This window comes from Bacillus sp. 05T21, from assembly GCF_056396785.1.
This window is the reverse complement of the sequence record NZ_JBFTMD010000024.1, coordinates 1-57671: the sequence shown is the minus strand read 5'-3', so window position 1 is coordinate 57671 and position 57671 is coordinate 1. Positions and strand designations below refer to the sequence as shown.

Annotated in this window: 53 protein-coding genes and 4 tRNA genes (1 of these 57 running past the window's edge); 14 read left to right on the top strand and 43 right to left on the bottom strand. The window is 35.4% G+C overall.

Annotated features, from left to right (window positions below; genetic code table 11):
* Positions 1–118, bottom strand: the start of a protein-coding gene (gene lytS / locus AC1DKZ_RS26550; protein ID WP_476997413.1) for a two-component system sensor histidine kinase LytS. 1652 nt of this gene lie to the left of the window's left edge; 118 of the gene's 1770 nt are visible here — the first part of the coding sequence; its start codon is at positions 116–118; the stop codon falls past the left edge of the window.
* Positions 119–446: 328 nt separating this feature from the next.
* Between lytS and AC1DKZ_RS26545 the strand changes: the two genes are divergently transcribed.
* A complete protein-coding gene (locus tag AC1DKZ_RS26545; RefSeq protein ID WP_016127605.1) occupies positions 447–1745 on the top strand; it encodes an MFS transporter in 1299 nt (432 codons plus the stop codon).
* A gap of 119 nt (positions 1746–1864) precedes the next feature.
* Here AC1DKZ_RS26545 and AC1DKZ_RS26540 read toward each other — a convergent pair whose 3' ends face one another.
* Entirely contained in the window at positions 1865–3433 is a 1569-nt protein-coding gene (locus AC1DKZ_RS26540) for a BCCT family transporter (RefSeq protein ID WP_003192685.1), read from the bottom strand.
* A gap of 362 nt (positions 3434–3795) precedes the next feature.
* On the bottom strand, positions 3796–4866 hold the full coding sequence (locus tag AC1DKZ_RS26535) for a nitric oxide synthase oxygenase (RefSeq protein WP_002184453.1): 1071 nt from the start codon (positions 4864–4866) through the stop codon (positions 3796–3798).
* Positions 4867–5084: 218 nt separating this feature from the next.
* On the opposite strand from AC1DKZ_RS26535, the gene sodA reads away from it, so the two are divergent.
* Entirely contained in the window at positions 5085–5711 is a 627-nt protein-coding gene (sodA, locus tag AC1DKZ_RS26530; protein ID WP_002068665.1) for a superoxide dismutase [Mn], read from the top strand.
* 88 nt (positions 5712–5799) lie between these two features.
* Here the strand turns inward: sodA and AC1DKZ_RS26525 are convergent, their stop codons facing one another.
* Together AC1DKZ_RS26525 and AC1DKZ_RS26520 are read right to left on the bottom strand one after the other, a co-directional pair.
* Entirely contained in the window at positions 5800–6744 is a 945-nt protein-coding gene (locus AC1DKZ_RS26525) for an NAD-dependent epimerase/dehydratase family protein (protein ID WP_476997412.1), read from the bottom strand.
* Positions 6745–6787: 43 nt separating this feature from the next.
* Entirely contained in the window at positions 6788–7378 is a 591-nt protein-coding gene (locus tag AC1DKZ_RS26520; protein ID WP_002068662.1) for an AmiS/UreI family transporter, read from the bottom strand.
* Between the two features lie 523 nt (positions 7379–7901).
* Between AC1DKZ_RS26520 and AC1DKZ_RS26515 the strand changes: the two genes are divergently transcribed.
* Entirely contained in the window at positions 7902–8303 is a 402-nt protein-coding gene (locus AC1DKZ_RS26515) for a hypothetical protein (RefSeq protein ID WP_002143948.1), read from the top strand.
* A gap of 106 nt (positions 8304–8409) precedes the next feature.
* Positions 8410–10230 (top strand): exopolysaccharide Pel transporter PelG, encoded by a 1821-nt coding sequence (gene pelG, locus AC1DKZ_RS26510; protein ID WP_476997411.1) that lies wholly within the window; start codon positions 8410–8412, stop codon positions 10228–10230.
* A 49-nt stretch (positions 10231–10279) separates the two neighbouring features.
* Here the strand turns inward: pelG and galE are convergent, their stop codons facing one another.
* On the bottom strand, positions 10280–11296 hold the full coding sequence (gene galE / locus AC1DKZ_RS26505) for a UDP-glucose 4-epimerase GalE (protein WP_002184448.1): 1017 nt from the start codon (positions 11294–11296) through the stop codon (positions 10280–10282).
* A 183-nt stretch (positions 11297–11479) separates the two neighbouring features.
* A complete protein-coding gene (gene trhA, locus AC1DKZ_RS26500) occupies positions 11480–12127 on the bottom strand; it encodes a PAQR family membrane homeostasis protein TrhA (protein WP_476997410.1) in 648 nt (215 codons plus the stop codon).
* A gap of 164 nt (positions 12128–12291) precedes the next feature.
* Between trhA and AC1DKZ_RS26495 the strand changes: the two genes are divergently transcribed.
* Positions 12292–12852 (top strand): DUF1836 domain-containing protein, encoded by a 561-nt coding sequence (locus AC1DKZ_RS26495; protein ID WP_002035007.1) that lies wholly within the window; start codon positions 12292–12294, stop codon positions 12850–12852.
* Between the two features lie 43 nt (positions 12853–12895).
* Here AC1DKZ_RS26495 and AC1DKZ_RS26490 read toward each other — a convergent pair whose 3' ends face one another.
* Positions 12896–14341: a DEAD/DEAH box helicase gene (locus AC1DKZ_RS26490; RefSeq protein ID WP_476997409.1), complete on the bottom strand. Its 1446-nt coding sequence runs from the start codon at positions 14339–14341 to the stop codon at positions 12896–12898.
* A 229-nt stretch (positions 14342–14570) separates the two neighbouring features.
* Positions 14571–15602 carry an acyltransferase gene (locus AC1DKZ_RS26485; RefSeq protein ID WP_088040519.1) on the bottom strand — a complete coding sequence of 344 codons (1032 nt, stop codon included), beginning with the start codon at positions 15600–15602 and terminating at the stop codon, positions 14571–14573.
* Between the two features lie 238 nt (positions 15603–15840).
* Between AC1DKZ_RS26485 and guaC the strand changes: the two genes are divergently transcribed.
* Positions 15841–16824: a GMP reductase gene (guaC, locus tag AC1DKZ_RS26480; protein ID WP_476997408.1), complete on the top strand. Its 984-nt coding sequence runs from the start codon at positions 15841–15843 to the stop codon at positions 16822–16824.
* A 138-nt stretch (positions 16825–16962) separates the two neighbouring features.
* Complete coding sequence (gene pepF / locus AC1DKZ_RS26475; RefSeq protein ID WP_476997407.1) at positions 16963–18780, top strand: oligoendopeptidase F; 1818 nt, start codon at positions 16963–16965, stop codon at positions 18778–18780.
* A 36-nt stretch (positions 18781–18816) separates the two neighbouring features.
* On the opposite strand, the gene AC1DKZ_RS26470 is transcribed toward pepF, so the two are convergent.
* From AC1DKZ_RS26470 to AC1DKZ_RS26355, 24 genes are all read right to left on the bottom strand, one after another.
* A complete protein-coding gene (locus AC1DKZ_RS26470) occupies positions 18817–19695 on the bottom strand; it encodes a radical SAM/SPASM domain-containing protein (RefSeq protein WP_002016446.1) in 879 nt (292 codons plus the stop codon).
* A 180-nt stretch (positions 19696–19875) separates the two neighbouring features.
* Positions 19876–20355, bottom strand: coding sequence for a 23S rRNA (pseudouridine(1915)-N(3))-methyltransferase RlmH (gene rlmH, locus AC1DKZ_RS26465; RefSeq protein ID WP_002130178.1), 480 nt, complete (start codon positions 20353–20355; stop codon positions 19876–19878).
* Between the two features lie 59 nt (positions 20356–20414).
* Positions 20415–20600 (bottom strand): CxxH/CxxC protein, encoded by a 186-nt coding sequence (locus tag AC1DKZ_RS26460; RefSeq protein ID WP_002035001.1) that lies wholly within the window; start codon positions 20598–20600, stop codon positions 20415–20417.
* A 53-nt stretch (positions 20601–20653) separates the two neighbouring features.
* A complete protein-coding gene (locus AC1DKZ_RS26455; RefSeq protein WP_476997406.1) occupies positions 20654–21841 on the bottom strand; it encodes a S1C family serine protease in 1188 nt (395 codons plus the stop codon).
* 63 nt (positions 21842–21904) lie between these two features.
* Entirely contained in the window at positions 21905–22699 is a 795-nt protein-coding gene (locus AC1DKZ_RS26450) for an MBL fold metallo-hydrolase (RefSeq protein ID WP_476997405.1), read from the bottom strand.
* A complete protein-coding gene (locus tag AC1DKZ_RS26445; protein ID WP_000383744.1) occupies positions 22683–23519 on the bottom strand; it encodes a two-component system regulatory protein YycI in 837 nt (278 codons plus the stop codon). Before AC1DKZ_RS26445 ends, AC1DKZ_RS26450 begins: the two co-directional genes overlap by 17 nt.
* Entirely contained in the window at positions 23500–24843 is a 1344-nt protein-coding gene (locus AC1DKZ_RS26440) for a YycH family regulatory protein (protein ID WP_002191367.1), read from the bottom strand. The genes AC1DKZ_RS26445 and AC1DKZ_RS26440 overlap by 20 nt, the downstream gene beginning before the upstream one ends.
* On the bottom strand, positions 24840–26675 hold the full coding sequence (walK, locus tag AC1DKZ_RS26435) for a cell wall metabolism sensor histidine kinase WalK (protein WP_377863684.1): 1836 nt from the start codon (positions 26673–26675) through the stop codon (positions 24840–24842). The genes AC1DKZ_RS26440 and walK overlap by 4 nt, the downstream gene beginning before the upstream one ends.
* 3 nt (positions 26676–26678) lie before the next feature.
* Positions 26679–27386 (bottom strand): cell wall metabolism DNA-binding response regulator WalR, encoded by a 708-nt coding sequence (walR, locus tag AC1DKZ_RS26430; RefSeq protein ID WP_000971867.1) that lies wholly within the window; start codon positions 27384–27386, stop codon positions 26679–26681.
* A 282-nt stretch (positions 27387–27668) separates the two neighbouring features.
* Positions 27669–27741: transfer RNA gene (locus tag AC1DKZ_RS26425), tRNA-Phe, on the bottom strand.
* Between the two features lie 41 nt (positions 27742–27782).
* A tRNA-Asp gene (locus tag AC1DKZ_RS26420) sits at positions 27783–27858 on the bottom strand.
* A gap of 21 nt (positions 27859–27879) precedes the next feature.
* Positions 27880–27951 (bottom strand) — tRNA-Glu (locus tag AC1DKZ_RS26415).
* Positions 27952–27964: 13 nt separating this feature from the next.
* Positions 27965–28040: transfer RNA gene (locus AC1DKZ_RS26410), tRNA-Lys, on the bottom strand.
* Between the two features lie 154 nt (positions 28041–28194).
* Positions 28195–29484: an adenylosuccinate synthase gene (locus AC1DKZ_RS26405; RefSeq protein ID WP_002034994.1), complete on the bottom strand. Its 1290-nt coding sequence runs from the start codon at positions 29482–29484 to the stop codon at positions 28195–28197.
* A 215-nt stretch (positions 29485–29699) separates the two neighbouring features.
* Positions 29700–31061: a replicative DNA helicase gene (gene dnaB, locus AC1DKZ_RS26400; protein ID WP_002016457.1), complete on the bottom strand. Its 1362-nt coding sequence runs from the start codon at positions 31059–31061 to the stop codon at positions 29700–29702.
* Between the two features lie 27 nt (positions 31062–31088).
* Complete coding sequence (gene rplI / locus AC1DKZ_RS26395; RefSeq protein ID WP_002130186.1) at positions 31089–31535, bottom strand: 50S ribosomal protein L9; 447 nt, start codon at positions 31533–31535, stop codon at positions 31089–31091.
* Positions 31532–33505 carry a DHH family phosphoesterase gene (locus AC1DKZ_RS26390; RefSeq protein ID WP_476997404.1) on the bottom strand — a complete coding sequence of 658 codons (1974 nt, stop codon included), beginning with the start codon at positions 33503–33505 and terminating at the stop codon, positions 31532–31534. Before AC1DKZ_RS26390 ends, rplI begins: the two co-directional genes overlap by 4 nt.
* Before the next feature lie 78 nt (positions 33506–33583).
* A complete protein-coding gene (locus AC1DKZ_RS26385; RefSeq protein ID WP_476997403.1) occupies positions 33584–34519 on the bottom strand; it encodes a YybS family protein in 936 nt (311 codons plus the stop codon).
* Between the two features lie 79 nt (positions 34520–34598).
* Positions 34599–34832 carry a 30S ribosomal protein S18 gene (rpsR, locus tag AC1DKZ_RS26380; protein WP_000918874.1) on the bottom strand — a complete coding sequence of 78 codons (234 nt, stop codon included), beginning with the start codon at positions 34830–34832 and terminating at the stop codon, positions 34599–34601.
* A 44-nt stretch (positions 34833–34876) separates the two neighbouring features.
* On the bottom strand, positions 34877–35398 hold the full coding sequence (ssb, locus tag AC1DKZ_RS26375; RefSeq protein WP_000981963.1) for a single-stranded DNA-binding protein: 522 nt from the start codon (positions 35396–35398) through the stop codon (positions 34877–34879).
* A 26-nt stretch (positions 35399–35424) separates the two neighbouring features.
* Positions 35425–35715 carry a 30S ribosomal protein S6 gene (gene rpsF, locus AC1DKZ_RS26370; protein ID WP_001233782.1) on the bottom strand — a complete coding sequence of 97 codons (291 nt, stop codon included), beginning with the start codon at positions 35713–35715 and terminating at the stop codon, positions 35425–35427.
* Between the two features lie 191 nt (positions 35716–35906).
* Positions 35907–37007, bottom strand: a complete 1101-nt coding sequence (gene ychF, locus AC1DKZ_RS26365) for a redox-regulated ATPase YchF (RefSeq protein WP_002089951.1) — start codon at positions 37005–37007, stop codon at positions 35907–35909.
* Positions 37008–37122: 115 nt separating this feature from the next.
* Entirely contained in the window at positions 37123–37320 is a 198-nt protein-coding gene (locus tag AC1DKZ_RS26360; RefSeq protein WP_000436054.1) for a DUF951 domain-containing protein, read from the bottom strand.
* 20 nt (positions 37321–37340) lie between these two features.
* Positions 37341–38198, bottom strand: coding sequence for a mechanosensitive ion channel family protein (locus AC1DKZ_RS26355; RefSeq protein WP_476997402.1), 858 nt, complete (start codon positions 38196–38198; stop codon positions 37341–37343).
* Positions 38199–38459: 261 nt separating this feature from the next.
* Here AC1DKZ_RS26355 and yyaC point away from each other — a divergent pair, with 261 nt between their 5' ends.
* The gene (yyaC, locus tag AC1DKZ_RS26350) at positions 38460–39056 is read left to right on the top strand and encodes a spore protease YyaC (RefSeq protein WP_476997401.1); all 597 of its coding nucleotides are present in this window, start codon (positions 38460–38462) and stop codon (positions 39054–39056) included.
* A gap of 20 nt (positions 39057–39076) precedes the next feature.
* Here yyaC and spo0J read toward each other — a convergent pair whose 3' ends face one another.
* The 10 genes from spo0J to rpmH form a co-directional block, all read right to left on the bottom strand.
* Positions 39077–39928, bottom strand: coding sequence for a stage 0 sporulation protein Spo0J (spo0J, locus tag AC1DKZ_RS26345; protein ID WP_171903152.1), 852 nt, complete (start codon positions 39926–39928; stop codon positions 39077–39079).
* Positions 39921–40682, bottom strand: coding sequence for a sporulation initiation inhibitor protein Soj (gene soj, locus AC1DKZ_RS26340; protein WP_002016469.1), 762 nt, complete (start codon positions 40680–40682; stop codon positions 39921–39923). Before soj ends, spo0J begins: the two co-directional genes overlap by 8 nt.
* Positions 40683–40868: 186 nt before the next feature.
* Positions 40869–41741, bottom strand: coding sequence for a nucleoid occlusion protein (gene noc / locus AC1DKZ_RS26335; RefSeq protein ID WP_002016471.1), 873 nt, complete (start codon positions 41739–41741; stop codon positions 40869–40871).
* A 105-nt stretch (positions 41742–41846) separates the two neighbouring features.
* Positions 41847–42566: a 16S rRNA (guanine(527)-N(7))-methyltransferase RsmG gene (rsmG, locus tag AC1DKZ_RS26330; protein ID WP_002016472.1), complete on the bottom strand. Its 720-nt coding sequence runs from the start codon at positions 42564–42566 to the stop codon at positions 41847–41849.
* Between the two features lie 22 nt (positions 42567–42588).
* Positions 42589–44478, bottom strand: coding sequence for a tRNA uridine-5-carboxymethylaminomethyl(34) synthesis enzyme MnmG (mnmG, locus tag AC1DKZ_RS26325; protein WP_002068716.1), 1890 nt, complete (start codon positions 44476–44478; stop codon positions 42589–42591).
* A gap of 64 nt (positions 44479–44542) precedes the next feature.
* Positions 44543–45919, bottom strand: coding sequence for a tRNA uridine-5-carboxymethylaminomethyl(34) synthesis GTPase MnmE (gene mnmE, locus AC1DKZ_RS26320; protein ID WP_002068714.1), 1377 nt, complete (start codon positions 45917–45919; stop codon positions 44543–44545).
* 227 nt (positions 45920–46146) lie between these two features.
* Entirely contained in the window at positions 46147–46764 is a 618-nt protein-coding gene (gene jag / locus AC1DKZ_RS26315; RefSeq protein WP_002130196.1) for an RNA-binding cell elongation regulator Jag/EloR, read from the bottom strand.
* On the bottom strand, positions 46761–47528 hold the full coding sequence (gene spoIIIJ, locus AC1DKZ_RS26310; RefSeq protein WP_002089960.1) for a YidC family membrane integrase SpoIIIJ: 768 nt from the start codon (positions 47526–47528) through the stop codon (positions 46761–46763). The genes jag and spoIIIJ overlap by 4 nt, the downstream gene beginning before the upstream one ends.
* A 52-nt stretch (positions 47529–47580) precedes the next feature.
* Entirely contained in the window at positions 47581–47928 is a 348-nt protein-coding gene (rnpA, locus tag AC1DKZ_RS26305) for a ribonuclease P protein component (RefSeq protein ID WP_002089963.1), read from the bottom strand.
* 76 nt (positions 47929–48004) lie between these two features.
* Positions 48005–48139 carry a 50S ribosomal protein L34 gene (rpmH, locus tag AC1DKZ_RS26300; protein WP_002068706.1) on the bottom strand — a complete coding sequence of 45 codons (135 nt, stop codon included), beginning with the start codon at positions 48137–48139 and terminating at the stop codon, positions 48005–48007.
* A gap of 563 nt (positions 48140–48702) precedes the next feature.
* Between rpmH and dnaA the strand changes: the two genes are divergently transcribed.
* The 6 genes from dnaA to gyrA all read left to right on the top strand — a co-directional run bounded on the left by dnaA (position 48703) and on the right by gyrA (position 57373).
* Complete coding sequence (gene dnaA, locus AC1DKZ_RS26295) at positions 48703–50043, top strand: chromosomal replication initiator protein DnaA (RefSeq protein ID WP_002016481.1); 1341 nt, start codon at positions 48703–48705, stop codon at positions 50041–50043.
* A 182-nt stretch (positions 50044–50225) separates the two neighbouring features.
* Entirely contained in the window at positions 50226–51371 is a 1146-nt protein-coding gene (gene dnaN, locus AC1DKZ_RS26290; protein ID WP_002034988.1) for a DNA polymerase III subunit beta, read from the top strand.
* A gap of 128 nt (positions 51372–51499) precedes the next feature.
* Positions 51500–51712, top strand: a complete 213-nt coding sequence (gene yaaA, locus AC1DKZ_RS26285; RefSeq protein WP_002016484.1) for a S4 domain-containing protein YaaA — start codon at positions 51500–51502, stop codon at positions 51710–51712.
* Positions 51713–51724: 12 nt separating this feature from the next.
* Positions 51725–52852, top strand: a complete 1128-nt coding sequence (recF, locus tag AC1DKZ_RS26280) for a DNA replication/repair protein RecF (RefSeq protein WP_002016486.1) — start codon at positions 51725–51727, stop codon at positions 52850–52852.
* Between the two features lie 38 nt (positions 52853–52890).
* Positions 52891–54813 carry a DNA topoisomerase (ATP-hydrolyzing) subunit B gene (gyrB, locus tag AC1DKZ_RS26275; protein ID WP_002034986.1) on the top strand — a complete coding sequence of 641 codons (1923 nt, stop codon included), beginning with the start codon at positions 52891–52893 and terminating at the stop codon, positions 54811–54813.
* A gap of 88 nt (positions 54814–54901) precedes the next feature.
* On the top strand, positions 54902–57373 hold the full coding sequence (gene gyrA / locus AC1DKZ_RS26270) for a DNA gyrase subunit A (RefSeq protein ID WP_476997400.1): 2472 nt from the start codon (positions 54902–54904) through the stop codon (positions 57371–57373).
* Positions 57374–57671: the final 298 nt, after the last annotated feature.

The window sequence follows — 57671 nt, the reverse complement described above, 5'->3', positions numbered from 1 at the left end:
CTACATATCCGTCTTGCTTATGAAGAAGACGCCGGAACGTTTTAATATGAGAGAGTAAAAATCCTAAAATAACAATAAGTCCGACGCGTTCAATCATCATAAGTACTAAATTTAGCATCTGTGATTCATTCCTTTTTATATTAGTTAGTTTTATTATGGGAAAATAATGAAGCGTGCGTCAAGGAGAATGAAATGTTTTTTGAAATATTTTACACATAACTATCCCCTCTTTATTTGACAATCTAACAGAAGAGTGCTAAAAATAAAGTAATATAATACAGTCCTTTAACCCAACCCCGTGAGGTTGAGAAGGAAGTCGGAATATACTATACGTATGGTCTTTTTTAGGGATACGTATGCTTTTTTGGCCTTCTCATCATATCAGGTGAGAAGGCCTTTTGTTATTCTTCCATAGCGACTGTAAAAGAAAATAAGGAGGAGTAATGATGAACGTCACTACTGATGTACAATCAACAACAGAGGAGACGAAAGAGAAAAGATATAAAACATTGTTTGGTTCTGCGCTAGGATATGCAGCAGAAGGTTTAGACATGTTGCTCTTATCTTTCGTACTCGTCTACATTTTAAAAGAATTTCATTTAAGCCCTGTTGAAGGTGGAAACTTAACATTAGCTACCACAATAGGAATGCTAATCGGGTCTTATTTATTTGGATTTATTGCTGATTTATTTGGGCGTATCCGTACGATGGCCTTCACAATCTTACTATTCTCACTAGCAACAGCACTTATTTATTTCGCAACAGATTATTGGCAATTATTAATTCTTCGCTTTTTAGTTGGAATGGGAGTTGGTGGTGAATTCGGGATTGGGATGGCCATCGTAACTGAAACATGGTCTAAAGAAATGCGCGCTAAGGCGACATCCGTTGTTGCACTTGGATGGCAATTTGGCGTACTAGTCGCTTCACTCCTTCCGGCATTTATCGTCCCGCATTTCGGATGGAGAGCTGTTTTCTTATTTGGACTCATTCCCGCTCTACTAGCTGTTTACGTCCGCAAAAGTTTAAGTGAACCGAAAATATGGGAACAAAAACAACGATACAAAAAAGAATTGTTACAAAAAGAAGCTAAAGGTAATTTAACAACTACTGAGGCAGAACAACTAAAGCAAATGAAAAAGTTCCCACTTCGAAAGTTATTTGCCAATAAAAAAGTAACGATAACAACAATTGGTCTTATTATTATGTCATTCATCCAGAACTTCGGATATTATGGGATCTTCACATGGATGCCAACTATTTTAGCGAATAAATATAACTACACATTAGCAAAAGCGAGCGGCTGGATGTTCATCTCTACGATCGGCATGCTAATTGGAATTGCGACTTTTGGTATTCTAGCCGATAAAATTGGTCGCCGTAAAACTTTTACAATCTATTATGTCGGTGGTACTATATACTGTCTCATTTACTTCTTCTTATTCACAGACTCAACATCATTGTTATGGGGAAGTGCATTGCTTGGATTCTTTGCCAATGGCATGATGGGGGGATTCGGAGCAATTTTAGCTGAAAACTATCCTGCTGAAGCTCGCTCGACAGCGGAGAACTTTATTTTCGGTACAGGACGTGGGTTAGCTGGATTTGGACCTGTTATTATCGGCTTACTTGCTGCAGGTGGTAATTTAATGGGAGCATTATCTCTCATCTTCATTATCTATCCAATCGGTTTAGTTACAATGCTATTATGTGTCCCAGAGACGAAAGATAAAGTATTAGAATAGATTGAAACTATACGAAATGTTTATCCAAATACTGTCCCCTCAGGAAAAGTATTTGGATAAATAGCAAAGAGGAAGCATCTCAAATGAAATGCTTCCTCTTCTTATATAAATACAATTATTTATTTTGATTTACTAGCTTTTTGGAACAAGAAGCTAGTTTTATCTTCTTCTTTTACAATACCTTGTTTTAACGCTAATTCCCCTGCGACTTTAGGCGCTAGCCATAGCATTGGGAATAACAGAATAGATACCGGAACAGCCGTCACTACAATGAAGGATTGTAAGGCGTTAATACTTCCCTCACCCATATATAAAAGAATCGCCGCAACTGCGCCCATAATAAGCGACCAAAAAACTCGCAAACTAATTCTAGGATCTCCATCTCCAGTCACTGCCATTGAAATCGAATAAGCCATTGAATCTCCTGTTGTCACTACAAATAAAATTGTTAATAAAAGAAATGCAGGTCCAATAATATTAGATAGTGGCAGTTGCTCTGTAATTGCAATCATAGCCGCTGGCATACCAGATTCACTTAATGCGGTCGAGATAGAACCAGGATTCATTAACTCATAAAACACACCTGATCCCCCTAGTATAGTAAACCAAAACGTTGTAATAATAGGTGCAATAATTCCAATTGCAACGATGATTTCTCGGATTGTTCTTCCTCTTGAAATTCGGCTCACTAAAATTGCCATCATCGGTCCATATCCAATAAACCATCCCCAGAAAAAGATTGTCCACGATCCTAACCAAGCTGTATCACCACGATATGTGCTCATTGGAATAAATTCATTTATATAAAATCCAAACGAAGAAACAAATGAATCGATAATAAATCCACCTGGTCCAAATAGTAATACAAATACCATTAATAGAACTGCTAACCTAACATTTAAATTACTTATAATTTGAATCCCTTTATCAATTCCTGTTACCGCAGATATAGTAGAAACAGCTACTACACAAACAATAATGGCTAATTGAGTAGTAAACACATCAGGAATGTTAAACAATGCTTGTAACCCATAACTTGCTTGTAGTCCTAAAAATCCGATTGGACCAATTGTCCCTGCAGCTACCGCAATAATGGCAAACACATCGATCATTGTTCCAAGCCAACTCTTTCGCAATTTCTCTCCAAAAATAGGATATAAAAGCGTTCGAGGTTTTAAAGGCATATCTTTATGATAATGCCCGTACATCATAACTACCGCACTAATTGTACCTAAAATCGTCCAAGCCAGGAAACCCCAGTGCATATAACTTTGTGCTAAAGCAGGCATTACCGCTTCTTTCGTTCCAGCAGTTATACCTTCATGTATTGGTGGCACCGTCATCAAATGGTACATCGGCTCTGCGGCTGCCCAAAAAACGCCACCTCCAGCAAGTAATGTAGACATAATAATAGCGAGCCATTTTGTCGTACTAATCTCAGGTTTTTCTAGTCCCCCAAGTTTAACTCTCCCATATTTCGAAAACGCCATACACATTGCAACAACAAATGTACCAATTAATAAAACCTGCCAAAAGGCACCAAAATATTTAATTGAAACTGCAAAACTGCTATTAATAGCTCCCTCTACGTAACTTTTATTTAAAATAACTGCAATTACAAATAATAAAAGTGAGCCACCACTAATAAGAAATACAGGCCAATCCGTTTTTCGACTCTTCATCCTCATTTACACTTCCTCCTTCCTCAGCAATCTAAAAAAACAACTTTATTATGTTTTCTTGTTTACACCCAAAACACAATGATTATATAAGCATAATAATTCATCAATTTCCTACACACTTATGTTGTCCCTAAAAATATGCTAAATCCCTTATTTAAAAGAAAATTTCTATTCCTATTACATAAAAAAGCAAAACAAAAGACCTTATATTTCTATAAGGTCTTCGAAACAGAAATTTGATTATAACATAAGGAACTCCTTGGTTCAAAAAGCCCTTTCCAAAAATAGCCGATAGTAAAGGCTTCCATTTGCTACGTAACAGTAATTAAAAAAAATTATATTTTGCAGAAAAAAAACTATACTAGCTATTATTTATGAAAGAAATTCGGCTTCAAAATTTCATTTGGATACGGTTTATGATAAATATGAGTGGTAGCTGGCGACAACGGTGGAATGAGCCACACCCAATTACCTGTTACAACCCGTCCACATGCCGCTTCCTGCTTCTCAAATTGTTGAAATTGTTGTGCAGCTGTATGGTGATCCACAATACTAACTCCTTGTTTTTTAAAAGAATGTAAAACAGCCACGTTTAATTCAATTAGCGCCTTGTCTTTCCATAATGTACCGTTTCTCGATGTATCGAGCTTCATCCTCTCCGCAACAGCCGGAAGTAAATTATAGCGATCATGATCCGCTAAGTTACGAGCCCCAATCTCTGTTCCCATATACCATCCATTGAACGGGGCTGCCGTATAAGAAATACCGCCAATTTCTAAGCACATATCTGAAATCATTGGAACCCCATACCATTTTGCTCCAAGTGACGAAATCGGGTATTCTGGGTGTTCAATTGGCACTTCTTTTACTTCTTCTCTCGGAATTTCTTTATATATAGGTGCCTTCCCGTTTATAGAAAACACAAGTGGCAATACATCGAAATTCGTACCTTCTCCTTGCCAGCCAAGTTCCTGACAAAAATCTGTAAACGCAGTGGAATGAGAGTCACCAATCACTCCCATTTCTGTTTTATATCCTGCATACCGAATCAATTGGTGATTATAAATTCGTATATTATTTTCTTCACCTTGATATTGCTTAAAAATTGTAATTGTCGGTTTAACTTTCCCATCGTTCGTTGCATATTTAATATGATGAATTAATGCATTGTATACACCTTCCTCATCATTTACCTCACGTGCATCTAATATGTGCATCTTACTCCAAAATAGTCTTCCGATACATCGATTACTATTGCGCCATGCCATTCGTGATCCATGAACAAGTTCTTCAAATGTATGCTCATACGTCCCCGTCTTCTCTATCTCAACTTGAATTTCTTTTATTCTCTCTTCTATGAATTGTTCTTTATTAAGCTCTTTATAGCAAACCGTAATAAAATGACTCGCTTCCTCTATTAATTGTTTCGTTTTACTCATAAACGATCTCCTTCTATTTCAACAAAACGTTACTACTTTACAGTATAAGCAAAAAGAATAAGAGTCACAAATGAAAGTCGAAGTGTTACTTTTATTGTAATATTTTTCAGAAAATTAAAGAGATTACTATTGACTTGTATAAAAAATAGGTGTATTTTTGACTCAGGTAAATTATTTTTACTTAGACCAACTTTTTTAATAAGAAAGGAGGGAATGTTATGTCTTCATTTCAATTGCCAAAGCTTTCATATGACTATGATGAACTAGAGCCATATATCGATAGCAACACGCTTTCTATTCATCATGGAAAGCACCATGCGACATACGTAAATAACTTGAATGCCGCTTTAGAAAACTATACGGAATTACATAATAAATCTTTAGAAGAGTTACTATGTAATTTAGAAACTTTACCAAAAGAAATTGTTACAGCTGTCAGAAATAACGGTGGTGGACATTATTGTCATAGTCTTTTTTGGGAATTAATGAGCCCGCGAGGTGGCGGTGAGCCTAATGGAGACGTTGCAAAAGTAATTGATTATTATTTCAATACCTTTGACAACTTAAAAGATCAACTTTCCAAAGCAGCTATTAGTCGTTTTGGAAGTGGCTATGGATGGCTTGTTCTGGACGGTGAGGAACTTTCCGTTATGAGTACACCCAATCAAGATACACCTTTGCAAGAGGGTAAAATCCCATTACTCGTCATCGATGTATGGGAACACGCCTATTATTTAAAGTATCAAAATCGGCGCCCAGAATTTGTTACCAACTGGTGGCATACGGTGAACTGGGACCGGGTAAATGAAAAGTATTTACAAGCAATTCAATCACAAACACATTAGTCGTGCGTATAAGGTAAATTTGGTAATGTAAAATTAGTATTGTCGAAATCCTCCAGAATCCCCCGGATTGCCACCGGGGGATTTATGATTATTTCATTGTATTTATGTAATAACATAAAACTTTTCCCGTCTCTAATTTCAACTCTCGGAACGGGAATCCTAATTCACGAGCCTTTCCATTATGTAACGTACAATTAATCACTCCATTATAAGGAGCTATATTATCTCCTACTTCTTGAATGAGCGCTTTTATCCCGGTATTCTCTTCTATGAAACGAATAACTTCTCTGGTAGAAACCACCCCGTTACTACAAGCATTAATTGGCCCTTCTATGTTTTCCATCTCGCACCAAGCTAAAAACTGTCCTGCTTCCTTTTCATGTATAAATGACAACTCTCCATCTACATGATCCACAACGATAGACTCTTGTTTCACAACATGTTCAACGTAAAATTGTAATCTTTTCGTATAATCGTTTTCTCCAATAACGACGGGAAATCTTACCGCAACGACTGGGAATGTTGCATGTTGAAATAAAACTGCTTCAGCTAATCGCTTGCCTTCACTATAATTGAAATCATTCCTCCCTCCATACGTAATTGTATACTCGTACGGATTGAAGTTTTCTTCTAATAGGCCTAACCCAGGATCATAGACGGCCATTGAAGATGTCATAATGTATTTCTTCGTTTTTCCTTTTAGTACTTCACATATTATCTTCGCTGCATTCGAGCTATAGCATAAATTATCGTATACGATATCATAACTTTTACCTTCAAAACGCTCTTCTAGTAGCCTCTCATCTTCTCTATCTACAATCAGTCTTTTTACTGCACTTCCAAATGAATCTTCAGTAACTCCCCTCGTCGCAATCGTTACATCTTGTCCAGCTTGCAACAGTACTTCTACTAAATGTTTACCAAAAAATCTTGTTCCCCCTAGCACCAATACTTTTTTCACCTTCATCATCCCCGTTTTTACAAATTGTAAAATACTACCTCTATTATTATAAACGCTAAAATAAAAAAACATGGAATCAGTTTAACGATTCCATGTTTTTTCTACACACGATACATTAACGTACTCGATATTTAAAAATACAATAGCAGCAATATAAAATAGAAATTACTGATACATAAACCCATAGTTCATATATGAATCCCTCGCCCCATACTCCCATAAAATAAAAGAGTGAAGGCAACGTCAATGTTACCCATGATTGTACAAAGGCAATTCTGCCAAGATATTGATTGATATTCTTTTTTTGTGCATTTAATACAAAGAATAAATACCAAAGTAATGCCCACATAAACCATGTTAACGCATTAACAACATCGTGGAATTGAACAAATGAAACAATCATATAGAATAAAGCAATAATTGCTACCCAAATACAGAACCAGCCTAGTCCACTACTATCCATTCCTTTAATAAAAGTAACGCCTACATATAAATAAGTTAAACCAAATAAAAAAGTAGCCGCATATGAATATACCGTCCAATTACTTTGATCAGAAATCATAATCAAATAGAACGGAATGATAATTTGTAATGCCCCCACAAATAAATTAAAGACACCTGCACTTTTCATCTCTACTTTGCCTAATATGACAAGGCTATTTAAAAATAAAGCTGCACCTGAAAGTAATAATCCTACGTAACCCATATATATTCGTGTGAAAATCTTTCCCTTTCACACTTTTAACCTCCCCACAATATAAAGTGATACTTTATCCCGCATTAACGAGCAGTAAAACTCCCACCTCAAAATTCAGCTAGAGCAAAGAAGTTAAGTGGGAGATCAACTGCCCGTAAAGCCCGATTAGTGAAGGCTAATAATCAGTGGGGATGAACAACCCCCACCCACTGATTAAAGTTTCACTTTATTATTTTTCTTCCTATTTAAAACTACATACATAATTTTTAATCTGAATAAGTTAGACTTCCTACCTTAAAAAATAACAAATTTAAAACGCTTTCAATAATAAATAACCCTATCAAAACATGAAATAGGATTCCTTGATTATAAACGTACTCTAACAATGATACAAGTGTTGGAATACTTTTCAATACTACGTTTTGAATTTCTATAAAAAATTAGTAGAATGATACATTTTCCCTATCTCATTCTATTAATTATTTGCATAGAATATCGTACACTCATATTAATTTAGAAAGGTTTGATATTTATGCCTCTTCATTATCCAAATCATTTTGTTTTTCACTCCACAGGTGTATTAACAAGAGAGCCTGCAACTGTTTCAGCAGTAGTAAACATTGTAAATTTAGATGCATATTACACACACCATGTAACTATAGAGGTTTGGGATTGGTCTAACTATTCTAATCCTGTAAAATTACCTGTACTACTTGGTGAAAATACGGAAGTAGCATTCCCATATATTTTACAAGGCAACCACTTAGCAGTTTTTTATGCTGATTTAGATGACTCTATTGATTTGTATGAAATCCGTATTTCTTATCCTGGCCACTCCAATATTGTTGCAAATTGTTTTGGGCGAAGTATCCCGCCATATACAAGCCAAGAAGGTAATACAGTATACCATAAACAACTCGTTCGAATTCATTAAATCTCCCCTATTATGTGAAAGGGGCTAGTCAGTAATACATTTATCTTTATAAGATAATCGTATTACTGACCTAAAGCGTGATAGTCAATCTTGATAGTTTCTCATTTTGAACACTTGCTATTTATATGAAGAAAGTAGTGGATCCTTCTTAAATTACTTTTGGATGTGGAGATCTATGTTCACACCAATAATTCAAATTTTACAAATTGATTTCCCTGAATTAGATCTTATTCATTCTGTATCGACAGGGTATGGTGGATTGCTTGGTGCTGCAATTAGTGCCAAGTCCGATATACCATTTATTCTAACTGAACACGGTATTTATTCTCGGGAGCGTGAAGAAGAAATACTACAATCTACTTGGATACCAATTGAATATAAAAAAAGATGGATTTCTTTCTTTCATCACTTGTCCCATCAAGCATATGAACAAGCCGCTGATGTAATTACGTTGTTCGGCCGAAATAGTGCATATCAAAAAGAATTAGGTGCTCCGGCCCATAAACTAAAAATCATTCCAAATGGCGTTACTTTATCTGACTATAAAGGGTTACGTAAACCAAAATACAATTCGGATAAACTCATCATTTCCGCTATTATACGAGTTGTACCAATTAAAGATGTAAAAATAATGATTTATGCAGCTAAATTATTATTAGAAAAAGATATTCCATTTATATTTTATTTACTAGGTCTTGATACGGAAGAAGCAGAATATGCTCAGGAATGTCGTGATTTAATTCAACAATTAGGATTAGAAGAGCATGTAATAATGACCGGCAAAGTAAATATTAAAGATTACTTAAAACAAACAGATATTCTCGTATTAACAAGTATATCTGAAGGACAACCATTAGCCTTGTATTATAAAATCGTGATGCTATTTTTATTTTTAGCTTTAAACATCATTTGGATTCAATCCATTTATTTAACAACAGCTAAAGATTATCAGTCCATCGCTCTTGCATTTTTAATTGGTTCCATTTTCTCCTTATCTGGAATTGCGCTTATCGCTTACTGGCATCCAACACTTGGAATAGAACACGGATTGGCCCTATTACTTTTAATTTCTTTTACAATCGGGACTTTCATTACATTAGTGTGGTTAAGTATAGTTATTGTACGAATGTTTCCAAATAGTGATGCTACTGAACAATTTACCTTTCTTTCTTATTTAGATAAATATCCAGAACTATTTTGGTCAAGCTTACTTTACAATATTGGCATTTGGGTATGTAACTTTGTTATTTGGTTCGGAGAAGGGCGAGGAAATATTGAAAACACGTTTATTTATCATCAAATTTATGATACATCTGTTTTCTGGGCTTATTTAAGCATTATCCCAATCTATATTTTCTTCGTAGTATCCATTGAAACAAGGTTTTATGAACGGTATAAGAAGTTCTTCGGTTCAGTTAACAATGGGGCGACATTAAATACAATTTTACAATTAAAAGAATCAATGAACTTTGTCCTAAAGCAAGAAATGGAACGAATACCTCGTAATCAAGGTATTTTTTCTTTACTTATTATTTTTATAATATGGATGTTTAGTTCACAATCCGGGAACGTAACACTTGAATACTCTATTTTGCAGCTGACTATAATTGGTGCTTATGCAAACGGGATGGTCCTTGTTATCACGTTACTACTCTTATATTTTGAAGATCGTAAAGGGGCATTTCGAACATCAGCCCTGTTCTTTTCTGCAAATTTGTTATTCAGTCTTCTTCTACTTCCATTTGGGTTCAATGGTTACGGTATTAGTTTTGCACTCGGATCTTCTATTACATTCTTATATGCTATTTCTAGACTCTTTACTTACATTAAAGATATTGATTACTATACGTTTTGTCAGTCAAATACTCCTATAAAACGGCGAACTTTCTTTACTAAATTTGCTAATAAACTTAATGGAAATAAATAAATAAAAATGACCTTTTGCTCCCGCAAAAGGTCATTTTTTTATCTGTTTATTAAACTTCTAGATAGCCATTTTTGTTATTTGATTGCCATCTCCAAGAGTCTGCACACATCTCTTCTAATCCGCGTTTTGCTTCCCATCCTAATTCACGCTTCGCTTTTGATGCATCTGCAAAACATACTGCCACATCACCAGGACGACGTTCCGTAATTTTATAAGGAACTTCCTTGCCTGAAACTTTTTCAAATGCTTCAACCATTTCCAACACACTATAACCAGTACCTGTACCGAGATTGTATGCATCTATCCCAGTAGTGCCAAGTACCTTTTCAAGCGCCTTTACATGGCCATTTGCTAAGTCTACAACATGAATATAATCACGGACACCCGTGCCATCTTTTGTTGGATAGTCATTTCCAAATACACTTAATTCCTTTAACTTCCCTACTGCTACTTGTGTTACATATGGCATTAAGTTATTTGGAATTCCGTTTGGATCTTCTCCAATACGCCCACTTTCATGTGCACCAAATGGGTTGAAATAACGAAGTAATGCAATACTCCATCCTGCATCCGCAAATGCTACGTCACGCATAATTTGTTCAATCATTAATTTCGTTTGACCATATGGATTCGTTGCACTTAATGGAAACTCCTCCGTAATTGGTGATGTTTCTGGAATACCATACACCGTTGCAGATGAACTGAAGATCATCTTCTTCAAATCATGCTTCTGCATCACTTCACATAGCACTAATGTGCTTGTAATGTTGTTATGATAATACGTTAACGGAATTTCTACTGATTCCCCTACAGCCTTAAAGCCTGCAAAGTGAATAACAGCTTCAATTGTATTTTCTTCAAAAATCGTATCAAGTGCTTCTCGATTTAAAATATCTTCTTTATAAAATTTAAACTGTTTTCCTGTTATCTCTGTCACTCGATTTATAGACTCTACTGAGCTATTCGAAAGATTATCTACTACTATAATTTCGTAACCGTTTTTTAGTAATTCTACGCATGTATGACTACCAATATATCCTGCTCCACCTGTTACAAGTATTGCCATAATTATAGTCCTCCATATTTCATTCATTATAAACTTCTCAAAGTATATCACATATTTCTTATCATATGTTTATTATGCGAACACAGAAACTTACATTTTATCCCATGATTTTTTGTACAATACACGATTCAAATCAGGTAATAAAAAAACGCCACATAACAGACATCGCGTGGCGTTTTTTGATCAAATTACGTAACAATATACACTTAGAAAATGTGCAAGACTACCTAACAATACAAAAACATGAAAAATTTCATGGTGTCCCATATATTTAAACTCCAACCATTTTGGCTTCGCACCGTAAATAAACCCACCAATTGTATAAAAAATGCCTCCGAGTACTAAGAAAATAATACCTCCTGTACTTAGATTCTCAGCTAGCGGTGCAAAGAATAGAACAATTAACCAACCCATCAGAAGATAAATTGCTGTCGATAACCATCTTGGACAATTAAACCAAAACATTTTAAAAGCAATACCACAAATTGCCGTTGCATAAACTAAACAAAATAATAGTAAACCATTTGCCGAATTTAATGTAATTAAGCAAAAGGGTGCATATGTACCTGCAATTAATATGAAAATCATAGAATGATCTAGCTTCCTAAAGAAATAAATAACACGTTCACTGGCTACGACACTATGATACACAGCTGATGCCATATAAAGGACCATCATCCCGATACCGAATAAAATAACAGCTGTAATTGCAGCAATAGATGGCATCTTAACAGAAACTTTCACAAGCATAGCTAATAATGCAATAAATGATAATACAGCTCCTCCTAAGTGAGTAAATGCATTAACCGGTTCTCTTACATAAATATTCATATAAACACCCCTCATATAATTACATGTAGTTTTCATAACTATATGTAATTATATACATATTATCCGTGCGGGTCAACATTTACAATTCATTTGTTTCGTAATACCATATTTAAAGATATACTAAACATTAAGTTCCACTAAGTTATAAAAGTGAGGGGTTCTACGTGGAAAATATAAATAAATTACTTGAATCATTACATTTAGAAAAAAGTATTAAACTTGAGGATATCCCAAATGTCGACTTATATGTAGACCAAGTTGTCCAACTATTTGAGAATACTTATGCGGATACAACGAGAACTGATGATGAAAAAGTATTAACAAAAACAATGATTAACAATTACGCAAAAGGGAAATTATTCATCCCTATCAAAAATAAAAAGTATTCAAAAGAACATATGATTTTAATCAGCTTAATTTATCAATTAAAAGGAGCTCTTTCCATTAATGATATAAAAAGCTCCTTAGAAAATATAAATGCACCGTTAATAAACGATGATACATTCGAATTAAATACTCTATATAAAGATTACCTTTCTCTTACTGACACCAATGTGGAAAGCTTTAAGCAAGACGTGAATAACCGTGTTAAGGAAGTAAACGAGGTTTCTTCCTTAGAAGATCCAAAGCTAGAAAAGTTTTTATTACTAACATCCTTCGTGACTATGAGTAATATGTATAGACGTTTAGCAGAGAAACTAGTTGATGACCTCAAAGAAACTTAAACAAAAAAACTATCCACCTGTTAGAGGTGGATAGTTTTTTTGTTTACTTAATTGCTTCATGAACCTTTAATTGTTTCCCTTTAATCGTTGTGTTTTTCATAATTTTTAAAACAAGTGGTCCTTTTCCATTTAATATTTCAACGTAAGAAACATTGTCTTGTATTGTAATAATTCCTATATCTTCTGCTGTAACACCTTTAATTTTAGCAATTGTACCGACGAAATCTACCGCCCTAATTTTCTTTTTCTTCCCGCCATTAAAGTACAATTTCATAATTCCTTTGTTTAGGTCTGCATTTTTATCTTTCTTTATAATTGGTTTAGCATGTATCTTTTCCTCAAATACTGCTTTCCCTTTCATAACTTCTTCTTTTGAAGGTGCAAGTGCCTTTGGAATTTCAAAGCTAATGTACTCCTCAATCTCTTCTAAAAATCTATTTTCATACGGCGTCATGAATGTAATAGCTTTCCCGTTATTACCAGCTCGTCCAGTTCTTCCCGTACGATGTACATAACTTTCTTTTTCTAATGGAATATCATAGTTAATAACATGTGTAATATTATCAATATCAATTCCTCTAGCAGCTACGTCTGTCGCTACTAAATAACGGAACTTTCCTTTTCTAAAATCGTCCATAACTTCAAAACGATCTTCTTGTACCATACCACCATGTATTTTGTCACAAGGATAGTTAACCCGCTTTAACTGCTGAAATACGTGATCTACATTTTCTTGCGTACGGCAAAAAATAATACAACTATCTGGATTCTCAATCGTTGTTACATCTTTAAGAAGTGAAAGCTTCTCCTCTTCTCTCATCTCAAAAAGTGTATGTTCAATTTTATCTGTTGTAATCCCGGTAGCCTTAATTTCAATATGCGTTGGCGAATCCATATACGTACGAGATAACTTTTCAACATCTTTTGGAAGTGTTGCTGAAAATAGCATTGTCATTCGTTTTTTAGGTAATTCGTCAATAATTGCCTCTACCTGATCGATAAAACCCATATTCAGCATTTCATCTGCTTCATCAATAACTAAATACTTCAAACACTCTACAGAAAGGGTACCTTTTTCAATATGATCTAACACACGGCCAGGAGTCCCAACTACAATATGTGTTTTTTGCTTTAACTCTAATTTTTGACGTGCAAATGGAGATTTACCATAAACTGCAGCGGCCTTAATTCTTTTGAAACGACCTATATTCGTAATGTCTTCTTTTACTTGCACCGCAAGCTCTCTCGTCGGTGTTAAAACTAAAGCTTGTGGCTTATTCTCTTCCCACTCCACCATTTCACAAAGTGGTATGCCAAATGAAGCGGTTTTTCCACTTCCAGTCTGTGATTTCACGACAAGGTCTTTCCTTTGCAAGGCAACTGGAATAACCTCTCCTTGCACTTCCGTTGGATGTTCATATCCTAAACCAGTAAGTGCTCTTACAATTTCTTTACTTAATGCATAATCGGTAAACCTTCTTTTACTCATGTAATAACCTCATTTTATTCTGTATTTAATAATTATATTTTTTATTCCCCTACATTTAATTATACTAAGATGATATATCAAACTAATATTTTTAATTCGCCCAAATATCAACTTAATCTAAGTATAACTCTTTTTATATTATTTTTTAAAACAACATAATAAAGGACAGTCTTAATAATAAGCCTGTCCACCTACATAACGGAAAATATTTTCTTTTCAGATTTTTTCTTTACGGAACTAGCCTTTTTACAACCGGTATTCTTTGCAATACTAAAGTTATTAACATACTAAGGACAAGTGTAATAATTACATTTATAGGTATTGCCAATATTGCATGTACATGTGCATTCACCTTTGGAATGACTATGTATAGATAATTATTTAATAAGAAAAAGTGAAGAATATAAATCCCAAGACTTGCTTGGTTTATGCCACGTAATAAAAATGGTAATTGTCTTTCTGAATTTTGGAAAGCATATTTGAAAAAGACAAATAACCCAATTGCCATAAGTACAACACCCGGAGCAAAATATTCATACCAATATTGATCCAGCTGTCCATTAGCTTTGACTGTATAATGATATGTAATAAAGAACGTACCAATAAATCCTGCAAGTCCTCCAATATAAGAAATATTTCTCCATTTTTTCACAATATCATAATTCGATAAGTAATAACCAAGTAGGAAATACCCTACATAATTTGTAACGTAAAATAGTTCGATATTAAAGTTGATAGGATAATAATAATTTACTAGCTTGACGATAACAGATGCATATAGCCATAAAATTAAAAAATATTCTATCTCTCTCTTCTTAGCATTTTTCACAAATACTTTCAGTAAAGGTGCGATTAAATATATTCCTACAATCATATATAAGAACCATAGATGTAACCCGATACTATTTGTTAAAAAGTACTTTATCCCTTGCTTTAAAGAAGCTGGAAAATATCCTACGCAAGCCCCATAGATATAAAATATAGCACTCCAACCTATCAAAGGTATAATCACTTTACTTGCACGTTTCTTTAAAAATTCCCCAATAGAAGTATCTTTTGTTCCCTTTAATAATAGGGCTCCACTAATCATTACAAAAATTGGTACACTAGCACGCGAAAGTGAGTCGTAAAAATTACCAGCCAGCCAACGCGATACGTTATTTGAATCTAATGTAGAAACATAACCAGCAGCAACGTGAATTGTAACGACCGCAATTGTCGCTACTACACGTAGCCAATCCATATATACTAAACGTCCCATAAAATCTCCCCTAAATCAATATATTTATCTACTATTTTCCATATATAATTCTACATTAAACTATTACATATTAAAATACATTACAACCATATAAACCCAATAACTATTAAATTAACTTTAATTTTTTAAATTAAACATTAAAACCTTTGACTTATTACTAAAAATACTGTAAATTATCATTTGGACGAACATTTTTAAAGAAACTAAATAAAATATTCGTATTTTAGGGGTGAAAATGATGGAAAATGTATTTGATTATGAAGACATTCAATTAATTCCTGCAAAATGTATTGTAAATAGCCGATCTGAGTGTGATACAACTGTCACTTTAGGAAAACATAAATTTAAATTACCTGTCGTACCTGCAAATATGCAAACGATTATTGATGAAAGAATCGCAACTTATTTAGCTGAAAATAATTACTTCTACATCATGCATCGTTTCCAACCAGAGAAACGCATCTCATTCATTAGAGATATGCAATCACGTGGATTAATTGCTTCAATCAGCGTTGGTGTTAAAGAAGACGAGTACGAATTCGTACAACAATTAGCTGCTGAGAAACTTTCACCTGAATACATTACAATCGATATCGCGCATGGTCACTCTAATGCTGTGATCAACATGATTCAACATATTAAAAAACATTTACCAGAAGGCTTCGTTATCGCTGGAAACGTTGGAACTCCAGAAGCGGTAAGAGAATTAGAAAACGCTGGTGCTGACGCAACAAAAGTTGGCATTGGACCTGGTAAAGTTTGTATTACTAAAATTAAAACAGGCTTTGGAACTGGCGGTTGGCAGCTAGCTGCACTTCGCTGGTGTGCAAAAGCTGCAAGTAAGCCAATTATCGCTGACGGTGGTATTCGTACACATGGCGACGTAGCTAAATCAATTCGATTTGGAGCAACTATGGTTATGGTCGGTTCTCTATTCGCAGGTCATGAAGAGTCTCCAGGGGAAACAATCGAAAAAGATGGCAAACTTTATAAAGAGTACTTCGGTTCAGCTTCTGAATTCCAAAAAGGTGAGAAGAAAAACGTTGAAGGTAAGAAAATGTTCGTTGAGCATAAAGGTTCTTTAGAAGACACTTTAATCGAAATGGAACAAGATCTTCAATCCTCTATCTCTTACGCTGGTGGAACAAAATTAGACTCAATTCGTACTGTAGATTATGTAGTCGTGAAAAACTCTATTTTCAACGGTGACAAAGTATATTAATTTATAAATTTAACTAGAAGGACAAGCATTTTTTATGCTTGTCCTTCTTTTTCATGTATAAAAATGTAAAACATTTTCATTTCACTGAATTTTCTAGTATCATGTTTTTAGATACTTATAATAAGGGGGATATAACAAATGAAAAATGTAATTGAGAAACGCCTTATTCGCGCGGAAGTCTCTACTGAATTGACATGGGACCTTTCTGATTTATACAAATCTGATAAAGAGTGGGAAACTGCATTACGTGTATTAACAGCCGATATAAAAAAACTTGATGCATTTAAAGGACAATTACACACTAGCCCCGCTACCTTATTAAATTGCCTGCTTTTAGAAGAAGAGCTTTTAATGAAGTTAACAAAAATCGGCGCATATGCAAATTTAAAAGAATCCGCTGATCGTACAGATTCAGTTATTCAAGCGAACTCTTCCAAAATTTCCACTCTAGGAACGAATGTACATACCGCACTATCCTTTATTCATAACGAAATTCTCTCATTTGAGGAGGGAACAATTGAAAAATATTTAACTGAGGAAATAAAGCTTGAACCTTTCCGTAAATCATTACTAGAGATACTCAAAAAGAGGCAGCACACTCTCTCTCCTGAAACAGAAGAAGCTCTTGCTGCACTCGGCGAAGTTCATAGTTCACCCTACAAAATTTACGGCATGACTAAATTAGCCGATATGGATTTCCCTTCTATACAAGATGAACAGGGAAATGATTTGCCTGTATCGTTTGCATTATTCGAAAGCAAATATGAATTTTCTCCAAGTGCATATATACGTAAAAAAGCATATTCATCATTTGTTTCCACATTGAAACGATATAAAAATACAGTTGCAACAACATATGCTACTGAAGTAAAAAAACAAGTGGCGCTTTCTCGTTTGCGCAAGTACGAGTCCGTTACCCATATGCTTTTAGAACCTCAAAAGGTTCCACTTGAAATGTATAACAACCAACTAGATATTATTTATAACGAATTAGCGCCTCATATGCGCCGTTTTGCAGATTTAAAAAAGAATGTATTAGGGCTTGATCAAATGCTTTTCTGTGACTTACATGCACCGTTAGATCCTGAATTTAATCCAACAATCACTTACGAAGAAGCTGGCAAACTCATTCAAGATTCTTTAAAAGTATTAGGAAATGAATATAGTTCCATTATCGAAAAGGGCTTCAAAGAAAGATGGGTAGACCTTGCAGATAACGTAGGAAAATCAACAGGCGCCTTCTGCTCTAGCCCATACGGTTCTCACCCTTATATTTTAATTACATGGCAGGGTACGATGCGCGGGTGTTTCACATTAGCTCATGAATTTGGACATGCTGGTCATTTTTATTTAGCAAATAAAAATCAGCGTATTATGAATGTGCGTCCATCTATGTACTTCGTTGAAGCTCCATCAACGATGAATGAATTACTATTAGCCCAGCATTTACTTGCGACTACTGAAGATAAGAGAATGCGCAGATGGGTTATTCTGCAACTACTCGGCACATATTACCACAACTTCGTTACCCATCTACTTGAGGGAGAATATCAAAGAAGAGTATACGCTCTAGCAGAAGAAGGGCAAGCACTCACAGCTACAACTTTAACTGAAATAAAAACGAAGGTCCTTTCGACATTCTGGGGAGATTCCGTAGAAATTGATGAAGGCGCCGGTTTAACATGGATGCGTCAACCTCACTATTATATGGGCTTATATTCTTACACATATTCTGCGGGACTAACTGCTTCTACCGCTGTAGCTCAAATGATTAAAGAAGAGGGACAACCTGCTGTTGATCGCTGGCTTGATGTACTCCGTGCAGGCGGTACAATGAAACCACTTGAATTAATGAAACACGCTGGAGTAGACATGTCAAAACCAGATGCAATCCGTAAAGCTGTTTCTTACGTAGGTTCCTTAATTGATGAATTAGAACGTTCTTATCAAGAATAAAAATAAGCCCTCGCTTTATGAGGGCTTATTCTATATTTACTTTCCAAATCTTTTGCGGTATCCGCACTTTCTACATAGTTCTTCTACTGCAACCCTTTTTGAAAATCCATCTACAATATTGTTCGCTCTTTCGCCTTCAATAATATTAGAGAATGAATCATTATTAATATTTCCAAGATTAATAATTCCCTCACCATCTAGACAACAAGGAATAACAGTTCCGTTCGCTAAGATTCCAGCCTGATTTCGAAGACCATGACAGAATCCTTTTCCATCATCCTCTTCTTCATGCAATGCCGGCCACTGGAATTCATAGTCTTGATTAATAAAGACACGTTCCGCAATTTTTATACCTTTTCCCGGTGTAAGCTTCTCTTCAATTTGATAAGATAGATCAAACTCATTTTCAATTATAGATAATAAATCCCTATTTTTTTGGATTTCAGCATTTGTTTTATTATCCTGAGTTAAATTCCATAATCTTAGTGAAACGATTAAGTCCGATTGACTTGTTGCCTCTCTAATGAAAGAAAGTATACTCCTTACATAGCCCTCTTTATCTTGCGAACCTGGGTGTCCATCAAAACTGTGCAGTGAAAAATTCATTTGTCTTAACGCAGGCTTATTTAACAGTCTATGCCTTCTCTTATTAATTAACGTTCCGTTCGTTGTAATATTAACTTTAAACCCTTTTTCATGGCTTAAATCTAATAGTTGATCTATTTTCGGATGGAGCAACGGCTCACCCTTCACGTGCAAATAAATGTAGTCTGTGTGAGGTTTAATTTGGTCTAATCTTTTAGCAAAATCCTCTACAGAAATGAATTGCTTCTGCCTTTCCGTCGGCGGACAAAAGCTGCACGCAAGATTACATACACTCGTAATCTCCAAGTAAAACTTCTTAAACTTCTTCACCTTTAATTCCTCACTTCTATGACTACTTATACTTTTTCCCTCTTCATATTACAGCATATTTTTTTAGAAATAGAAACATACTTATTTTAGGAAATCTACATACCATCTATTAATGTTTAAAAGACCATCGGTGATTTTTGTCCAATGGTCTTTTTTACTCTTTATATACAAATGAAAAATTTATTTATGATACGGTTCACCACGATTAATCCGAAACGCTCTATACACCTGCTCAAGCAATACTAATCGCATTAATTGATGTGGTAATGTCATCTTCGAAAAAGAAAGAGATTCGTTTGAACGCTTCATTACTTCAGAACTAAGCCCCAGTGATCCGCCAATTACAAATGTGATCTTGCTCTTTCCATATGTAGCAAGGCGATCTATACTTACCGCAAATTCTTCTGATGATTTTTGTTTTCCTTCTATAGCTAACGCAATGACATGCGTATCATCAGAAATTTTATCCAGTATACGAATACCTTCTTTTTCTTTTACAATTAACATTTCTGCTGCACTTAAATTTTCTGGTGCCTTTTCATCTGGCAATTCAATTACTTCTACTTTTGCGTAAGAAGATAATCGTTTTAAGTATTCTGCTATACCTTGTTTTAAGTATTTTTCTTTTAATTTTCCGATTGAAATAATCGAGATATTCACATTTATTCCCCACCTTACAAACACGTTATCCACAGGACTTATCCACATATCCACAAATATTACCCACATATTGTGTGAGAATCTGTGTTCGATACAACATATGTCGCCTCATTTTGACAAAATTCACATGTTTTTTTCTCTTCTTTAGAGTTATCCACATTGTTAATAACCGGTGCGACTTCACACTCATCCACAATGATATCTAATGCTAATTCAACATGTTCTAAACAACAAGGTAAATTCATATTCTTCACCTCACTTTTCTACAATAGAAAACAGGAGGTAGGCCCTCCTGTTTTTAATACTTTTGAATGCCTAATTTCACCGTTGTTGTCGCTCGTTTTGTACCACGATAAAACGTAAGAGTCATTTTATCATTAATTTTTTTATTATATAAGGCCGTGCGGAACCCAATAATATCGTGCACCACTTTTCCATCTACCGCCACAATAACATCATGTTCTCTAAGACCCGCATCCGTACCTGGCGAAGGACTTTTCACATCTAAAATGCAGACTCCTTCTGTTACGTTACCTGGTAAGTGTAATGTTTTTGACCAATAGTAACTCGGAATCTCATTTAATGATCTTAGTTCAATCCCAACGTAAGGTCTTCTTACTTTACCGTACTTTTCTAGTTCATTCATAATAGGAACAGCTCTCGTAACTGGAATAGCTAGTCCAATTCCTTCTACTTCTTTTGCTGCAATTTTCATTGAGTTAATACCTATTAATTGTCCCGCTAAATTTACAAGCGCTCCACCACTATTACCTGGATTAATTGCCGCATCTGTTTGCAATACTTCTACTTGCCAATCGTAATGTCCATCTTGATCTAAATCTACAGGAACAATACGCTCATTAGCCGAAATAATACCTTGTGTGACAGTTCCGGAAAATTGTAATCCCAATGGATTTCCAATCGCAATAACTGGTTCTCCTCTACGAACGGTATTAGAGTCGCCAATTTCAATCACTTTCTTCACATGCTTCGCATCTATTTCTAGTACAGCTAAGTCCGTGACTACATCGGTTCCTAATACTTTACCTGGAATTTTCTTACCGTCACTTAAGCTCACTTCAATACGATTCGCCCCAGCAACAACGTGGTTATTCGTTACAATATACGCATGTCCATCTGTTCTCTTATAAATCACACCAGAGCCTGTACCAGCTTCCGAATCAGCCTCTGAAAAATTGTCTCGTTGAATATTAATAACACCAACAACAGCCTCTGAAGCACGATCAACAGCGTCTACAAAGCTAATCTGTTTAACAGGAACATTTCCACTTTGAGCTTCAGCCATATTTTTTTCACTTGCTTCAGCTTGCGGAAGCTTACCTGCATGATTTGAAAATAAAGGAGCTCCAAATGCAAATAATGAAGCCCCTACAATCGTTCCCGCTATGCTAGAAATGACAATACCTTTATGTTTCTTTTTGCCTGCACGTTTAATACGATATTTTTCTTCATCAATAAAGGACATATTTGTTCACCTATCTTCCTGAAAACAACTATATTCACCTTTATTGTTTACTAAAATGAAGAATTATACGTATTGAATTTTCGTAGGCACTTTTTGATCTGTATCATGTATTTCAAAGGATTTTCCAACCCCAAAACCTTTTTCTTCTAATACTTGTGATACAGACATACGCGCTAATTCTTTCATGTTATTATCTAAGCTTAAATGTGCTAAATAAATGTGTTTTGTCTCATCTGTAATAACATCAGCCATCGCTAATGCAGCGTCCTCATTACAAACGTGGCCAACGTCGCTTAAAATACGTCGCTTAATGCTCCATGGATAGCGTCCCATACGAAGCATTTCCACATCATGATTGCTTTCAAACACGAAAGTATTTGCTCCCTTAATAACACCTTTCATACGGTCACTTACGTAGCCCGTATCTGTAATAAGAGCTAACTTTCTATTATTGTTATGAAAAGCGTAAAACATCGGTTCCGCCGCATCATGAGAAACACCAAATGATTCAACTTCAATATCCCCAAATGTTTTCACGTCTCCTACTGAGAAAATGAATTTTTGATCAGTTGGGATATTACCTATTAAATGTTCCATTGCATTCCATGTTTTCTCGTTCGCATAAACAGGTAAATCATATTTACGCGCCAATACACCTAATCCTTTAATGTGATCACTATGCTCATGTGTTACAAGAATACCTGATATGTCATTTATATTCAGTTCAGCTTGTTTAAATAAAGCCTCTGTCGCTTTACCACTTAAACCTGCATCGACAAGCAGTTTTTTTTCATCTGTTCCTACATATAGCATATTCCCTGTACTTCCACTTGCAAGTACACTAAAGTGCATACTCATTCTTTCTCACTCCATTATGTTCTTCCGGCACTTGAGTTTCCCCTAATTCCATAACTTGTCCTTCAATTGCATTCACAAAATAGTCCTTTTTCTGCTCTGTCTTTAAGTTCCACGTTGGAGCAAGCACTTGTATATTAGAAGAAGATTCAGCTAGAGTCGCATATCCAATCTGCGCCTCTTTCACGTGCGTATTTTCTGCAATTTTATTTTTTACATATATATTTTCTAAAGCTGTTTGAGCAGTGATAATTTCTTGTTCTTTCGTTTTTTCACTTTCGCCCATTTCCTTCAAATCCGTTAACATTGTTTGTGTATACGAAACAAGCTCATTTTTTTCATTCAAATCTACAACAATCATTGCATGATTGTTGTAGAAAATCGGCTTATCCTTATACTTTTGAAAGAAATAAATTTTTGAATCTTTCATTGCCCCAAACTCGTATTTCTGCCCATCAAGCACGTAGTTTTTTAAGAAATCATTATACTTGTCCTTTGATAGCGATTTTGCATTTAGAAATGGTTCTTTCAACTTACTTTCTATCTTATATTCTTCTTGCAGATGCACTGTTTGATTTTTTAAAGACTGCACATCTTCTTCCTTAAAGCTTTTATTTTTCGCCATAATAAACGACTCTTTTTTCGGCTCTTTAGGAAAACTCCCCATAGTAATTTTAGACTCTTTTAATTGTTGATCAATTTTTGTTTCTGTCACAAGTTCCAATTGATTACTATCTTGCTTTTGAATGAACTGAAAGATAAGAAAGAGATCTAAAACAAAAAAGGTCACAATAAATATGGTTTTAATTCGATCCCAATCCATTTAGTCCCCCCTCACTCCATTCAAATATTTTTTGCTTACCATTTTCTTCACATTTTACATACCATATTGGCTTTAAAATAATGTTTTTTCCTTCGTTAATGGAATCTTCCAATGATAACTTATAACCAATTCCAACATCCTGAATTGAATTTTTATCAATTTGCGGATTATTCTCTAATGATGTCATCACTGTACGACCCGATGCGAGAGAAGTTGTTAGTTGTTTTCTAGGTAATTTGAAACTTGGATCAAAAAAGGATCTTTCATACTGCATGATTTCACCTGAACCCCATGCTTGCTTTAATTCCGCCATTCCATCGCTATTAAATACAGGCAACCCATCCTCATAAAAACGGAAGGACGTTTTCCCCTTATTAATATAATCAAAACGATAGAGCTTTAACGCACCACTATGCCCACTTACAAAGTCAAAACTTTTTTGTAAAAGTGCTGCATTATCCATAGATTCATCACTATGTACAGCGGAGTTTTTATATTTCAACATTGCATTTGACTGATCAATTTCCATAGAACGTATACCATCTGTAAATGTTTTCTTTGATTTCTCAGAAATAGGGCTTAAATAACGTGGATCACTAAATAATGCATTTTTAAATGTATCCTCATCTAACCTAGCTCCAAAATACTCTACCTCACTTAATTCCGTAATTCCATCTGGTAAGTAAAGTTTTTTTCTATCACTTATTTGATATTCAAAATACGGCCTCGCTACTGTTATAAGTTGATTTTGAGCATTTATAACATCCTTTACGTAAACACCACTCAATTTTGCTTCATATATTTTACGATAAGGATAAGTATCATAGGAAACAAAACTAATTTTAATTTCTTGGTCCTTACTTCGAGAAGGGTCAATTATAATACGATTGAAACTCCTATTACCTTCTATGTTTTTATCTTTAAAATTAAACATACTTTTAATCGTACCCAGTGGAATGTTTGTAGGAAAAACAAATTCAATTTTTTCTTCTCCATGTACATACGAAAGAAAATCACCTTTAGGAACTGTCCCTGTTATTTCCTTTAAATCATGTAACTCTCCATTTTCAAGAATTCTATAAATTAAATCCACATTACTCTTGTTTTCACTCACATAATGATTTTTCTCTTTATGAACGATTACAGAGGATGGGCGAACAACCTCCGAAAGTTTTATTGGATTTATCTCTTCATTACCTTGAACAAATTTTGCATTTTGTATCGAGGTAGAATCAGGAACATATGTCCATAAGTTAAAAGTAAGAAATAGGCTAATAACAACTAAATTAATTAAAACTATTGTTTTAAAGTTTTCCATACTCATTCCCAATCGTCCTCTTCATCAGTTGCCATTGGCAGTGTGAAATAAATAGTTGTTCCTTTTCCTTCCTCACTTTTCGCCCAAATTGAGCCGCCGTGTGCCTCAATCATTTCTTTCGCAATGGCTAATCCAAGACCTGTACCACCCATTTGTCTCGAACGCGCTTTATCTACACGGTAAAAACGTTCAAATATTTTATCTACATTTTCCTTCGGGATACCCATTCCTTGATCACTCACACTAATTTCTAATAACTCACCACGGTCACGCAGGCGATATGTTACTGTGCCACCTTCTGGCGAATATTTTAATGCATTGGAAATAATGTTATATAAAACTTGTGTAATTTTGTCTGTATCCATATCAATAAATCGAGATTTTTTAGAGAAAGATCGTTTGAAGCTTACATTTTGCTCTTTAGACATTTCAAAGCGATCGATAACGTTATTAAAGAAATCAGTAAAGTCGACCCATTCCTTCATTAAGCGATGTTCTGTACTATCTAGTTTAGATAGTTGTAACAACGCATTTACAAGTCTAATCATTCTTTCTGTTTCTTCTTGTGTAACCGTTAAAAATTGCGGTGCGATATTCGGATCTTGCCATGCCCCATCCGTAAGTGCTTCTAAGTAACTGCGCATCGTTGTTAACGGTGTTCTTAGCTCATGAGATACGTTCGCAACAAACTCACGACGCTCTCGCTCTATACGCTCCTGCTCCGTTACATCATATAATACAGCAATTAAACCATTTGCCTTCCCTGTTTCTTTTTGAATGACAGAGAAACTAGCACGTAAAATATATGGTTCATTCCTCGTACTAAAATCTAATAAAACTGAATCAGGTTCTTCATATAAATGATCCAGCGTAAATTCTTCTTGTATCCCTAACACTTCTAAGACAGATTGATCTAATGCCGTTTCACGCGAAACATTTAACATTTTTTCCGCAGGATCATTTAATAAAATGATGTCACCTTTTCGATCAGTAGCAATTACTCCATCTGTCATATGTGATAAAACAGATGATAATTTGCGCCTTTCACTCTCTGTTGAAGAGCGGGCTTGTTGTAATTTTTTTGATAAATTATTGAAAGATAATGCTAGTTGTCCAATTTCATCATGGCTATGCACTTTTACTTTTCTCGAATAATTTCCTTTTGCCATTTCAATTGCTTGTCTCCGCATATCTGAAATTGGTCTTGTAATTGTTTGAGCCAACAAAATCCCAAGTACAGCTGTTACTAGTAAAGCAATTACTGTCCCCGTCGCGAAAATTTGGTTTATATCTTTCATTTGTTTATACACATCTTCCATAGATGCAACAATACGAATGACGCCAAGTACCTCTCCTTCTTGCTCTTTTAGAATAGGAGTAATCATCACTTGAACCCGATGACCTGTTTTCACGTCTTTCTCAACCTTTGACTCTGGTTTTTTTTGTACCATTACCCGTTGTACAGCTGTGTCTGCTGACGTTCGTCCTACTTTATTTTGCTTAGACGCGTCTGAAATTGCCATTAATTTTTTAGTAGAATCAATTACACTTATTTCTTGAATATCTTTCTTACGATCCGATGCAAGTTTTTGAATCGAATCATTAATAGCTTTATCTACTGAGTCTGCTTTAGGACGTTCTTTTACAAACTCTTGCTTCAGGTTATAAGAAAGTAAATTTGTTTGCTGCGTTAAGGAATCTTGAAAACCTTTTACAAGGCTTTTTTCTAATTCCCTAACGAAATATACACCAATTACTTGCATTGCTATTAATATTAACAGCATATATATGAGCACAAATTTTAAATGAATAGATTGAAAAAAACCAACTTTCTTCATATACTATTCCTGTTCTGGGTCACGCAAGTAATACCCTACCCCACGTCTAGTTACAATTAAAGTAGGATGACTTGGATTATCTTCAATTTTTTCGCGTAAACGACGTACTGTTACATCTACTGTACGTACATCTCCAAAATAATCATAACCCCAAACTGTTTGTAATAAATGTTCACGGGTCATAACTTGACCTAAATGCTTCGCTAAATAATGTAGTAATTCAAATTCACGATGTGTAAGCTCAATGCTTTCTTCACGCTTTGTTACACTATAAGCGTTCGAATTGATAACGATTGGTCCAATAACCATTTCGGTATTTTCTTCTTTCTCTGCAGCACCACCCTGCTGATGGCGACGTAAATTCGCTTTCACACGAGCAAGTAACTCCCTCGTACTAAATGGCTTCGTTACATAATCATCTGCCCCAAGCTCAAGCCCTAATACTTTATCAATTTCAGAGTCTTTTGCTGTAAGCATAATAATTGGCATTTCTGAGCTTTTACGTATTTCACGACATACCTCTAAACCGTCTTTTCCCGGTAACATAATATCTAATAAAACCATATCTGGCTGTTCTTCATTTGCTTTTTCAATCGCCTCATCACCATCATGCGCCATTACAATTTCAAAACCTTCTTTTTCTAGGTTGAACTTCAAAATATCCGCAATTGGCTTTTCATCATCAACTACTAAAATTTTCTTTCCCATCATCGTCTATTTCCTCCTTATAAAAATATGATCAATAATCCTCAAACATATTGGTGTTTCTATAGTATGTTCCTATATGACAACAATCTTAGTCTAAGTATTTCTCCTCTATTCTCATAGACTCATGTATCATCCACTTTTACACGGAATCCTATACGATCTATAGAAAAACCTCTAGCTTCAACTGCTAGAGGCTCCTCATTCTATTGTAAAATAACTACCCACATTTGTAAAACTGGACAAAATAAAAAGGATATTAAGTGGGCCCACTTAATATCCTGAGAGTGGCTCGGGACGGAATCGAACCGCCGACACGAGGATTTTCAGTCCTCTGCTCTACCGACTGAGCTACCGAGCCAAAACTATATATAAAACCACTAATGGTGGTATAAACAAAAGTGGCGGTCCCGACCGGGGTCGAACCGGCGATCTCCTGCGTGACAGGCAGGCATGTTAACCACTACACCACGGGACCAAAAATGAACATAAAAAAACATGACCCGTACGGGATTCGAACCCGTGTTACCGCCGTGAAAGGGCGGTGTCTTAACCACTTGACCAACGGGCCACGAAAAATAAAATGGTGAGCCATGAAGGATTCGAACCTTCGACCCTCTGATTAAAAGTCAGATGCTCTACCAACTGAGCTAATGGCTCATACTCACCAACGTCATATTTTCGTGACGACAAGACATATCATAACATGCTATCTTTCATTTTTGCAATACCTTTTCTTATTTTTTTATAAAAAATAAGAAAAAACTCATAAAAATATGAGTTTTTTCTTAAAAAAATCAATTTTTTATATCAATTAAGCTTCGTATACGTTACGAACGATATTTGTTTGATTACGATCTGGTCCAACCGAGAACATAGATAATTGGATTCCTGTTAATTCAGAAACACGCTCTACGTATTTTCTTGCATTTTCAGGAAGCTCATCCAATGATTTCACAGCAGTAACATCTTCTGTCCAACCTGGAAGCTCTTCATATACAGGCTCACATTTCGCTAAAATGTTTAAGTTAGCTGGAACTTCATCGATAACTTCGCCATTGCATTTGTAAGCAACACAAATTTTAACAGTTGGAATACCTGTTAATACATCGATAGAGTTTAATGATAAATCTGTTAAACCACTAACACGACGTGCATGTCTTACAACAACGCTATCGAACCAACCTACACGGCGTGGACGACCCGTTGTTGTTCCGTATTCACGACCAACTTCACGAATTTGGTGACCGATTTCATCATTAAGTTCAGTAGGGAATGGACCATCACCAACACGGCTTGTATATGCTTTACATACACCTACAACGCGAGTAACTTTCGCAGGACCAACTCCAGTTCCAACTGTTACACCACCAGCAATTGGGTTAGAAGATGTAACGAACGGGTACGTACCGTGGTCGATATCAAGCATAACACCTTGTGCACCTTCAAATAATACACGATTATTGTTATCTAGTGCATCATTTAATACGACAGATGTATCGCATACGTAATGTGCGATTTGTTGTCCGTATTCGAAGTACTCTTCAAAGATTTCTTCTACGCTGAAACCTTCTGTATCGTACATTTTTTCAAACAAACGATTTTTCTCCACTAAATTACGTTCAAGCTTCTCTTTAAATGCTTCACGGTCTAAAAGATCAGCCATACGGATACCAATACGAGCAGCTTTATCCATATATGCAGGACCGATACCTTTTTTCGTTGTACCAATCTTGTTATCACCTTTACTCGCTTCTTCTAATTCATCTTGTTTTAAGTGATAAGGTAAAATAACGTGCGCACGGTTACTTACACGTAAATTATCAGTACTTACACCACGATCGTGTAAGTATTTCAACTCTTCAAGTAATGCTTTCGGATCTACTACTAAGCCATTTCCGATTACACAAATTTTCTCTTTATAGAAAATACCAGATGGAATTAAGTGTAATTTATATTTAACTCCGCCGAAAACAATTGTATGTCCCGCGTTATTTCCACCTTGATATCTTGCAACTACTTCCGCATGCTCAGAAAGAAAATCAGTGATTTTACCTTTTCCTTCGTCGCCCCATTGTGTTCCTACAACTACTACTGAAGACATTATTAAAGCACCTCCGCAATTTTCAAACGATCTATTCAAACAATATAATTGTACCAAAACAGAAAGAGAAGTCAACCAAAAAGCGAACATTTTTTTATCGAAAAACGTTTTCGTTCGTAAGAATTACATATTCACCTTATGAAAGCCCTATCTTTCATATAAAAAAAAAGAAACACATCTTATTATAAGAAATGTGTTTCTTTTTTATACTGCCTTTATGCGTGCGGTGCATGTCCATCCTCAAAGCGGCGTTCTAAGTTGACGAATTTATTAAATTCCTTAACAAACGCAAGCTCTACTGAACCTACCGGACCATTACGTTGTTTTGCAATGATAATTTCAATTGTATTTTTATTTTCTGTTTCACGGTCATAGTAATCTTCACGATATAGGAAGGCTACAATGTCAGCATCCTGCTCGATACTTCCTGATTCACGAATGTCAGACATCATCGGACGTTTATCTTGACGGGATTCTACACCACGAGATAACTGCGACAAGGCGATAACAGGTACTTGTAATTCACGTGCAATCCCTTTTAATGTACGAGAAATCTCAGATACTTCCTGCTGACGGTTTTCTCCTGATTTCCCACTTCCTTGAATAAGCTGTAAATAGTCAATCAAAACCATCCCAAGACCTTGCTCTTGCTTTAATCTACGACATTTTGCTCGAATCTCATTTACTTTAATCCCTGGTGTATCATCAATATATATACCAGCATTAGAAAGGCTACCCATCGCCATTGTTAATTTCGCCCAATCATCAGAAGTTAATGAACCGGTACGAAGTCTTTGTGCATCAATATTTCCTTCTGCACAAAGCATACGCATAACAAGCTGATCAGAGCCCATCTCTAAACTAAAAATCGCTACATTTTCATCAGTTTTCGTCGCTACGTTTTGTGCGATATTTAGTGAAAATGCAGTTTTTCCTACCGATGGACGCGCCGCCACGATGATTAAATCATTTCGCTGAAAACCTGCGGTCATCTTATCTAATTCAGTAAATCCAGTTGGTATCCCGGTAACTTCACCCTTTTGATTATGCAAAAGTTCAATTTTATCATAAGCATCTACAAGAACATCTTTAATGTTTTGGAATGCTTTTGCATTTGTTTGGTGAGATACTTCTAATATTTTTTTCTCAGCCTCATTTAAAAGGCCATCCACATCATCTTCTCGCTCGTATCCATCCGATACAATATGAGTCGCCGTTCGAATTAAACGACGTAAAAGTGCCTTTTCAGCGATGATGCGTGCATAATATTCTACGTTAGCAGCTGTTGGAACAACTTCTGCTAACTCTGCTAGATAAGAAACCCCACCAACTTCTTCTAGTAATCCTTGATCAGCCATCGCTGATGTCATTATTACTAAGTCGATTGGTTCTCCCTTATCAGACAACCCAAGCATGACTTCAAAAATCTTTTGATGTTTCGTTCGATAAAATGAGTCAGGTACCAATAGTTCCGATGCTGACGTTAACGCATCCTGATCAATTAATATGGCACCTAAGACTGCCTGCTCAGCTTCTATATTATGCGGAGGGGTACGATCAGCCATTACATCACTCATGCGCAATCCTCCTTGCTTAATTTATTTTTATTGTTCACTAACATGAACTTTTACTGTTGCTGTTACTTGCGGATGCAATTTCACATTGACGTTTGTATAACCTAATGCACGGATTGCATCATCCATTTCAAATTTACGTTTATCAAGTTTAATCTTGTGTGATTTTTGCATTACATCTACAATTTGTTTACTCGTGATAGAACCAAATAAGCGGCCACCTTCTCCAGATTTCGCCTTTACTTCTACAGTTAATTTCTCTAATGTTTCTTTCAGCTCTTTTGCATTCTCAACTTCTGCTGCTGCATCTTTTTCCTCTTTGCGCTTTTGAGCATCTAAAGTTTTCATACTGCTGTTTGTCGCTTCGGCAGCTAACCCCTGTTTTAGTAAGAAATTATTTGCATAACCGTCTGGTACGTTTTTTATTTCTCCTTTTTTACCTTTACCTTTTACGTCTTTTAGAAAAATTACTTTCATGATTGTGTGCCTCCCTGTAAATAGTCATCAATAACAAATCGAAGCTTCTCCTCCGCTTCATCTACTGTAACATTTTTCATTTGTGTGGCTGCATTTGTTAAGTGCCCGCCACCTCCTAAATTCTCCATAATTAGCTGTACATTCAATTCACCTAAAGATCTACCACTAATTCCAATGAAATTTTCTCCACGTTTTGCAATAACAAACGATGCAATGATACCTGTCATTGTCAATAATGTGTCTGCTGATTGTGCAATAAGTACTTGGTCATAATATTCATCACCATCAACTTTAGCAATCGCAATTCCATTTTTATAAATGTACGCATTTTTAATGACTTTTGCAACTCGTAAATACTGACCCATATCTTCTTTTAAAAGTTCTTGTACAAGTACAGTGTCTGCGCCATGCGAGCGTAAATAAGAAGCGGCATCAAATGTACGAGCGCCTGTACGGAATGTAAAACTTTTCGTATCAACAATAATACCAGCTAACAATGCCGTTGCTTCTAACATTGTCATCTTTAAATTTTTCGGTTGATACTCAAGTAATTCTGTAACAAGCTCTGCCGTTGAAGAAGCGTATGGCTCCATATAAACAAGTAATGGATCTTCAATGAAATCTTCCCCGCGGCGATGATGGTCAATAACTACTACATTTTCAATCTTGTGTAACAGTTTTTCCTCCATCACCATTGAAGGTTTATGCGTGTCAACAACAACAAGTAATGAATCATCATTTGCAAATTCCATCGCTTGCCCTGGTGTAATAAAATGTGACCATAACTCTTCATTTTGTTTCACTTTATCCATCAAACGCTTGATTCCTTTATCAGAATCATTTTCATCTAATACAATATATCCTTTGCGCTCATTTAATTGAGCTACCTTTAAAATACCAATCGCTGCACCAATCGCATCCATATCAGGAGCTCTATGCCCCATTATAATGACATTACTGCTCTCTAATACTAAATCCTTTAATGCATGCGAAATAACCCTAGCACGTACACGAGTACGCTTTTCAACCGGATTCGTCTTACCACCGTAAAACTTAACTTTACCAGTTGCTTGTTTAATAGCTACTTGGTCTCCTCCTCGTCCTAATGCAAGGTCTAAACCAGATTGTGCCATCGCTCCAAGCTCTGATAAAGGTAAATCACCTGAGCCAACACCAACACTTAATGTAAGTGGTATATTCCTTTTTGATGTTTCTTCACGCACTTGATCCAAAATACTAAATTTCCCTTTCTCCATTTGCGCTAAAATACTTTCATTTAGTACAACGAAGAATCTTTCTGAAGATGCACGTTTCAAATATGCACCATACTTAACGGCCCATTCATTTAGACGTGACGTCACAAGACTTGTTATATTCGTACGTAATTGGTCATCTAATCCTTGTGTAACTTCATCATAGTTATCTAAATAAATAACAGCTAAAACAGTGCGTTGATCTTCATACATCTTTTCAATTTCTGTTTGCTCAGTTACATCAAAAAAATAAATTAGTTTTTCTTCTTTCCTTACAAACACACGGAACTTTCGACTATTTAAAGATACTATATCGTCAGAAGTCTCTCCTTTAATAAAAAGGAGTAATGTTTCTGATACATCGTACAGATGCCACCCAGCTAATGCGTGTTGCCCCAAACATGAAGACAAGTAAGGATTTGCCCAATCAATCCCATACTCCTTATTGTATAACAATATACCGATTGGCATCTGGTTGAATGCTTCGTTACTCACTTTTTTTACCCTAGTAATCATATCTGTCGTATACTTTTCAAAATTCCTTTGAAAGTTAAGTTCAAATCGTATAACTAAAAAGAAAACGATGCTAAAAATAAAAAAGGCAGCTATCCCCATAATTAAGTGAAAATAACAGAGAATCGAGATTAGCACCAACACAAAAAATGCCAATACGTAAACAGGATATAAAAACCACTGTTTCTTATAAAATTCAGGCATGTATACAACTCCTATAAAGTAAAACTAACTCACTTTCCAGTTAGTTAAACAAATTAAAATAGTGTAAGGAATATTATTTTATTCCCCTATTTTAGAACGCAATGAAATCCCTAAATCAATTATACCTAAGATTGTCACAAGAGGAAACATCATCGGAATAAACATGCAGACAATAAAACTAATAATAGGAACACCTTTAGTAAATCCTTTTCTATGTGCTAAAAAGGCGATAAATGTCAGACCTTGCAGTACGAGCAATAGTGCAAAGATTACATATAGGTTAGAAAATACCATATGTAAATATGATGTTGGTTCTACCTTTATAAAAGTTGCTAACAAAATAAATATGACGTAATACCAAATAATACTCTTTGGCAATTGTATGTCTTTAAATTTAGGCCAAAGTGTTACTTCATGCTTTAACTTTTTCAAAACACTACCTGATATCATAACCGTAATCCAAGAAAGACACACAGAAACCATTACAAGTATACTCGGGAGTATCGTTTGTAATATATCATTCATTTGTGCGAATAAATCTTTTTGTTTCTTACTAACCTGCATACCAGCAGCATTTGCTATCTTTTCACTTTGTACTACACTTTCATTAAACATATTTTGCATTTTCTGTATTAAATCTATGTTGAAAAATTTTATACTCACAACATAAATGAGCATAATACCGATTAAGTATGCAAGTGTCCCTGCTATCAAAATTTCTAACGGCTTTCTTTGTTTTTTATACATGTATCCTAAAACAATACCCGTACACCCAAACATAATTGTCTTTACTAGACCTATTGGTTGACCCACAATAACAGCAATGAAAAATGCTGCTGTAAAAATCACAAAGGCATTAGGTACACCATATTTTATCGTTAACAATATAAATGGTAACGGCAATACAAATGTTACAACTGTACCCAAAATCGGAACATACATAGATATGAGCAATAACATTGCATATACAGCCAATAACGCTGCGCCTTCGGTAATAAACCTTGCTTGTTTCACATTTTAACCTCTCTTTCAAAAAGAAAAGCATAGCAAAATGCACAGTAGAGTCCGACTCTACTGTGCATTTCATACGCTATTATTCACCAACATATGGTAAAAGTGCCATTTGACGAGCACGTTTAATTGCAACTGTAAGTTTGCGTTGGTATTTCGCGCTTGTTCCTGTTACACGACGAGGTAAAATTTTACCGCGCTCAGAAACGAAACGTTTTAATAAATCAACATCTTTATAGTCAATGCGAGTGATGCCGTTAGATGTGAAGAAACACACCTTACGACGCTTCGCACGTCCACCTTTGCGTCCTGCCATGTCTATTCCCTCCATTCTTTGTTAAAAATAGCCGATTCACACCATTAAAATGGTAAATCGTCGTCCGAAATGTCAATCGGTTGACCAACATTCGAAAATGGATCGTCATTCTTCGTAAATCCAGAGTTACCTTGATTACCTTGGTTACCTGAATTACTAGATTGACCAAATGGGTTAGAGCTTTGGTTACCGAAACCAGCTCCTGATGGTTGCTGATTGAATGAACCACGTTGCTCCCCACCGCCATTACGCGGCTCTAAAAATTGTACGCTCTCCGCAAGAACTTCTGTTACATATACACGTTTACCATCTTGTCCATCGTAATTACGAGTTTGAAGACGTCCGTCTACGCCTGCTAGGCTACCTTTTTTCAAATAATTTGCCACGTTTTCTGCTTGTTTACGCCATATTACACAATTAATAAAGTCAGCTTCACGCTCACCTTGTTGATTCGCAAATGCGCGATTCACAGCTAACGTAAAAGTAGCTACTGCAACACCATTGGGCGTGTAACGTAAGTCAGGGTCCTTAGTTAAACGACCAACGAGGATAACACGATTCATCAATCGAACCACTCTCCCTTATATATCAATTATTTTTCTTCTTCTTTAACAACGATATGACGAAGGATATCTTCGTTGATCTTAGCTAAACGGTCGAATTCGTTAATCGCCTCTGAGTTAGAGTTCACGTTTAAGATCATGTAGAAACCTTCACGTAAGTCGTTGATTTCGTAAGCTAAACGACGCTTACCCCACTCTTTCGTGTTAATGATTTCTGCACCATTGTTTGTTAAAACACCTGCAAAACGTTCAACTAAAGCTTTTTGAGCTTCTTCTTCAACGCCAGGACGAATGATGTACATAATTTCGTACTTTCTCATTACACTTTCACCTCCTTTTGGTCTAAACGGCCCATAATGGGCAAGGAGCAATTAATTTATAGTAATTACTCACGAGTTTAGATTATATCATAGTAAGTTATATGAATCAACTCACCAATACGTAAAAAACTTGGCAAACATATAATATATTTGCCAAGTTCATATCTTTATTTTTCCTAGGAAATATTAAATTAAACGTTAAAGCGGAAGTGCATAACATCTCCGTCTTTTACGATATACTCTTTTCCTTCTAAACGTACTTTTCCAGCTTCTTTTGCAGCTGTCATAGAACCGTTTGTCATTAAATCATCATAAGAAACTGTTTCCGCACGAATAAATCCACGCTCAAAGTCTGTATGAATTACACCAGCACATTGTGGTGCTTTCATACCTTGTTTAAACGTCCATGCACGTACTTCTTGCACACCAGCTGTGAAGTAAGTAGCAAGTCCTAATAAATCATATGCAGCACGAATTAATTGATCTAAACCAGATTCTTCAATGCCTAGTTCTTCAAGGAATACTTTTTTCTCTTCCTCGTCTAGCTCAGCGATTTCTTCTTCGATTTTTGCACATACAACGATTACTTGAGAATTTTCATTTGCTGCAAATTCTTTTACCATTTGTACATATTTATTGTCAGAAGGATCCATAATATCATCTTCACTTACGTTTGCTACATATAGCATTTCTTTCGTTGTAAGTAAATGAAGGCCTTTAACAATCTTCATTTGCTCTTCTGTAAATTCAACAGTACGAGCTGGTTTTCCCTCTTCAAAAGCTTCTTTTAAACGAACTAAAATTTCATGCTCATATACAGCTTCTTTATCTTTTTGTCTTGCTAACTTCGCAACTCGTTCGATACGCTTATCAACAGATTCCAAATCCGCTAAGATTAGTTCTAAGTTAATTGTTTCAATGTCATCAATTGGATCTACTTTTCCTGAAACGTGCGTAATATTTTCATCTTCAAAACAACGAACAACTTGGCAAATTGCATCTACTTGACGAATGTGAGATAAGAATTTATTTCCTAACCCTTCACCTTTACTCGCACCTTTTACGATACCTGCAATATCAGTAAATTCAAATACAGTCGGAACAGTTTTTTTCGGTTCTACTAATTCCGTTAATTTATTTAGACGCTCATCTGGTACTTCTACAATCCCTACGTTTGGATCGATTGTACAGAATGGATAGTTCGCAGATTCTGCTCCTGCTTGTGTAATTGCATTAAATAAAGTGGACTTACCTACGTTAGGTAATCCAACAATCCCAGCCGTTAATCCCATATTTTTCACTCCTATGTCTCAATCTTTCATCATTATAGATAGTAACGAAAAAAATGACAAGTTTCCACCAAATGAAAAAAAGCAACGGCTGTCTACTGCAGCTGTTGCTTTTTCACTATTCTTCGTGCTTCACAAGTATTTTTTTCACCTTGCGATCAAACTCTCTTCGAGGAATCATTACCGAATGGTCACACCCCTCGCACTTAACGCGGATATCCATTCCCATACGAATAATCTTCCAGCGATTTTCACCACATGGATGGGCTTTCTTCATTTCCACAACATCGTACAAGTTATATTGCTTTTGCTCCATTCTCTAAATCCCTCCCACTATTAAATTGCTTTTTCACTAACTAATTCTTCGCGACTATATAAAACCATACGTGGGTATGGAATTTCAATACCATGTAAATCAAGACGATTTTTAATCTCTTTGCGAAGAGCCCTCGCAATAACTGCATGCTGCATCGGTTCTACCTCAGCAATAACGCGTAATACAACCTCAGATGCAGCTAACGTTTGAACACCTAATAGTTGAGGAGTCGCTATCATCTTCTCATATTTTTCAGGAAGCTCAACTAATAAATCTTCAATGACTTGCTCTGCTTTCACTATGTCACTCTCATATGAAATGGATACATCAACAAATGCGACACTATTACTAACTGAAAAATTAGTAACTTGAATGATACTTCCATTTGGCAAAGTATGAATTTCACCTGTCCAACTCTTTACTTTCGTTGTACGAAGTCCAATTTCTAAAACGACTCCCTCAAATTGACCAATTCTTACATAGTCACCTACCGAAAACTGATCTTCCAGCAAAATAAATAGTCCTGTAATGACATCTTTCACTAAACTTTGAGCACCAAATCCGACTGCCAAACCAATTACCCCGGCACCCGCTAATAAACCTGATGCATTAATTTCAAATACACCTAAAATCGCTATTAACATAATAAACATAACAACATATGCCACAATATTTTCAAGCAATTTTGCTACCGTAACTGTACGACGTTCTGAAATTTGAATCGGTGAACGACTTCCCATGCGAAACGCATTTCGTACAATTGCTCTTGCAACTCGCACAACGATTGCACCAAGTATTAAAATAACGACTATTTGTAGTGATTTTACACCTATATTCGTCCAATCAATGGACTCAAACCATTTCAACGCTAAATCCATGTCCCTCTACCTCTCCAGCTAAAATTTCTTTTATAGTTATCCTTCTTATTGTATCAGAACTCTCTCTGATTTCTGAAAAAAATTTATAACTTTAATTCCATTTGTTAACTTCTATTCAGGTATAAAATGAGACGAATATATATATACTAGTACTATTATTTCCGTTTTCATTCACAGTTTGTAAAAAGTATGCACTTATAATTTTCCATTTCACACAACATATAACATATTGTGAAAATTTATTAAAAGGATGGGTGCTTCATGAATATTAGAAGTTTTCGCTTACCTTTTTTTGAAAAAGAAACTCAAAATGTTATGCATCATGACTTAGAAGCCTCCGAGACAATCAGTAATTTCTTACTTTCTCATATTCCCATTAAGACTAATATGCCACTCATTCTCGTTTGTATCGGAACAGACCGCTCCACCGGTGATGCACTTGGTCCGCTAGTCGGTACTAAACTAGAACAAATTGAAATCAAAAATCTTCAAGTATTCGGCACACTAGATGAACCAATACACGCGCTAAATTTAGAAGAAAAAATTCAGAATATACAGAAAGAAAATCCTGCTTCATTTATTATTGCTGTTGATGCATGTTTAGGGAAATCTCAAAGTATCGGTTCTATAACTACCGGAAAGGGACCTAGTAAACCTGGAGCTGCGATGAATAAGAAATTACCTGAAGTCGGTAATTTACACATACATGGCATCGTAAATTTAAATGGTTTCATGGAGTTTTTCGTACTTCAAAATACAAGACTAAGTTTAGTCATGAAGATGGCTGATGTAATTGCACAAAGTATAAAAGAAACAGACCAAAAATTATCTGCATTAAAAAAAGCAAACCATCTATAAACAATAAGATGGCTTGCTTTTTAATTTTCCTTTGATAATAATTCTAAAATTCGATTTAAATCTTCTTTATTAAAAAATTCGATTTCGATTTTACCTTTTTCTTTTTTCGTTTCTTTAATCTTTACATCCGTACCAAACTTTTCTCTTAAAAACGTTTCACGCTCTACAAAAAATATATTTCTTTCTTTTTTCACTTGTTGTGTTTCACGTGAAACACGTTGATTAATCTCCTGGACAATTTGTTCCAATTGACGAACATTCAATCCTTCTTTTTCAATTCGTTTCAATAAAGATTTCAACTGTTCTTCATCTTTTATTGTAAGTAAAGTTCTTCCATGAGCCATTGAAAGCTCACCGTTTGCAATCATATCTTGAACGAATGAAGGGAGGCTTAACAAACGAGTATAATTTGCGATATAAGGTCTGCTTTTACCAAGACGTTTTGCTAATTGTTCTTGTGTTACATTTAGCTCGTTCATTAACATCTGATATGCCATTGCCTCTTCCATAGGATTTAAATCTTCTCGTTGTAAATTTTCAAGCAAAGCAAATTCCATCATTTGTTGCTCATTTAATTGCCTTACAACAGCAGGCACTTTCTCAAGTCCGGCCTCTTTAGCAGCACGATATCTTCTTTCACCTGCAACTATTTCATATCCTTTAATACTCTTTCGAGCAATTAACGGTTGCAATATACCGTGTTCTTTAATAGAAGCCGCTAATTCCTGAATCGCTTCTTTATTGAAATGCTTACGTGGTTGATATGGATTCGGCCTTAATTCAGTTACGATAATCTCCTGAATCGTTTCTTCTTCTTTCACATCTAAATCTGGAAAAAACACATTGATTCCTCTTCCTAATCCCTTAGCCACCTGCAATCACTTCCTCTGCTAAATCTAAATATACTTCTGCTCCTCTTGATTTAGCGTCATACTGCATAATTGGTTTTCCATGACTTGGTGCCTCACTTAAGCGAACATTACGAGGAATAATCGAACGATATACTTTATCCCTAAAGTATTTTTTCACTTCATCTATAACTTGAATTCCTAAATTTGTACGAGCATCCAACATCGTTAACAATACACCTTGAATTGCTAAATTTTTATTTAAATGCTTTTGCACAAGTCGAACTGTATTTAGTAGCTGACTTAACCCTTCCAGCGCGTAATATTCACACTGTACAGGAATAATAACAGAATCTGCTGCTGTTAATGCATTAATCGTTAATAACCCTAATGATGGGGGACAGTCAATAATAATATACTCATATTCATCACGAATTGGCTGTAACGCTCTTTGCAAGCGTACTTCCCGGGAAATGGTTGGTACCAATTCAATTTCAGCACCAGCCAATTGAATTGTAGCGGGTAGAACATCTAAGTTTTCAGTTGCGGTTTTCCGTATGGCACCTTGAACATCTGCATCTTCTACAAGAACATTATAAATACATTGATCTAATTCAGACTTTTCAATCCCTACACCAGTCGTTGCATTTCCTTGAGCATCAATATCTACGAGAAGGACTTTTTTTCCTACTTGTGCCAATCCAGCCCCTAAATTAACGGATGTTGTTGTTTTTCCAACACCGCCTTTTTGATTAGCAATAGCAATGATTTTTCCCATGATGTCACCTACTTTCAACCTTTCTTTCTTATTCTAGAAACAATTACGTTTATTGTAACATGAAATAAAAGTTTTTCTTTTACGTCCTTATTAAACTTCAAAATTTATTTCTAAACTCCTTCTTGCTTTAACAAGAAAATATAGTAAAAGAGACCTCTCCAATAGGATAAGGTCTCTAGCACGTAATTATTTTTTCTTCGGAATTTTAATCGTAATTTGATAGTATTCATCAAACTCTTCTTCCGCAGAATTAACATTCAAACCACTATTAGCAACCATTTGTAATGATTGTCTAATTGTGTTCATAGCAATTCTCGCATCTCGACTTACTGCTTTTTGCTTCGCTTTGCGCTTTGGTTTTACTTCTTCTAGTAACTTTGCAATTCGTTCTTCTGTTTGCTTTACATTCAATTGCTTCTCCACAATCTCTTGTAAAACCTTCAGTTGTAATTCCTCATTTTTCAAAGGAATAAGGGCGCGAGCATGCCGTTCTGTAATACTTTTTTCTAATAATGCACTTTTGATTTCTTCAGGCAATTTTAATAATCGCAATTTATTTGCGACTGTCGATTGTCCTTTTCCAAGTCGTTGTGCCAATGCTTCTTGTGTTAAATTATGTAACTCAATCAGCTTTTGATATGCCACAGCTTCCTCAATTGCTGTTAATTCCTCACGTTGCAAATTTTCAATTAACGCTACAGAAGCTGTCTCAGTATCATTTAAATTCTTTATTATTGCAGGAACTTTTTCCCACCCTAACTTTGTTGCTGCGCGGAAACGTCTTTCCCCGGCAATAATCTCGTACTTATCATCCTCATACTGTCTCACAACAATCGGTTGGATAAGCCCATGTGTACGAATCGTTAATGCTAGCTCCTCAATACGTGCATCGTCAAAAACTGTTCGTGGTTGATAACGGTTAGGGGTAATGTTTACTATCGGAATTTCCTGTATTTCTTCATATACCTTTTTAGCTATTTCTTCATGGCTTTCGTCTTGTAATTCGAATTCGCTCTCTTTATCTCCAAAGCCAAATAAACGAGAAAACGTATTTTTCATACATATTCCACCACCTTTTAGGCCTATTGACTGTTCTACATAAAATGTTTCCCATGAAACATTTACGTTTTCATTTATATAATTTAATCTTACGTCTAATAAGATTTATTTTTCAATAGGTAATTTATTGGGCGTTCCCGGTTTGCGTGGATATTTCTTTGGTGTCTTGCGCTTTTTCTCGATTAATAAAATATTACGTTCACTTTCTTCAAACGGTAATTGGAACGTAGACATTTCTTTCAATTCTCCGCCAAGTACCTCTAAAGCATATTTGCCATTTTCGATTTCTTCGTTAGCCGCTGCACCTTTCATTGCAATGAATGTTCCCCCTACTTTTACAAGTGGTAAACATAGCTCACTTAATACAGAAAGACGTGCAACTGCACGTGCCATTACAATATCGTATGCTTCACGTACACCTTCTTTTTTTCCAAATGTTTCAGCACGATCATGACAAAATGCAACATCACTTAATTCTAACTTTTGCGCTAAGTGATTTAAGAAATTAATACGTTTTTGTAATGAATCTACAATTGTTACTTTTAAGTGCGGGAAACAGATTTTTAAAGGGATACTTGGGAATCCAGCTCCTGCTCCAACATCACAAATAGAAAATGGTTTCGAAAAATCATAATAAAAAGCCGCTGTAACAGAATCAAAAAAGTGTTTTAAGTATACTTCTTCTTTCTCCGTAATAGCCGTTAAGTTCATTTTTTCATTCCACTCTACTAATGTTTCAAAATAGATTCCGAACTGCTCTAACTGTCTAGAAGAGAGGGAAATACCCTTCTCTTCTAGCATAGATTGAAATTGTTCTATGTTCATCTAGCAATATCTCCTTACTATGTTATTGGTTCGATACTCGTGCAATTTTTCCTTGTTCAATGTAAATAAGCAAAATTGAAACATCAGCTGGATTTACACCAGAAATACGTGAAGCTTGCCCCATTGAAAGCGGACGAACATCTTTCAATTTCTGTCTTGCTTCTGAGGCAAGGCTAGAAATCGCATCATAATCAATATCCACAGGGATTTTTTTGTTTTCCATTTTCTTCATACGTTCTACTTGCTGTAAAGATTTCTCGATATATCCTTCGTACTTGGTCTGAATTTCAACTTGTTCCGTAATTTCATCACTTAATGCTACTTCACTTGGTACTAAAAGATGAATATGCTCATATGTCACCTCTGGACGACGTAATAAGTCACTTGCACGTATTCCATCTTTCAATTCACTTCCGCCAATACTACGAATTAATTCTTGAACTTCAGGACGCGGTTTAATAAAAATACTCTCTAACCGTTCCTTCTCCTGTTCAATTTGTAGTTTCTTATTTGTAAATCTCTCATAACGATCTTCTTTAATTAAACCAATTTCACGCCCAACCTCAGTTAGACGAAGATCTGCATTATCATGGCGTAATAATAGGCGATATTCTGCACGAGACGTTAATAAACGATATGGTTCATTTGTACCTTTCGTTACAAGATCATCAATTAAAACACCAATATATGCATCAGCGCGACCTAAAATAACTTCTTTTTTACCTAAAGAACGACATGCTGCATTAATTCCAGCCATAAGCCCTTGTCCTGCCGCTTCTTCGTAACCAGAAGTTCCATTAATTTGTCCTGCTGTATATAAATTTTTAATTTTTTTCGTTTCAAGTGTTGGCCATAGTTGAGTTGGTACGATTGCATCATATTCAATTGCATAACCCGTACGCATCATTTCAACATTTTCCAGGCCAGGAATTGTTCTAAGCATTGCACGCTGTACATCTTCTGGTAAGCTCGTCGATAAGCCTTGTACATATACTTCTTGTGTATTACGTCCTTCTGGCTCTAAGAAAATTTGATGACGTGGTTTATCATTAAATCTTACTACCTTGTCTTCAATTGAAGGGCAATATCTAGGCCCTGTTCCTTTAATCATACCAGAATACATAGCTGAGCGATGTAAGTTTTCATCTATTAAACGATGTGTTTCTGTACTTGTATACGTTAACCAACATGGAATTTGATCCATAATAAATTTTGTCGTTTCAAAAGAGAAAGCACGTGGCTTATCATCACCTGGTTGAATTTCTGTTTTACTATAATCAATCGTATTACTGTTTACACGCGGAGGTGTACCTGTTTTAAATCTAACAAGATCAAAACCAAGTTCCTCTAAGTGTTCAGATAATGTAATAGATGGTTGCTGATTATTTGGACCACTTGAATATTTTAAATCTCCCATAATAATCTCACCACGTAAAAATGTTCCCGTTGTAATTACAACTGTTTTCGCTGTGTATTCAGCACCAGCTTGCGTAATTACCCCTTTACATACACCATCTTCAATAATTAAACGCTCTACCAGACCTTGAAACAACGTTAAGTTTGGTGTTTCTTCAATTGTTTTCTTTAATTCATGCTGGTAAGAGAATTTATCAGCTTGTGCACGAAGCGCGCGTACAGCTGGTCCTTTACCCGTATTTAACATACGCATTTGAATATGTGTTTTATCAATATTGCGTCCCATTTCTCCGCCTAATGCATCAATTTCACGAACAACAATCCCTTTTGCTGGTCCACCAACAGAAGGGTTACATGGCATGAACGCTACCATATCTAAGTTAATTGTTAACATTAATGTTTTTGAGCCCATTCGTGCTGCCGCAAGACCAGCTTCACATCCTGCATGACCTGCACCGATTACTATGACATCATATAAACCGGCATTGTATCCCATTGTTTATTCCTCCTAATAACCTCTATCTTAATCTTACTAAATCATCTCTGATTAAAGTTTCACTTTATTTTCCTAAACAAAATTGAGAGAACAATTGGTCAATTAAGCTTTCATGGACAGTATCACCAGTAATTTCACCAAGTATTTCCCACGCTCTTGTTAAATCAATTTGAACCATATCAATCGGAACACCATTTTCTATCGCTTCAATTGCATCGTTAATTGTTCTTCCTGCTTGTGTTAATAATCCGATATGTCTCGCATTAGACACGTATGTCATATCCGCAGAATCAATTGTTCCTTCAAAGAATAAATCAGCTATTGCCTTTTCAAGCTCATCTATTCCTTGCTCCTCAATTAAAGATGTTGTAATAACACGATTGCCTACCGCTAAATCTGTAACACGTTCCATATCAATTTCTTGCGGTAAATCTGTCTTATTTACAATGACAATGAAATCTTTTCCTTGTACGGCACGGAATAGATCCTCATCTTCATTTGTTAAAGCCTCGCTATAGTTCACTACAATTAACACTAAGTCTGCTTGGCTCATCATTTCCTTCGAACGCTCTACACCAATTCGTTCAACAATATCTTCCGTTTCACGAATTCCGGCTGTATCTATAAGTTTAAGTGGTACACCACGCACATTAACGTACTCTTCAATAACATCACGAGTTGTTCCTGCAATATCAGTTACAATTGCCTTTTTCTCCTGAACAAGACTATTTAATAGCGATGATTTCCCAACGTTAGGTCTACCGATAATCGCGGTAGAAATGCCTTCACGTAAAATCTTTCCTTGCTTCGATGTTTCTAATATCTTTGCAATTTCAGCACGGACATGTGTAGCTTTCTCAATTAAAATATTATGCGTCATCTCTTCTACATCATCATATTCTGGGTAATCTATATTCACCTCAATATGAGCTAATGTTTCTAATATTTCTTGACGCAGATGGCCGATTAATTTAGATAATCGTCCTTCCATTTGGTTAATCGCTACATTCATAGCACGATCTGTTTTCGCACGGATTAAGTCCATAACAGCTTCTGCTTGTGACAAATCAATACGTCCATTTAAAAAAGCACGTTTTGTAAATTCACCAGGCTCTGCCAGTCGTGCTCCTTGCGCTAAAATAAGCTGTAATACTTTATTTACCGAAACAAGTCCACCATGACAGTTAATTTCTACTATATTTTCACGTGTAAAAGTCCTTGGTGCACGCATAATGGACACCATAACTTCTTCAATAACTTGATTTGTATCTAAATCGACAATATGACCATAATGAATTGTATGAGAAGAAACCTGTGTTAAATCCTTCCCTTTAAAAATACGATCGACTTTCTCAATCGCATCATCCCCACTTACTCGAACAATGGCAATTGCACCTTCCCCAAGTGCTGTGGAAATTGCGGCAATTGTATCAAATTCCATGTCCTTTCACCTCACTTGCTTATTTATCTCTATTTCAACATGAATTTTTTCCGTCACTAAATTATTAGGATACCATAACGAACCTATCTACAAAAGAATAATAACTCATTTTATTATGTCCTTATGTAAAAAACACTAAACTTATTCACAGTGGATAAGTTTAGTGTTTTTTAGTTATCCACATTTATTTTCTCCTCAAAAAAACCGGCACTCAATTGAGTAACCGGTCACTTGGAAGATATTACAACATACCGATGTGGTTCTTTCCCTTCAGAAGTTGTAATGATATTTTGATGATTAGATAATGCTTGGTGAATAATTTTCCGTTCAAAAGAAGGCATTGGTTCTAGAACAACTCTTTTTTTCGTACTCACTACTTGTTTTGCTAATCGATAGGAAAGAGTTTCTAACGTATTTTTTCTTTTACTACGATAGTTTTCAGCATCCAGTGTAATACCAATATATTGCTTTGTATTACGGTTCGCAACAAGCTTTGTTAAATACTGTAAAGAATTCAACGTATTCCCTCTTTTACCAATTAAAACACCAATGTTTTCACCAGAAATTGTAAATTCAACTTCGCGTCCTTTTACAATTTTTCTAATCTCAACTTCCACACCCATATTTTGAATAACATTTTTTAAATATTCTTCACATTCTTGGATTGGATCTTTTTTCAATACAACTTCTACAACAGCGGGGCGATTCCCAAATAAACCTAGGAACCCCCTCTTACCCTCATCGATAATATTTATATCTACTCGATCTTTCGAAGCATTTAATTGTCTTAAAGCATCTTGTACTGCCAGCTCGACTGTTTGTCCTTTAGCAGTAATCATACTCACTTGCTTGATCCTCCTGCCTTACTAGCCTTAATTTCAGGCCCTTTGATCATATACATTTGAGCGATACCAAAGATATTACCAACTACCCAGTACAATGATAGTGCTGCTGGGAAGTTAATTGCAAAGACTAAAATCATAATTGGCATCAGCCAAATCATCATTGCCATTTGCGGATTTTGTCCAGCCGTTCCTGCCATTGCAAGCTTTTGCTGAATAAACGTCGTAATAGCTGCAACAATTGGAAGGATATAGAACGGATCCGCCTGTCCTAAATCGAACCATAAAAATGTATGTTCACTAATTGCTGTTGTTCTCATAATCGCATGATAAAATGCGAATAAAATAGGCATCTGAACAAATATTGGTAAACATCCTGCTAATGGGTTTACACCATTCTTTTGATATAACTGCATCATTTCTTGTTGTAGTTTTTGCTGTGTTGCTTGATCTTTAGAACTATATTTCTCTTTTAATTTCACCATTTCTGGTTGTAACGCCTGCATTGCTTTCGTACTCTTCGTTTGTTTAATCATTAATGGTAATAATGCAAAACGAATGATAAGAGTTGTAACAACGATTGCTAAACCGTAATTACTACCAAATAATTCTGCAAAATACGTGATTAACTGAGAAAGCGGGTATACGAAATATTCATTCCAAATCCCAGTGCTTTTCGGTGTAATCGGCTGATTTGTTTCACTACAACCGGTAGCGATTGCCATTAACATAATAACCATGGCTAATAAACCTATTTTCTTTTTCAAAGCCTGCTCCTCCTTGTTTCGGTATGTATATAGTGTAATTCATTTCCTTACGCTACTTTTTTATTCTTTTCATACCAGAGCGTTTAAAGACATGAATTAAGCTTTTCTTTAACTCTTCATATGTCATCTCTGCACAAGGCTTCCTTGCTATTATAACAAAATCTTTTCCAGAATCTATCTCATCTTTTAATTCTATAATCGATTGGCGAATCATACGCTTAATTCGATTACGCACTACTGCATTTCCTATTTTCTTACTAACAGAAAGACCAATGCGAAAATGCGGCTGTTTTTCTTTATCTAATTTGTATACAACAAACTGGCGATTGGCATTTGATTGTCCTTTTTGGAAAACAGCCTGGAATTCATCATTCTTTTTTATACGATTTTTTTTCTTCATATCATTTGACACTCCTGTATTTCATCAGCGGAAACTCATTATTATTAGAAAAAAAGACCACTGAACGTTCAGTGGTCTACGCAGATAATACTTTTCTTCCTTTACGACGACGAGCTGCAAGCACTCTACGTCCGTTTGCTGTGCTCATACGGCTGCGGAAACCATGTACTTTGCTGCGCTTACGTTTATTTGGTTGGTAAGTTCTTTTCATTATATGACACCTCCCTGAGGAATATCTGTTAAAGACAGTCTAATAAATTATAGTAAATCAAATAGGAAAATGTCAATGGTTCTCGAAATTTTCATCAAATATTCATTTTCAACCTATTCACATACTTTTTCACAGTCCCTATATTTCCTTGTGGATAAATATTTTTTCTCTTTTTTATATCCACAAACTCTTTTTTTACTTTTACACAGTATATCGTGTTGTGGACAAGTTTATTCCACAAGGTATTGATTTTGTGGATAACTTTCTTAAATTCATTGCTATAGCTGCTTTTTTTTGATATTATAGTTGTGTTTTCACTTTGAATAAGTTTTCCACACCTTTATTTTATCCACAATTTGTGTATAACATGTGGATAGTTTAAATCACATGTGGGTAAATAGTTGTCCACATTTGTTATTTTGTCGAAAACTCTATCTCGGATACTAACGACGTTTTTATATTTTAAAATACGTTTCGTATAAATATGCATTAGAAATATTTACAGGTTGTACAATTGTTGCGCAACCTTATTCTTTTACCATCTTTGTAAAGGAGGGACACCTTTGGAAAATATCTCTGATTTATGGAATAGTGCCTTAAAAGAATTAGAAAAAAAGGTAAGCAAGCCAAGTTATGAAACATGGTTAAAATCAACAACTGCTCATAACTTAAAAAAAGATGTATTAACTATTACAGCTCCAAATGAATTCGCTCGTGACTGGCTAGAATCTCACTATTCGGAACTAATCTCCGAAACACTTTATGATTTAACAGGGGCAAAACTAGCTATTCGTTTTATCATTCCCCAAAGTCAGGCAGAAGAGGATATAGATCTCCCTTCTGTTAAGCAAAAACACGCACATGATGAGTCTAATCACTTACCACAGAGTATGTTAAACCCAAAATATACATTTGATACATTTGTTATTGGCTCTGGTAATCGTTTTGCACATGCTGCTTCTTTAGCTGTAGCTGAAGCACCAGCTAAAGCCTATAATCCGCTCTTTATTTACGGGGGCGTTGGACTTGGAAAAACACATTTAATGCACGCAATTGGGCATTATGTAATTGAACACAACCCAAATGCAAAAGTTGTATATTTATCATCTGAAAAATTTACAAATGAATTTATTAATTCAATTCGTGATAATAAAGCTGTCGATTTTCGTAATAAATATCGTAATGTAGATGTCTTATTGATAGATGATATTCAATTTCTTGCGGGAAAAGAACAAACACAGGAAGAGTTTTTCCATACATTTAATGCGTTACATGAAGAAAGTAAACAAATTGTGATTTCAAGCGATAGACCACCAAAAGAAATCCCAACTTTAGAAGATCGCCTTCGTTCTCGCTTTGAATGGGGGTTAATTACGGACATTACGCCACCAGATTTAGAAACTAGAATCGCAATTTTACGTAAAAAAGCAAAAGCAGAAGGTCTTGATATACCAAATGAAGTTATGCTTTATATCGCAAATCAAATCGATTCAAATATTCGTGAACTAGAGGGTGCACTTATTCGAGTTGTAGCTTATTCATCTTTAATTAATAAAGATATGAATGCTGATTTAGCGGCTGAAGCGCTTAAAAATATTATTCCAAACTCTATACCTAGAATTATTTCTATTTCTGATATTCAAAAGGCTGTTGGGGGCGTCTATCAAGTAAAATTAGAAGATTTCAAAGCAAAAAAACGGACAAAATCCGTTGCATTCCCTCGCCAAATTGCGATGTATTTATCACGTGAACTTACGGACTCATCTTTGCCAAAAATAGGTGAAGAATTTGGTGGCCGCGATCATACAACAGTAATCCATGCTCACGAAAAAATTTCGAAGCTATTAAAAACGGATACTCAATTACAAAAACACGTTGAAGAAGTTAAGGATATTTTAAAATAGTAGTAGCTGAATAGTGTGAATAACTTAGCTTATTTTACGCACAGTCTATCCACATGTAGATAGACTGTTTTTACATCTTTAAACAGGGTTATCCACATATCCACAAGCCCTATTACTATTACTACTACTTTTTTATCTTTATTAAATAAATAAAATCTTATACTTACCGGAGGTTTTTCGTTATGCGTTTTACAATACAAAAAGACTATCTTGTAAGAAGTGTACAAGATGTAATGAAGGCAGTTTCTTCTCGTACAACAATTCCAATTCTTACAGGGATTAAAGTTGTAGCAACTGAAGAAGGAGTTACTTTAACAGGTAGTGATGCAGACATCTCTATCGAATCATTTATCCCAGTTGAAGATGCTGGAAAAGAAATTGTGGAAATTGAACAATCAGGAAGTATTATTTTACAAGCAAAATATTTTAGTGAGATCGTAAAAAAATTACCTAAAGAAACTGTCGAAATTTCTGTGGAAAATCATTTTATGACAAAAATAAAATCTGGAAAATCAGAGTTCAACTTAAATGGTTTAGATGCTGCTGAATATCCGTTATTACCACAAATCGAAGAACATCATGTATTTAAGATTCCAACAGATTTACTAAAGCACATGATTCGTCAAACAGTATTTGCAGTTTCAAGTTCTGAAACAAGACCAATCTTGACAGGTGTAAACTGGAAGGTATATAACAGCGAGCTAACTTGTATTGCAACAGATAGTCACAGACTAGCACTTCGTAAAGCAAAAATCGAAGGGTATAATATTGCCGATGAATTTCAAGCGAATGTCGTTATTCCTGGTAAGAGCTTAAGTGAATTAAGTAAAATTCTAGATGAATCTGAAGAAATGGTAGATATCGTTATTACGGAGTATCAAGTATTATTCCGTACAAAACATTTATTATTCTTCTCAAGATTATTAGAAGGAAATTATCCAGATACAACGCGTTTAATTCCAGCTGAAAGTAAAACTGATATATTTGTAAATACAAAAGAATTTTTACAAGCGATTGATCGTGCGTCGCTGTTAGCAAGAGATGGTCGTAACAACGTTGTTAAATTATCGACATTAGAACAACAGATGTTAGAGATTTCTTCGAATGCACCAGAAATCGGAAAAGTAGTAGAAGAGGTTCAATGTGAAAATGTAGATGGAGAAGAATTAAAAATATCTTTTAGTGCAAAATATATGATGGACGCATTAAAGGCTTTAGACAGTACAGAAATTAAAGTTAGTTTTACTGGAGCGATGAGACCGTTTTTAATTCGCACAGTAAATGATGATTCCATTATCCAATTAATTTTACCAGTCCGTACTTACTAAGTAAGGATTAAGGGTTGCTAGTGTAAAGGTACTAGTGACCCTTATTTGATTTGTGGGGTATTACTTTCCTAATGCTAGTTTATTTAGTACAATGAAAGAATGAACACTTTCAGAAAGTGAGCGATTTTATGAAACTTATTAAGATTTCAACAGAATACATTACACTAGGACAATTTTTAAAGTTAGCTGATGTAATTGATACAGGTGGCGCTGTGAAATGGTTCTTACAAGAATATGAAGTATACGTGAATCAAGAACTTGAAAATAGAAGAGGCCGAAAGTTATATGCAAATGATATTGTTGAAATTCCGGGAAGCGGAACTTTCCAAGTTCAGGCATAAAGGGGGATCCCTTTGTTTATTACAGAAATACAATTAAAAAACTATCGCAATTATGAGCATTTAGAGCTTTCCTTTGAGGATAAAGTCAATGTAATTATTGGTGAAAATGCGCAAGGGAAAACGAATTTGATGGAAGCTATTTATGTATTGGCGATGGCGAAATCTCATAGAACTTCGAACGATCGTGAACTCATCCGTTGGGATGAGGATTATGGTAATATAAAAGGTAGATTACAAAGGCGAAATAGTTCAGTATCCTTAGAATTAAATATTTCAAAAAAAGGTAAAAAGGCAAAGTTAAATCAGTTAGAACAACAAAAATTGAGCCAGTATATTGGTGAAATGAATGTTGTTATGTTTGCCCCAGAAGATTTAAATCTTGTAAAAGGAAGCCCTCAAGTACGAAGACGCTTTTTGGATATGGAACTTGGACAAATAGCTCCGGTCTATTTGTATGAATTAAGTCAATATCAAAAGGTACTCACGCAACGAAATCATTTACTTAAGAAGATGCAAGGGAATAGTAAAAACGAGGAAACGATGTTGGATGTATTTACACTTCAACTTATTGAGCATGGTGCAAAAATTTTGCGAAAACGTTTTGAGTTTTTGCATTTACTACAAGAATGGGCTGCTCCAATTCATCGCGGAATTAGCAGGGGATTAGAGGAGTTAGAAATCGTTTATAAACCAAGTGTAGATGTATCAGAATCAATGGATTTGTCGAAAATAAAAGAAGTATACTATGAAAGTTTTCAATCTGTGAAACAACGTGAAATTTTTCGTGGTACAACTTTACTTGGTCCTCATCGTGATGATTTACAATTCTTCGTTAATAGTAAAAATGTTCAAGTCTTTGGTTCACAAGGACAACAACGAACAACCGCACTATCCCTAAAATTGGCTGAAATTGAATTGATATACTCAGAGGTTAAGGAATATCCAATTCTTTTACTAGATGATGTGTTATCAGAATTAGATGATTATCGTCAATCGCATCTGCTAAATACAATTCAAGGAAAAGTACAAACCTTTGTGACAACGACGAGTGTCGAGGGAATTGAACACGAAACATTGAAAGAAGCGAAAACAATTCATGTAACGAACGGCACGGTAGATTGTGAAATAGACAGAAAATAATTTCTGTTTAAATGGAAAAGTAGGTGATCTTTGTGTCAATGGAACAAAAGCAAATGCAGGAAAATGCATATGATGAAAGTCAGATTCAGGTGTTAGAAGGACTGGAGGCAGTTCGAAAGCGTCCTGGTATGTATATCGGTTCTACAAGTGGAAAAGGTCTTCATCACCTCGTATGGGAAATTGTTGATAACAGTATTGATGAAGCTTTAGCAGGATATTGTGATGAAATTAATGTCAGTATTGAAGAAGATAATAGTATTGTTGTAACAGATGATGGCCGTGGTATCCCTGTTGGTATACAAGAAAAAATGGGACGTCCCGCTGTAGAAGTTATTATGACGGTACTCCATGCCGGTGGTAAATTTGGCGGTGGTGGTTATAAAGTTTCTGGTGGTTTGCATGGTGTAGGTGCATCTGTTGTAAATGCTTTATCAACAGAATTAGAGGTATTTGTACATCGAGATGGAAAAATACACTATCAAAAATATGAACGTGGGGTACCGGCTGCAGATTTAAAAGTAATAGGTGAAACTGATCGTACAGGAACGATCACACGCTTTAAGCCAGATTCAGAAATTTTTACAGAGACGACAGAATACGAATTTGATACATTAGCGACTCGTATGCGTGAGTTGGCGTTTTTAAATCGTAATATTAAATTAACAATTGAAGATAAGCGTGAACATAAGCAAAAGAAAGAATTCCATTATGAAGGTGGAATTAAATCATATGTTGAACATTTAAATCGTTCAAAACAACCGATTCATGAAGAACCTGTATATGTTGATGGTTCAAAAGATGGGATTCAGGTTGAGGTTGCTCTTCAATATAACGAAGGCTACACAAATCATATTTATTCATTTACAAATAATATTCATACGTATGAAGGCGGTACACATGAGGTAGGTTTTAAGACTGCTCTAACACGTGTAATTAACGATTATGGTCGTAAAAATAATATTTTAAAAGATGCGGATAGTAATTTAACTGGTGAAGATGTTCGTGAAGGCTTAACAGCAATCGTGTCAATTAAGCATCCAAATCCACAATTTGAAGGACAAACAAAGACGAAACTTGGAAATAGTGAAGCGAGAACAATTACAGAGTCTGTATTCTCAGAGGCGTTTGAAAAGTTCTTACTAGAAAATCCCAATGTTGCACGTAAAATTATAGATAAAGGGACTATGGCAGCACGTGCACGTGTAGCGGCTAAAAAGGCTCGTGAACTAACGCGCCGAAAGAGTGCTCTAGAAGTTTCAAGTTTACCAGGGAAGCTAGCTGATTGTTCTTCTAAAGATCCAGCAATTAGCGAAATTTATATCGTGGAGGGTGACTCTGCGGGCGGATCTGCAAAACAAGGACGCGATCGTCATTTTCAAGCGATTTTACCACTGAAGGGTAAAATTATTAACGTTGAAAAGGCACGTTTAGATAAGATTTTATCGAATGATGAAGTTCGTACAATTATTACAGCAATCGGTACAAATATTGGTGGGGATTTTGCTATTGAAAAAGCTCGCTATCATAAAGTTATTATTATGACAGATGCCGATGTTGATGGTGCACATATTCGTACCCTATTATTAACGTTCTTCTATCGTTATATGCGTCAAATCATTGAGTGTGGATATATATATATCGCACAGCCACCGTTGTTTAAAGTACAACAAGGTAAAAAAATTCAATATGCTTATAACAATAAAGAACTTGAAAAAATACTAGCTGAATTACCAGCTCAACCTAAGCCTGGGATTCAGCGTTATAAAGGTCTAGGGGAAATGAATCCAACTCAGCTGTGGGAGACGACAATGGACCCAGAAGTACGTTCATTACTTCAAGTTTCTCTTCAAGATGCAATTGAAGCGGATGAAACATTTGAAATTTTGATGGGTGATAAAGTAGAGCCGCGTCGTAACTTTATCCAAGAAAATGCAAAATACGTGAAAAACCTTGATATTTAAGTGAGTAATGACAGGAATCTAAGTATTCCTGTCTTCTACATATAAATCAATGTATGTGTAACGGAAATGTAAGAGGAGGTGCTCGTTGATGTCAGACAATCAACAACAAGCACGAATTCGAGAAATTAATATTAGTCATGAAATGCGTACCTCATTTTTAGATTACGCAATGAGTGTTATCGTGTCTCGTGCATTACCAGATGTTCGTGATGGATTAAAACCAGTTCATCGTAGGGTTTTATATGCGATGAATGATTTAGGAATTACAGCTGATAAAGCATATAAGAAGTCGGCGCGTATTGTCGGCGAAGTAATTGGTAAGTATCACCCGCACGGTGATTCAGCTGTTTATGAAACAATGGTACGTATGGCACAAGATTTTAGTCAACGTTACATGCTTGTTGATGGACATGGTAATTTCGGTTCTGTTGATGGAGATTCAGCGGCAGCAATGCGTTATACAGAAGCAAGAATGTCTAAGATTTCTATGGAATTAATACGCGATATTACAAAGAATACAATTGATTATCAAGATAACTACGATGGTTCTGAAAGAGAGCCAGTTGTATTACCAGCGCGTTTCCCTAACTTATTAGTCAATGGTACGACGGGTATTGCGGTTGGTATGGCAACAAACATTCCACCGCATCAACTTGGAGAAGTAATTGATGGTGTGTTGGCATTAAGTCATCACCCTGATATCACTATCGCGGAATTAATGGAATATATTCCTGGACCAGACTTCCCAACTTCAGGTTTAATCTTAGGGCGAAGTGGAATTCGAAGAGCTTACGAAACAGGTCGCGGTTCTATTATACTTCGTGCTAAAGTTGAAATTGAAGAGAGAGCAAATGGTAAACAAACTATTATCGTAACAGAACTACCTTATCAAGTTAATAAGGCGCGATTAATTGAAAAGATCGCAGAACTAGTTCGTGATAAGAAAATCGAAGGTATTACAGATTTACGTGATGAATCAGATCGAAATGGTATGCGTATTGTTATGGAAGTACGTCGTGATGCCAATGCCAATGTACTATTAAATAATCTATATAAACATACAGCACTCCAAACAAGTTTCGGTATTAATATGTTGTCTCTTGTAAATGGAGAGCCACAAGTCTTAAATTTAAAACAAAATCTATATTATTATTTAGAGCATCAAAAGGTAGTGATTCGTAGACGTACTGCTTATGAATTAGAGAAAGCAGAAGCGCGTGCTCATATTTTAGAAGGCTTACGAATTGCTTTAGATCATCTTGACGAAGTTATTACTTTAATCCGTAGTTCAAAAACAGCTGATATTGCAAAACAAGGTTTAATGGAACGTTTCGGCTTAAGTGAGAAACAAGCGCAAGCGATTTTAGATATGCGTTTGCAACGTTTAACTGGATTAGAACGCGAAAAAATCGAACAAGAATATCAAGATTTAATGAAGATAATTGCAGAGTTAAAAGCAATTTTAGCAGACGAAGAAAAAGTTCTTGAAATTATTCGCGAGGAATTAGCTGAAGTAAAAGAGCGTTTTAATGATAAGAGAAGAACAGAAATTACAATTGGCGGTATGGAAGCTATAGAGGATGAAGATTTAATCCCAGAACAAAATATCGCAATTACACTTACTCATAATGGTTATATTAAGAGGTTACCGGCTTCTACGTACAAAACACAGAACCGTGGGGGACGTGGTGTACAAGGAATGGGTACGAATGATGATGACTTTGTCGAACATTTATTAACAACGTCTACTCATGATCATATTTTATTCTTCACAAACAAGGGTAAAGTATACCGTACAAAAGGATATGAAATTCCAGAGTATAGTCGTACAGCAAAAGGTATACCGATTATTAATCTATTAGGGGTAGATAAGGGTGAGTGGATCAACGCTATTATTCCAATTCGTGAATTTGGTGACGACCAGTTCTTATTCTTTACAACGAAACAAGGTATCTCTAAGAGAACACCACTTTCATCATTTGCCAATATACGTACAAATGGTTTAATTGCAATTTCTCTTCGTGAAGAGGATGAATTAATCTCTGTACGCTTAACATCTGGTGATAAGGATATTATCGTTGGGACAAGTAACGGTATGTTAATTCGTTTCAATGAGCAAGATGTGCGTTCAATGGGACGTAATGCGGCTGGTGTAAAAGCAATTACATTAGGTGATGAAGATCAAGTTGTAGGTATGGAAATTGTCGAAGAGGATGTAAATGTTCTAATTGTAACCAAAAATGGTTATGGAAAGCGTACACCGATTGATGAATACCGCCTGCAAAGTCGTGGTGGTAAAGGTCTAAAGACTTGTAATATTACAGATAAAAACGGTAAGTTAGTAGCGGTTAAGTCTGTAACAGGTGAAGAAGACATTATGTTAATTACAGCAGCAGGCGTTATTATTCGTATGCCGGTTGATCAAATTTCTCAAATGGGACGTAATACACAAGGTGTTCGTCTAATTCGATTAGAAGATGAGCAAGAGGTAGCGACAGTAGCAAAAGCGCAAAAAGATGAAGAAGAAGAATCTAATGAAGAGGATTCGTCTGAAGAGTAAGAGTGGGGATTTCTCCCCCCTCTTATTTTTTTATAATAATACTTGCATAGCAATAGGAAAGTGTATATAATAGGAAAAGTCAGCAAATGAGGGATACAAGTTATCGAAAAAAACTTGTTGACGAAAACAATATACTATGATATATTATGAAAGTCGCTGAAACGCGATGTTGAACTTTGAAAACTAAACGAAACAAACAACGTGAAACGTCAATTTTTATTTTTAGATGCTAGACAAACTAACTTTATTGGAGAGTTTGATCCTGGCTCAGGATGAACGCTGGCGGCGTGCCTAATAC

Excerpts from the sequence above, each read along its gene's own strand:
- AC1DKZ_RS26545 (WP_016127605.1), top strand. The coding sequence starts at position 447 with ATGAACGTCACTACTGATGTACAATCAACAACAGAGGAGACGAAAGAG.
- mnmE (WP_002068714.1), bottom strand. The coding sequence starts at position 45,919 with ATGGAATTTGATACAATTGCCGCAATTTCCACAGCACTTGGGGAAGGT.
- AC1DKZ_RS26390 (WP_476997404.1), bottom strand. The coding sequence starts at position 33,505 with ATGCCTGAATTTTATAAGAAACAGTGGTTTTTATATCCTGTTTACGTA.
- noc (WP_002016471.1), bottom strand. The coding sequence starts at position 41,741 with ATGAAAAATACGTTTTCTCGTTTATTTGGCTTTGGAGATAAAGAGAGC.
- AC1DKZ_RS26440 (WP_002191367.1), bottom strand. The coding sequence starts at position 24,843 with ATGAGTATGGAAAACTTTAAAACAATAGTTTTAATTAATTTAGTTGTT.
- rpmH (WP_002068706.1), bottom strand. The coding sequence starts at position 48,139 with ATGAAAAGAACTTACCAACCAAATAAACGTAAGCGCAGCAAAGTACAT.
- AC1DKZ_RS26355 (WP_476997402.1), bottom strand. The coding sequence starts at position 38,198 with ATGGATTTAGCGTTGAAATGGTTTGAGTCCATTGATTGGACGAATATA.
- yaaA (WP_002016484.1), top strand. The coding sequence starts at position 51,500 with ATGAAACTTATTAAGATTTCAACAGAATACATTACACTAGGACAATTT.
- AC1DKZ_RS26445 (WP_000383744.1), bottom strand. The coding sequence starts at position 23,519 with ATGGATTGGGATCGAATTAAAACCATATTTATTGTGACCTTTTTTGTT.
- yyaC (WP_476997401.1), top strand. The coding sequence starts at position 38,460 with ATGAATATTAGAAGTTTTCGCTTACCTTTTTTTGAAAAAGAAACTCAA.
- trhA (WP_476997410.1), bottom strand. The coding sequence starts at position 12,127 with ATGAATATTTATGTAAGAGAACCGGTTAATGCATTTACTCACTTAGGA.
- AC1DKZ_RS26405 (WP_002034994.1), bottom strand. The coding sequence starts at position 29,484 with ATGTCTTCAGTAGTAGTTGTAGGAACACAATGGGGCGACGAAGGAAAA.
- rpsR (WP_000918874.1), bottom strand. The coding sequence starts at position 34,832 with ATGGCAGGACGCAAAGGTGGACGTGCGAAGCGTCGTAAGGTGTGTTTC.
- galE (WP_002184448.1), bottom strand. The coding sequence starts at position 11,296 with ATGGCAATACTTGTAACAGGTGGAGCAGGATATATTGGTAGTCATACA.
- AC1DKZ_RS26540 (WP_003192685.1), bottom strand. The coding sequence starts at position 3,433 with ATGAGGATGAAGAGTCGAAAAACGGATTGGCCTGTATTTCTTATTAGT.
- AC1DKZ_RS26360 (WP_000436054.1), bottom strand. The coding sequence starts at position 37,320 with ATGGAGCAAAAGCAATATAACTTGTACGATGTTGTGGAAATGAAGAAA.
- AC1DKZ_RS26525 (WP_476997412.1), bottom strand. The coding sequence starts at position 6,744 with ATGTTTTTTTATTTTAGCGTTTATAATAATAGAGGTAGTATTTTACAA.
- dnaB (WP_002016457.1), bottom strand. The coding sequence starts at position 31,061 with ATGAGTGATGTAATGGCTGATCGTACCCCTCCGCATAATATAGAAGCT.
- AC1DKZ_RS26535 (WP_002184453.1), bottom strand. The coding sequence starts at position 4,866 with ATGAGTAAAACGAAACAATTAATAGAGGAAGCGAGTCATTTTATTACG.
- AC1DKZ_RS26455 (WP_476997406.1), bottom strand. The coding sequence starts at position 21,841 with ATGTCCTTTATTGATGAAGAAAAATATCGTATTAAACGTGCAGGCAAA.
- rplI (WP_002130186.1), bottom strand. The coding sequence starts at position 31,535 with ATGAAAGTAATTTTTCTAAAAGACGTAAAAGGTAAAGGTAAAAAAGGA.
- dnaN (WP_002034988.1), top strand. The coding sequence starts at position 50,226 with ATGCGTTTTACAATACAAAAAGACTATCTTGTAAGAAGTGTACAAGAT.
- walR (WP_000971867.1), bottom strand. The coding sequence starts at position 27,386 with ATGATGGGAAAGAAAATTTTAGTAGTTGATGATGAAAAGCCAATTGCG.
- soj (WP_002016469.1), bottom strand. The coding sequence starts at position 40,682 with ATGGGAAAAATCATTGCTATTGCTAATCAAAAAGGCGGTGTTGGAAAA.
- sodA (WP_002068665.1), top strand. The coding sequence starts at position 5,085 with ATGTCTTCATTTCAATTGCCAAAGCTTTCATATGACTATGATGAACTA.
- AC1DKZ_RS26460 (WP_002035001.1), bottom strand. The coding sequence starts at position 20,600 with ATGAATTTACCTTGTTGTTTAGAACATGTTGAATTAGCATTAGATATC.
- walK (WP_377863684.1), bottom strand. The coding sequence starts at position 26,675 with ATGAAGAAAGTTGGTTTTTTTCAATCTATTCATTTAAAATTTGTGCTC.
- mnmG (WP_002068716.1), bottom strand. The coding sequence starts at position 44,478 with ATGGGATACAATGCCGGTTTATATGATGTCATAGTAATCGGTGCAGGT.
- gyrA (WP_476997400.1), top strand. The coding sequence starts at position 54,902 with ATGTCAGACAATCAACAACAAGCACGAATTCGAGAAATTAATATTAGT.
- rnpA (WP_002089963.1), bottom strand. The coding sequence starts at position 47,928 with ATGAAGAAAAAAAATCGTATAAAAAAGAATGATGAATTCCAGGCTGTT.
- AC1DKZ_RS26485 (WP_088040519.1), bottom strand. The coding sequence starts at position 15,602 with ATGGGACGTTTAGTATATATGGATTGGCTACGTGTAGTAGCGACAATT.
- rsmG (WP_002016472.1), bottom strand. The coding sequence starts at position 42,566 with ATGAACATAGAACAATTTCAATCTATGCTAGAAGAGAAGGGTATTTCC.
- pepF (WP_476997407.1), top strand. The coding sequence starts at position 16,963 with ATGAAAAATGTAATTGAGAAACGCCTTATTCGCGCGGAAGTCTCTACT.
- rpsF (WP_001233782.1), bottom strand. The coding sequence starts at position 35,715 with ATGAGAAAGTACGAAATTATGTACATCATTCGTCCTGGCGTTGAAGAA.
- AC1DKZ_RS26515 (WP_002143948.1), top strand. The coding sequence starts at position 7,902 with ATGCCTCTTCATTATCCAAATCATTTTGTTTTTCACTCCACAGGTGTA.
- AC1DKZ_RS26520 (WP_002068662.1), bottom strand. The coding sequence starts at position 7,378 with ATGGGTTACGTAGGATTATTACTTTCAGGTGCAGCTTTATTTTTAAAT.
- ychF (WP_002089951.1), bottom strand. The coding sequence starts at position 37,007 with ATGGGATTAACGGCTGGGATTGTTGGATTACCTAACGTAGGTAAGTCC.
- guaC (WP_476997408.1), top strand. The coding sequence starts at position 15,841 with ATGGAAAATGTATTTGATTATGAAGACATTCAATTAATTCCTGCAAAA.
- AC1DKZ_RS26450 (WP_476997405.1), bottom strand. The coding sequence starts at position 22,699 with ATGAGTATGCACTTTAGTGTACTTGCAAGTGGAAGTACAGGGAATATG.
- gyrB (WP_002034986.1), top strand. The coding sequence starts at position 52,891 with ATGGAACAAAAGCAAATGCAGGAAAATGCATATGATGAAAGTCAGATT.
- AC1DKZ_RS26490 (WP_476997409.1), bottom strand. The coding sequence starts at position 14,341 with ATGAGTAAAAGAAGGTTTACCGATTATGCATTAAGTAAAGAAATTGTA.